Raw genomic sequence first — 56,710 nt, forward strand, 5'->3', positions numbered from 1 at the left:
AGATCTCAGTGGAATCCAACATGATGGTTACCGTCTGGTCGTCAAATGCAACTCGGCGCGTTTAACCCTAATCCAGGCCTGAGCCAGTAACAAGAGCTTCACTGCGAAGTTTTCGTCTGGGCCTACCTCCCTGGGGATGTCGAGGCCACCTTCTGCGGGCGCTTCGAGAACGGGACCTCGGCCGCTGGAGACACGGGGGTGTTTGTCTATGACAACTTCTATGAAATCGGCACACTGAGCCTGGTGGCCCAGGGCAAGCTGCTGCGTGCCCTGCAGGAGGGCGAGGTGGAGCGCGTTGGGCGGCACCCGCACCGTGCGCCTGGTGGCAGCCACCAACGTGGGCTTGGGCCAGGCCATGCGCGAAGGTACCTTTCGCGAAGACCTGTTCTACCGCCTGAACGTCTTCCCCATCCACCTGCCCCGCTTCGCGATCGGCGTGACGACATCCCCCTGCTGATGAGCCACATTCTGACCCACTATCAGTGCAAGCACCAGCGCCAGGTGCCCGGCGTCAGCCAGGCGGGAGTCAAGGCCATGTTCCACTATCCCTTCCCGGGCAACATCCGCGAGTTGGAGAATCCGATAGAACACAGCGAGATACTGGCCACCGATGGGGCGCCTATCGAGCCGCACCATCTGTTCAGCAGCGGAGAAAGGATCGAAGGAGAGGTACTCTCTTTGCTTATTGGACCTGGCAGCACAGGTACGCTGCAAAGAAACTTGGATCGAGCAGATGGCGCATCCCATCCACTGCACACGTCGATTGCACCGCTCCACGACACAGAAGTTCAACTGCTGCGCAGGCGCTGCACACGTCCGGCAGCAACGTCTCTTCAGCAGCCCGGCTGCTGGGTCTCTGTCGCACGACCCGTGCGTATCGGATTCGGAAGTTTGGAAGAGCAGCACGCGGGAAAATCGCCTGATTCTTCTTTCATAGACCCCTTCACTTTGTCTGTCGTCTGTGCAGTAATTTTTCGTTGCAACGGCTTCACCCAGTGTTCGTCTATGTCCGAGATACTGATGCGCACTCCTTTCCAAGAAGTGAACTGAACAACCTTACGAGGAAGCCTGCTGGACGGCGTGGATCTTTTGAATGCTGAAAAGATTGCGGCGCAGGTGCAAAGCTAGCGATTCGGAGGCTTTTGCGTTCTCACCCTGCTCCAACAGATCGAGAACGTTCAGGTGCTGATGACAGTGCTCCTTGTGCCTACTTCTGTCTTTCGTTGACCTATACGAGAGCAGTCTGCGCGCAGAGTTCACGTGCTTGATCGCATCAATGAAGAGCGGGTTCTTTGAACCGGCTACGAGTGCTTCATGAAAGCTGACTCCACGCGCATGGATCTGGTCTGCGGTGACGACGTCGATCCCCTGGTGCAGCATGCGAATCTCTGCGGCACGGCACTGTTCCAAGACCTCACGCGGCATCCTGTATCCGGGCTCCAAAAGTGCGGCAGGCTCCAATGCCAAGCGCAGCCGGTACGACTGCATCAGTTCGTCGGGAGTCGTCAACATCTCGCAGAACTTCCAACCGTGCCCGGCACGCTCTCGGATCCACCCCTCTTGGCTGATTCGCGCGAGAACCGCCGATGTTTGATTGGGTGTCAGCGCGTAGCGTTGCCGAATTTCGAGGTCCGAGAACTCATCTCCCAGCTCGCCTTGAAGCCGGTCTTCCGCGATCTGCAGATAGGCCTGCGTGATGCGGTCCTTTTCCACCGCTTCCCTGGCCGCGGAAAGTGCACTGGACTGCAGATCGATCGTTTGGGCAAGGATGTATCCGCGGTTCCTTTCACATCGCAGTACACCTTGTTCAGACAGCTGTTCCAAGGCCGCGTTGACGGGCGTTCGAGAGACGCGGAGCCTGGTCGCAAGCGACTGAGCTGACAACCTTCCACCGACCTTGAGATTGGACTCCGCGACGAAGTCGAGGATTTGCACGACCAGTGTGGAACTCAATCGCATATCCACTCCGAGGCGCATGCCTGCGCGCGACGCTCAGCGCTCGTGATGACCTGCACGCCGTCATGCGGAACTGCGGATTGGACAACACATCTACTTCCGCCCCGCAAAGTGGCGCTTAGGGTGACCTGAATACTCTGTGCATGAGACATACCATCAGTTTGCATCAAAAATCAATTTGATACAATACGAATAGATATAGCACGACAATCGCTCATTCGATAGGCAGAGGCGTGCGTGGGGCGAAATGTCCAGTTTTTGGCATGCCATTTGTTCCATCGAGGCATTCACGGTCAATTTTGATTCAATAGCGGCACTATGCTTTATTGTACAAATTCAATGTTTGGTACAAAATACCGGCCGTCTGGTGCCGCAGATCAGCGCTTTCATTAGGAAGCTCTTGCGGCCGCTACAACGCTCTCCCGAAATGGGTGACCTACAACTGATTGAGACGCCATGAACCCCAGCATTCAGCTAAGTCAATTTTTCCCGTCGCCTGAAGACATTCCGAGCGAACACAGGCTGGAAACGCCCATCCATCAGCGCGCGTACGTTGTGAACGGTCAGCTCGCTACATGGTCAGGGGACATGAAGCGCGTGCTGTCGCCGATCTGCGTGCGAGCAACCGACGGTTCGGTGTCCCAAGTGGAGATTGGCAGCTACCCCGTTATGGGGGTCGCCGAGAGCGACTCGATTCTTGAGGCCGCTGGACAGGCCTACGACAGCGGGCGTGGAGAGTGGCCAACGATGCCAGTCTCAAAGCGCATTGAATGCATGCAGGAATTCGTTCGACAGATGGCCGCGCAGCGCGACCTGGTCGTCAAGTTGTTGATGTGGGAAATCGGAAAGAGCCTCGCCGACTCGCGCAAGGAATTCGACCGAACTGTCGAGTACATCCAGGCCACCATCGTCGCCCTCAAGGCGCAGGACAACGAGAACTCGCGCTTCACCGTGGTCGAGGGCACCATCGGTCAGGTTCGGCGAACACCTTTGGGCGTGGTGCTGTGCATGGGCCCATACAACTACCCGCTCAACGAGACCTTCTGCACGCTGATCCCGGCGCTGTTGATGGGGAACACGGTTGTGCTGAAACCGCCGCAGTATGGAACGCTCTTGTTCTGGCCGCTGCTCGAAGCATTTCGGACCGCGTTTCCCAAGGGTGTCGTCAATACCATCTACGCTCCCGGCGAGCTGGTCGTGCCGCGCATGTTGGCGAGCGGCAAGGTCAACGTCCTGGCGTTGATCGGGTCCAGCCGCGTTGCAGACCATCTCAAGAAGCAGCATCCCAAATCTCACCGCCTACGCGCCGTACTCGGGCTTGACGCGAAGAACGCCGCCATCGTGCTCCCCGATGCGGATCTCGATGTTGCGGTCAAAGAGTGCGTGCAAGGCGCGCTTTCGTTCAACGGTCAAAGGTGCACAGCACTGAAGATGCTGATCGTGCACCAATCGATCGTCGCCGAGTTCATCCGTCGTTTCACCGAGGAGGTTCGCAAGCTCAAGGTGGGCATGCCGTGGGAGGCCGGTGTCAACATCACACCATTGCCAGGGCCCCATCGCACGGCGTACATGACGGAGGCCATCACCGAAGCCGTGGACAAGGGTGCTGTCGTGGTCAATGCGAATGGAGGCGAGCACTGCGCGACCTTGTTCTATCCGGCGGTCGTCTATCCGGTTCGGGAGGGCATGCGCCTTTTCCGGGAGGAGCAGTTCGGGCCCGTCGTGCCGGTGATGACCTTTGACGATGTGAAGGAGGCGCTGGACTACGTCATGACCTCCGACCATGGTCAGCAGGTCAGCATCTTCGGCACTGATCCAGACGAGATCGGTGCCCTGGTGGACCCTCTCGTCAACCAAGTCTGCCGGGTGAATATCAACTGCCAGTGCCAACGTGGTCCAGACGTGTTCCCCTTCGCAGGACGGAAAGACTCCGCTGAAGGGACGTTGTCTGTAGCCGACGCCCTGAGAGCGTTCTCGATTCGCTCGATGGTTGCCCTGAAAGAGACGGAGAAGAGCAAGCAACTGCTCAACGCCATCGTCCGCGACCACAGCTCCAACTTCATCAACACAGGGTTCATTCTGTGAAAAGACCGGCCATGAAAAGATCGAGAAAAGCAAAGATCGTCGCGACCCTCGGGCCCGCCAGTGCGGACCTTCAGACCATACGCGCACTGTTCGAGGCTGGTGCAGATGTCTTTCGCCTGAACTTCAGCCATGGCTCGCATGCCCAGCACCAGGAGCGTGCCGAAATGATCCGGCAAGTCGAGCGCGAGACCGGTCGTCCCATCGCAATCTTGTTGGACCTGCAAGGTCCCAAGTTGCGCATTGGCAAGTTTGCCGATGGCCCTGTCATGCTCGCGCCTGGTGACAAATTCAGGTTGGACCTCTCCCCCGAAGTGGGTGGGAAGACGCGCGTCTCGATGCCGCATCCAGAAATCTTTGCGGCGCTGCAGCCTGGCACGGATCTGCTCCTTGATGACGGGAAAATCCGCCTTCTTGTTGAGTCCTGCGGTCCTGACTACGCGAACACCGAAGTGGTGGCAGGCGGCGTTCTCTCGGAGCGAAAGGGCGTGAACGTACCTTCTGTTTTGCTGCCGCTCTCCGCGCTCACTGAGAAGGACCGCGCAGATCTGGAGTTCGGCCTCACCTTGAACATCGACTGGGTCGCCCTGTCGTTTGTGCAGCGCCCCGAAGATTTGGAAGAGCTGCGCGCCATCGTTCAAGGACGTGCAGGCGTCCTTGCCAAACTTGAGAAGCCCGCGGCGATTGAATCGCTGGATGCCATCGTGGCGGCGTCTGATGCCGTGATGGTTGCCCGAGGCGATATGGGCGTCGAACTGCCGGCGGAACAGGTCCCCAGGATCCAGCGTCGAATTGTCAGGACCTGCCGCGAAGCAGGAAAGCCGGTCATCGTGGCTACCCAGATGCTTGAGTCGATGATCTCGTCTCCAGTGCCAACGCGAGCAGAAGCGTCCGACGTTGCCGCCGCCGTCTACGACGGTGCAGATGCGGTCATGCTTTCCGCCGAATCTGCTTCCGGCTCATTCCCTCGGGAGGCGGTCGCAATGATGAGCCGAATCATTGCCGAGGTCGAGTCGGACCCGCAGTATCGCGCTGGCATCGAGGCAACCCAAAAAACTCCCCAAGCCTCTGTGGCTGGCGCGATCTGTCTGTCGCTTCGCTCGGTCGCGAACCTACTCGAACTATCGGCGGTGGTCACCTATACACGTTCGGGCGCGACCTCGTTGCGTGCTGCGCGCGAGCGCCCCGTGGCCACTGTGGTCAGCGTCACGCCAGACGAGGCCATTGCACGGCGACTCAGCCTGGTATGGGGTGTCCACTCCGTTTTCTCCGGCGACGTTGTCGCCGATGTTCCTGACATGGTGCAAAAGGCCTGCGCTATCGCTGGCGCGCAAGGAATCTCATCGCCCGGGCAGTTCTTCGCCGTGGCGGCGGGCATGCCCTTCGGTCAGGTCGGAAGCACCAATTTTCTTCACATAGCTAAGGCATAGAAATGGCAAAAATCACAAACATTGAAGGTCTCGAAATCCTCGACTCGCGAGGCAATCCCACGGTTGCCGCTACGGTGACCCTGGAGGACGGAACAACGGGCTTCGCAGGCGTCCCATCCGGTGCTTCCACCGGGACACGTGAGGCAGTCGAACTGCGCGACAACGACAAAGGGCGCTATGGAGGCAAGGGCGTGCTGAAGGCGGTTTCGCATGTCAATGGCGAGCTTCGCTCAGCCTTGATCGGGATGGACAGCGACGACCAGGCCGGGATCGACAAAGTCATGATCGAACTGGACGGTACCGAGGCGAAAGAACGTCTTGGCGCCAACGCACTTCTTGCCGTGTCGCTGGCAAACGCAAAGGCTCGGGCCGCCGCGTCCGACCTTCCTCTCTACCGCTCGCTCGCAGTACCTGGCCATCGCTTCCAGTTGCCCGTGCCCATGATGAACATCATCAACGGGGGCGCCCATGCCGACAACAACATCGACATCCAGGAGTTCATGATTTTGCCAACGGGCGCGCCAACGTTTGGCGAGTCGCTGCGCTATGGCGTGGAGGTCTTTCATGCGCTGAAGTCGATTCTCAAGAGCCGTGGGCTCGTGACTTCGGTTGGCGACGAGGGCGGGTTCGCGCCCAACCTGGCCTCGAACGCTGAGGCCCTGGAGACGATCCTCAAGGCCATTTCCGTTGCAGGGTTCGTTCCAGGGAAAGACATCTGGCTGGGCCTTGATGTCGCAAGCTCGGAGTTTCGACATGATGGGAAGTACGTCCTCAGCTCTGAGGGCGGATCCTATTCGTCGGAAGAGTTTGTGGACTACCTTGCCTCTTTGGCGGCGAGCTACCCCATCCTCTCAATTGAGGATGGCCTGGCGGAGGACGACTGGCACGGCTGGCGCCTCCTGACGGAAAAGATCGGCCGCACCGTCCAACTCGTCGGCGACGACTTGTTCGTGACCAATACCTCCATCCTCAAGCGCGGACTTTCCGAAGGCATCGCCAACTCCATCCTCATCAAACCAAACCAGATCGGAACGCTTTCCGAAACGCTGGCTGCCATCAAGCTGGCAACCGATTCGAAATTCACCGCGGTGGCATCGCACCGGTCAGGAGAGACGGAAGACACGACCATTGCCGACCTTGCAGTTGCGACGCGTGCGACCCAGATCAAGACGGGCTCACTCTGCAGATCGGACCGTGTGGCGAAGTACAACCGCTTGTTGATGATCGAGCGTGAGCTGGCGACGGACGCGTCGTATGCAGGGGAGTCTGCATTCATCAACATCGAGCGGTTTGCTTGAAGCGTTGATCCGCTTCAATCACCGCCGCTCAAAGGTTGGGCTCACGTCGCGCGTTCCAGGCGCCCGATGTCCAGCCTGCGAGCGGTCGGTTGTCGATGTCATCGGATGTGGGTCTGGATACCGATACCCGCGCGCGCAGAGACGGACCCTTCTACAGCCCTTTGATTTCCGTGCGAACTCGTAGCGTGTCGAAGCATGCGAGGAAGTCGAGGGCGGTGCAAGACGCAGATCCAATCCCAAGCGCGTTCGAGAGGGTTGGACGCAAGAGACTGGTCCGCTGAGAGGTGCCAGCCTCTACGCGTGCACTAGCGCCATGCCGTGGCCCACGCATCGGCCATGGCCGGCGTGTGATAACAAGCAGCCTCGAAGCTCTTGGTGCAGACGGCGCGCTCCAGCAGCTGGATGTCGGCCTCGTGCTGGCGCGCGACGTGTACGTCTTCGAAGAAGAGCACCTTGTCGCAGCGCTTGTCGAGCACCAGTTCTGCAATCTGCGCATCGCCGCCCAGCGGGCCGCTACGTAGGAGCTGCACCCAGGGCAGGTCGCGCGGCCAGCCGCAGGACCAGGCCATTTCGTTGAGCCGGCCGCCTGTGGTGCCGGTGGCAAAGCGTTCCTGCGTCTGTGACAACAGGTCGAAGTGGCGGAAGGCGAAATCCACCATCGCGGACTTCAAGGCATCGTGGGCGATGAGGGCCACGGATTGTTTGTCGATGGACGGCACCATGGCCGGCGGGCGCTGGCGCAGCGACACGCCGACCTGCAGCGCAGCCTCCACCGCGATCCATTCGACGGCGGCGGCCACGGTGAGCAGCAGGGGCTTGCCGTGCGAGATGCACTGGCGCTTGAGGGCCTGGGCCTCAGGGTACAGCGATGAAGGATCAAGCGGGTCCAGCAGGTAGATGGCCCCGGCCAGTTCCTGCTCGGCATGCACGCCGCCCGCGATGCGCGAGACCATGCGCATCACCCCGCCCTCGCGGCCGTAGGGCAAACGCAGGAGGCGGGGGAAATGGCCAGCCAGGGCATGGTTCTCGATGGCGTCGGCGCAGCCGCCAACTGCGGCAATACCCAGTTGCAACTCGGCAAGCGCGCTTCGCGAGGCGGCAGCCCATAGGGCCAAACCACCGTCCGCATTCGAGCGGTGCAGCCGGTGTGCTGCCAAGCCGAATGATTTTCGAGGATGGCGGTCTACCACGATGCAGCGAATGTTTCGCGCAACTCCGCCAGATCTGAGTCGCCCAGGCTGGAACAACTGAAATCCGAGAGCAGCCAAAGTTTGGCGGTCTCTTCCAGTTCTTCCAGCGTGGCCATGGCCTCAGAAGGCGTGCGGTGCCACACATTGGGACCTAGCCGGTCGAGCATCACCGCGCGGAGCTGGCGGCCCTTGGAGGCGTATTCGGCAATGAGTTGCGCGACCTCCTGTGCCACGGCGGGTGCGCCAGGACGCTGGTAGGGCACCAGGGGCACTCGGCCCACCTTCATCACGAAATATGGAGTGATGGGTGGGAGCAATTCACCGCTCTGCTCCAGGTAGCCGCTTCGCTGCAGCGTAAGCGCGACCAAGTGCGTGCTATGGGTATGCATCACGCAGGCAGCGGGCTGCCCCGTAGCCTCGGTTGCACGGTAGATGGCGCGGTGCAGCGTGATGGTCTTGCTGGCGCGAGCGCCGCTGAGCTGAGCGCCATCGTCGCCGATGCGCGCCAGTTGCGCCGGGTCCAGAAAGCCCAGGCAGGCATCGGTGGGCGTGATGAGAAAGCCGCCGCCGTGCTCCGGTGCAAGGCGGGCACTGATGTTGCCGGCCGTGGCGTGCACATAGCCACGTGCGAACAGGCTGGCTCCCACGCGGCAAATTTCTTCTCGGGCCTGGGATTCGGTCACTCCTCGCTCCCCAGCTTGGTGATGCGCGCGGTGTTAAGGTGCTGACGCAGGAACAGCGACGCTTCCATGCGTTCGCCGCGCACCAGCAGCTCGATCAACTGCAGGTGCTCTTCGCACTGGCGGTGGAGGCGGCTGCGGTCCAGCAGAGTGCCGTATTCGACGATGCGGCGCATCTGGTTGACGTTGCGCAGCGCATCGACCACAAAGCGGTTGCCGCTACCGGCCGCCACGGTTTCATGGAAGTGGCTGCCCGCCTGGAACAGCTGCGCTGGTGTGCACTGCTCGATGCCGCCATCGAGCAGTTCCTGCTGTTCCCGACGGCAGCGCTCCAACTCGGCCAGGTCCACGGTGTAGCCAGGTTCGAGAATGGCAGCGGGCTCCAGCATCATGCGAAAGCGGTAGCTCTCGCGGTGCGATTCGAGGCTTGTGAGCATGCGACGAAAGACCCAGCCGCGCCCGGGCTTGCGGTCCACCAAGCCGTCCTTGGCCATGGTGTTGAGAAGTCGCTGCATCTGAGGCCTGGCCAAGCCGTATCGGCTCATCAGCTCTACCTCGGTCACCTCCTGATCGATATAGCCCTTGATGCGATCGCTGGCGATTCGCATGTACGTGTCCTCGCTGGAAACGCCGGCCTCAGAGAGATCAAGACCTTTGATCTCATGCGACTCTTTGGCGAGCTGAAATCCCCGGTTCGGATTGGAAGTCACGACCCCGGTGGATTCCAGGAACTGCAAGGCCTTTCTCACTGGCGAGCGAGATACGTCCAATGCGTCGCACAACGCTTGCTCCGTGAGACGGTAGCCCTTGGGCAGGCCCTCGCGCTGAACCATCTCCAGAATCTGGGCAGCCAGTTTAGGGATGAGAGGGCTTACATTCCCACTCGGCGCGATTTCAAGTGCAGCATTGGATTTCATCGTGAACTCGTCAGGTCAGCTGTTCAAAGGCCTTGGTAAAGAAATCAGTCGTGCCGAAGTTGCCGGACTTCAATGTCACGTGGATTCCCTCGGTCAAAGCATAGCGTGATTGTGCGTGGCACCAGGGGACGCCGGGTGCGATGGCGGGACCGATGCGCATGCGGTCAATGCCAAGCGCCTGCACGCAAGCACCCGAGGTTTCGCCTCCAGCGACCACCAGTTGCCCCACGCCTTTGGCTACCAACCCGCGGGCAATCTGGGACAGTGCATGCTCAACCATCTGCCCGGCTTCCTCCACACCGAGCTTTGCCTGGGTGGTTTTCACCGCCTCAGGCTCCGCGGTGGCATACACCAGCACAGGCCCGACATCATCGAGCAGCTTGTCTGCCCAAGCCAACGCTTCGGAGACCACGTCCACACCGGCCACGATCTGCATCGGATCAATGGAGAAAGCGGCACCTCCACGCTGCCGGAAGTCTGCAACCTGTGCATTGGTGGCCACCGAGCAGCTACCGGACACGATTGCACGGCGGCCGCGAGCCGCTGGCAGTCGTGCGGCCAAGTCGCTGGCACTCACCCCGAAGTTGGCTGGCAGGCCGATGGCGACGCCCGACCCTGCAGTGACCAGGGGCAGCCCGGCCAAGGCGGGACCCATGGCCAGCAGATCGTCGTTGTCGATGGCATCGACGATGGCGACTTCAACGCCTTCGCTGCGCAACGCGGCAATGCGACTGCTGACGGCGTCACTGCCCCGCCTGACGTAGCTGTGATCCACCAGGCCCACGCGCCGCTTGGTCTGCGCCTGCAGCACGCGCACGAGGTTGGAATCGGTCATGGGCGTCAGGGGATGGTTCCTCATGCCCGACTCCTGCAGCAACACGTCGCCCGCGAACAGATAGCCCTTGTAGACGGAGCGACCGTTCTCGGGGAACGCGGGGCACGCAATCGTGAACTCCGTGCCGAGTGCGTCCATGAGCGCATCGGTTACCGGGCCGATGTTGCCTTCTGGCGTGGAGTCGAACGTGGAGCAGTACTTGAAATAGACCTGCTGCACTTGCTGCGTCCGCAACCATTGGAGCGCAGCGAGCGACTGCTCCACGGCCTGGGTGGCCTGAATCGTGCGTGATTTCAACGCGATCACGATCGCATCGACCTCTTCGCTGGGAGGCTCAGACGGAATGCCGATGGTTTGCACCACCCGCATGCCGCTGCGCACCAGGTTGCTGGCCAGGTCGGTCGCGCCGGTGAAGTCATCGGCGATGCAACCCAGATAGGGTGGTTTCATGGGCACCGTCCAGACTCAGGCGGCTGCCACGGCATCCGCCACGGCCGTGGCGAAGGCCTTGCAGCCGATGCTTCCGCCGATATCAGCAGTGCGGGTCGCGGGGTTCTCCAGCACCTTGTCCACTGCTGTCTCGATGGCCTTGGCAGCCTGCTTGAGCTTGGCGTCGCCACGCTTGTCGCCGAGCCAGGCCACCATCATCGCGACGGACAGGATCATGGAGGTAGGGTTGGCCTTGTCCTGGCCCGCAATGGTAGGGGCCGAGCCGTGCTGCGCCTGGGCGCAGCAGTTCGTATCGCTGGCCATGATGGAACCTGCCAGACCCAGGCTGCCCGAGAGTTCGCTGCACAGGTCCGAGAGGATGTCGCCGTAGAAGTTGGTGGCCACCAGCACGTCGAAGCGCTCCGGCTCCTTGACCAAATGGGCAGTGGAGGCATCGACCAGCAGATCGTCCAGCACCACCTCCGGGAAATCCTTGGCGACATGGCGCACGGCTTCGAGGAACAGGCCGTCGGTCATGTGGAAGCTGTTGGCCTTGTGGATGGCGGTGACGCGCTTCTTGCGGGTCATGGCCAGCTCGAAGGCGCGGCGCGCGATGCGCTCGCTGCAGTGGCGGGTGATCTTGCGCGTGGACAGCGCCATATCGGGACTGGGCATGACCTCACCCCAGCCGCGCGACATGTTGCGGTCTGGGTAGAAGCCCTCGGTGGCTTCGCGCATGATGACCAGGTCCATGGTCTTGCCTTCGCGCATGTTGGACTGCAGGAAAGGCCGAGTGCGTGCGGGGCGCACGTTGGCGTACAGGTCCAGACCGATGCGGTAGGCAGCGGACACGTTGCGACCGCCCTTCTCAGGCGGGGGGTAGTCGGCATGCGACTGCGTGCCCAGGATGATGCCGTCGTAGGTCTTCGAGCGTTCCAGCAGCTCGTCGCGGATGGTGACCCCGTACTTTTCCAGACTCGCGAAGCCCAGGTCTTCATAGTCGAATTGGAAGTCCAGGCCGAAGCGAGTGCCGGCTGCCTTCAGCACGCGCACGGATGCGTCAACGATTTCGGGGCCGATGCCGTCGCAGGGCAGAACGATGAATTTCATGTGAGTCTCCAGTCAGTTGCGGGGGTTAAAACTAGGGGGTGGTGGCGGAATGTTCAACGGAACGCCTGAGCAGCTTTACCGCGCTGTCAGGGCTTGAAAGGACTGGCCGACGCGTCTCCGCTTCGACACGGCTCCTCATGTGCGAGGTAGAGAACTGGCCCAGCATGATCACGTCACAGTCGATGAGTTCCTGTGCGGCCTTGCTGACCAGGGTGTCATGGATCTCGACGTTGCCTTCGCTCAGCGCCTTCAGCGCGCCGTCTGGGCACTCGACTTTCAGCACGTAGTCCAAATTCAACTTGGCTGCGAGTTCGCGAAGCTCTTCCTTCATGCTCGACACAGAGGGCGCGAACGTCGAAACCATTCCTATCTTTCCTGTGCGCCCAAGCTTTGCGCACACGCCCAACGCTTCGCCAAACATCGCTTCGTTGGGTTTCAACGTGGGCAGGTCAACACCTTCTGCGGCCGAGTCAATGGCCGGGCCGAACGCTGAGCATGTGAAGAGGACGCCTTTCACTCCAGCACTTTCCGCGTAGCGCGTCAGGGAATGGAACCGGGCCGTGAGGCCTCCGGTGATTTCGCCTGCCTCTGCAAGGTCAACAGACAGGCTGTCGTCAAGCAGGTTCATGCAGTAGGCCTCAGGCCAAAGACGCGCAAAGGCGTCCTCGATTGGACGGATCGCTAAGGGAGTGGCATGTATCAAAGCAATTTTTGGTGCATTCATTGGCTTGATATTCGATGTAGGGTTGACACTGATTGTACCAACATCGAAGTCGATACAATATCGGGTATCTACTGACCGCCAACCAAAAGGAGACAAACGTGCATCTGACCAACGATCAACGCCTTCGCCGACTCGGCCTGATGGCCATAGGAGGCCTGCTTGCGCTTCCTTCGTACGCGAACACAGACGTCGGGGGCTATCCCAACAAAAACATCACGTTTGTGGTGCCCTACGCTGCGGGCGGCAGCTCGGATACACGGTCGCGCCAGATTGCGACGAAGCTGTCAGCGGCATACGGTGTTCCGGTGATCGTCGAAAACAGGCCAGGTGCTGGCGGGAATATTGGTACGGAGTACATCGCCAAAGCCAAGGGCGATGGCTATGTCATCGGGCTGGGCAACTTTGCACCACTGGCCGTCAACAAGGCCCTGTTCCGCAAGCTCAATTACGATCCAGCGACCGATCTGGTGCCTATCGTGATGATTGAGAAGGGACCGCTGATCATGTCGGTCGCACAAGCGTCCCCCTTCAAGTCTGCGAAGGATGTGATCGCGGCGGCGAAGGCCAAACCGAATTCGCTGAGCTTCGCTTCCGGCGGTATCGGTGGATCTCACCACCTTGCTGGCGAGTTGCTCCAAGATGCTGCGGGCATCGAGATGACGCACATTGCCTACAAAGGCGGTGCCCCAGCGACCAATGACCTGATCGCCGGCACCGTGAACATCATGTTCGAGTGGATCTTCGCGGTGATGCCCTATGTGTCGGGCAACGAGCCACGGCTGCGCCCGCTGGCCATCACCAGCACCCAGCGCTCTCCGCTGCTCAAAGACGTGCCGACCTTTGAGGAACTGGGCATCAAGGGTATGGAGATTTCCAACTGGTTCGGTGTCGTCGCGCCCAAGGGCACGCCCGCGCCCATCATCGCGAAGCTGAACGCCTCGATCAACGAGATCCTCAAGCAGCCTGAAATGGTGAAAGCCATCACCAGCCTGGGCGATGAGCCGGTAGGCGGCACCCCTGAACAGTTTGGCAGCTTCATCAAGGCTGAGACGGCGCGCTGGTCGAAGTTGGTCAAGAGCCACGACATCAAGCCCGAGTAGTCCCTTCCATCAATGCAGCGGCCCAGCCGCTGGAGATTCCATGCAACACTTCAAGAACGCCGCCATGCGCAGCATGGCCGGCTTGGCGCTCGTCGCGCCAGCATTCACCTTCGCTCAGACATCCAGCCAAACTCTGTACGGCATCATGGATGTGACCGTCCGCCACGCCAGTAATGCAGGTGCCAACCGGGGCGGGCTCACCAACGTCGGCGACGGCCTGTTCGGCGGCTCGCGCCTGGGCTTCAAGGGGACTGAGGACCTCGGCGGCGGAACCCGGGCCTTCTATGTGCTGGAGATGGGGATCGATCCATCCACCGGCCTGGCCCAGCAGTCCACAGCCACGGCCAACTACGGCCAGGTGGCATCCGCAGCGGGACGCGCCTTCGGCCGTGAATCACTGGTAGGCGTGTCCTCGGACGCATTGGGAGTGCTCACGCTGGGCCGCCAGTACACACTGGCGCACCAGGCTGCTGCGCGCATCCAGCCCATGGGCAACCCCAATACTGATGCGATCACGGTGCTTAGCAACCACCACATGGCGCGCCAAGACAACATGATCAAGTACGCAAAGGACCTTGGTCCCGTCACGCTGGCTGGCAGCGTGACGCTGTCCGAAGGAAATGGCCGCGGCAGCGGACTTTCGGCGACATACGCCAGCGGGCCATTCGAGGCCGTGGCGTATGGTCAGAACCTGTCGGCAGCCACTGGCGGCGAGACGCGCAAGATCCGCGGTGCTGGGGTGGCATACCGCATCAGCACGGATTGGAAGGCGTTCCTCGCCTACATGGAGCGCAGCCACGAGATCAGCCTGCAACGCAACAAGGTCGCTTCCATCGGCGTCAACTACAGTGTCACTCCACTGCTCACGCTGACGGCGAGCTACACGCAAGACCGCCAAAACGCGTTCGCCGCCAATGGCTCGGGGGACCGAAAAGTCGCGTGGGTCTCCGCGGACTACTACCTGTCCAAACGGACGGATGTGTACGCAGAAGTGGACCGCAACCGGATCGATGGCGGCTACGTGCTGCCTGCGTTCATGGGCACGCGCGGCTCGCAGACGGGTGTGACTGTCGGTCTGCGTCATCGGTTCTGAGAGGAGCACGGAACATGTCTCACTTCCTGATCGCACGCCGCGCCCTCTTGTTGGCGGGCCTTGCGGCCTCATCGCTCGCCATCGCTCAGTCTTATCCCACCAAGCCGGTTCGGCTGATCGTGCCCTTCGCCGCCGGCGGACCCAACGACGTGATGGCCCGTGTGCTCGCGAAGCGCCTGACGGGCGACACGGGTCAGCCCTTTGTGGTGGACAACAAGCCGGGGGCCGGCGGCATCATCGGCACGGATGCCGTGGCCAAGGCCACGGCCGACGGCTACACGCTGGGCTTCATCAGCGGACCTGTGACCATGGCCCCGGCCTTGCAGCCGAAGATGCCGTACGAGACCATGCGCGACCTGGTGCCAGTGGCGCGCGTGGCTGAGTCGCCGATGGTGATGATGGTCCCCGCAACCTCGAACTTCAAAACTGCGGGCGAACTCATCGAGTTCGCGAAGAAGAATCCGGAGAAGCTGACCTATGGGACTGGGGGTGTGGGGAGTACGCCGCACCTCACGACCGAACTGCTCTCCAGCATCACGGGCGCGAAGTTCTTGCATGTGCCCTACAAGGGCGGCGGCGAGTCGATCAAGGCTGTGATGGGGGGCGAGGTCGATCTGTTGATCGACAGCGTGACGAGCACCGGTTCGGCATTTGCCTCGGGCCGCATCAAAGGCCTGGGCATCGGCTCCGCCAAGCGCCTGCCAACCTTGGCCAATGTCCCTACCTTCGAAGAAGCAGGACTGAAGGGCTTCAAGGTAGAGCACTGGGTGGGCATCGTCGCTACGGCCAAGACGCCCCAGCCGGTGCTGGACGCACTGCAGGCCCAGATCGCCAAGGCGCTGCAAAGTCCTGAGGTCGCGAAGAAGTTCGAAGAACTGGGCGCGCGCACTGTCTCGGACACGCCCGCAGAGTTCGACAAGTTCATGCGCGAGGAATTGGCCAAGTGGCAGCAGCTGGTCAAGACCGCCAAGATCCAAACGCAGTGAGCGAGCCATCCTTCCAGCTACCGCAGAGCGTGCTCTGTGACACCCACGTCCATGTGTTCGACGCGGCACGGTTCCCTTTCGCGGAGCGCCGACGCTTTACGCCGGGCTATGCGGGCGTGGATCGGCTGGTCGAGCACCTGCATCACATCGGCGCGGGTCGGGTGGTGCTGGTGCAGCCGAGCGTGTACGGTAGCGACCACGGCTGCCTGGCACATGCGCTGCAGCGGTTGAAAGGCCGCGGACGCGGTGTGGCCGTGCTGGCACCTACCAGTACGGCCTACGAGATTGCAGGACTGGACGCACTTGGGGTACGCGCCACCCGCATCAACTTCGTTGTGGATGACAATGCCGACGCATCCGCTGCGCGTGATGCAGTCACGCAAGCGATCCGGCAGGTGCCTGCGCACTGGCATGTGCAGCTGCACGTCACCCTGGGCGTGTTGCGCGAACTCAGCGACCTCATCCGAAGTAGCTCCTGCCACTTCGTGCTCGATCACATCGGGCTCCCCCCCGTCACGCCCCGTGCTGCGGAGAGCGAAGAGTGGCGGGAAGTGTGCGACTTGGCTGCAGCGGGCAAGCTCTCCGTGAAGCTGTCCGCGCCCTACCTTTCCGCTGCAGATGCAGAACTGCTCGCGCCGATGGCCCAAAGCCTCCTGCAGGCCGCCCCCCGTGCCGTGCTATGGGGGACAAACTGGCCGCACACGCAGGGCACGGCACGCTCAGCGCCGGCAACACCCGACGCAATCGAACCGTTCCGCGAAGTGGATGACCTTGCCTGGCTTGCCCGGTGCCAGGGTTGGCTGGAGACAGCCGGCCTGGCGGCCGATACCCTGGATGCCAACGCACAACGGCTCTATGAATTCTGACCCATTGAAGACCTTCTGATGACATCGAAGAACGACCCCAACCCAGCTCCGCGCTATGCCTATGTGGGATCGCGCACCACGCGCGAAAGGAATTCCCGGGGTGAAGGTATCAGTGTCTATGCCATCGAAGCCGATGGACGGCTGCGCCTGACGCAGGTTTTCGGCGGGCTTGTGAATCCTTCGTTTCTGGCGTTGAACAGTGACCGTAGCCGCCTTTACACGGTGCATGGCGATGGCCATGATGTCAGCGTGCTGGCCGTTGACCCCGAACACGGCACGCTTTCGCTGCTGCAGACACAGGAGTGCGGTGGCCTCAACCCGGTGCATCTGGCGCTGGATCCAACTGAACAGTGGCTGCTCGTTTCTGATCACCTCGGCGTTGGCCGCCAGGGCGGCGCTTTGTTGGTGATGCCCGTACTATCGGACGGAACATTGGGGCCGGTGTGCCAACGCGTGGAGATGACCGGCACGCCGGGACCTCATCGAAAGGAGCAACCGCATGCAAAGCCTCATTGCAACGTGTTTGATCCAAATGGCAGGTACGTGGTGGTGCCCGACAAGGGACTGGATAGAGTGTTCGTGTTTCCGTTTGTCAACGGCGAGATCGTTGAGGGGGCTACGCGCTGGGCCGATACGCGAGCAGGCGCCGGCCCCAGGCACGTGGCCTTTCATCCTTCGCTGTCAACTGCGTACGTGGTTAACGAACTCGATTCCACGGTCACAGCTTACCGGTTCGACAAGGAAACGGGCGTGCTCAATCCGTTCCAGATTCTGTCCACGTTACCCGACTCATTCATCGGCAACAATACTGGTTCGGGAATCGCTATCTCACACAATGGCTGCTACCTCTACACCTCTAACCGGGGACACGACAGCATTGCCACCTTCGCTATCGATCTGCTCAAGGAAAGCTTGTCTTTTCAGGGAACGACGTCTTCGATGGGCCGCACGCCTCGGTTTTTTACGATGGACCGCAAAGGCACATGCTTCTACGTTCTGAACGAGGACAGCGACTCCATAGTGGTCTTTTCTGTCGATCCAGAGGAGGGTGCGATGGGAACAGTCCTCGATACGCTGGACTGTGCAAGCCCCGTCTGCCTGGTAATGTGAGCTTGCGCAGGGCACGTTGATGAATAGCGTTCCCGGTGAGATGAAAGGCGAGGCGGTGCGGTTGCGCAATGCGGTGGCCTACAACGCAGGGCTGGGCATCGCCATTGAGCGGCTGCTGACGGACAATGCCGCAGCGCTTCGCTCACGTGAGTTCATAGCTGCCCGCGCAACATTAGGCATCCGAAACAAGTTTATTCGGGCCTGTCGGATCCAGACCGTTGGCAAGGCATCGCGATTCATCCAATCTGCACTGCGAGATTGGACCTACGGCTGAAGCTACCAGAACTCGGGCCAGCGAACGCTGGCCTTCGCAAGTTGGCGGCACCGTTACAACTGGCACCGGCCGCACAGTGGCATTGGCGGCCTGGTGCCTACCGCGAGGCTCGATCCCCACTGGAAAATTATCTATTGACTCATCACCTCTAGGCGGCAATCTCATGCTGCATTACGTCTACCCATCGAGCGTTGACGAGCTGCGCCATCCGCTCGGGTGAAACCCTGACACCTGCATTGTTTGCACCTGCGGCTGGAAGTACTTCGCTGAAGCTCCGCAGCGAGACATCGCAATAGACATCGAGCTGGCTGGCGAGACCGAAGGGCCCAACGCCGCCAACTGGGTGACCGGTTGCCTTCTCCACCTCACTCGCCGCGAGGAAGCGGGCCTTTGCCCCGAACTGGTCTTTGTACTTTCTGTTGTCAAGTCGAGCGTCGCCTCTCGCAACGAGCAAGATGACTTGCTCGCCTACGCTCAGCGAAAGCGTCTTGGCAATCTGCCCTGGATTGACACCGAACGCCGTAGCCGCCATTGCGACGGTCGCGCCACTCTCATTCACCTCAATGATTGAGAGATCCGGGGCCTTCTCGGCGAGAAACTTTTTGACGGACTGGAGACTCATGATGAAAGTTGCCAATGAAAGCTATGAATGTTCGTTGGACAGCAACACAGGGTGCGATTGCTTCGCTTTCACCCCGCTTGTGCTACGTTAGGTTCTCAGTATTGTTCTCCACAGGCCTCGCGTACATTGGCTAAAACGCCATATTCGTGGCCGTTTTCGACATCCTTTTGTCGGCTTCGCGGGAGATGCGTAGGCAGGCTACCCAGCCATTTCTGTGCACACTATCAAGCGTGCTTTTCGTCGTTAGGGAGCTAACCATCCGCAGTCGCTGCGACGTCGCTGCAACCATCATCGATGGCACCGAGGAGTACGCGGGCGTATGCGAAGTGGATGTCTCTCGCCGAGCTGACAATCGCTGATGATGGCTCGCTGAACAAGAATGGAAGAGAAATGAAGTCCGGCTGTCCCCATGTTCTCTGCCAGAGTTTCATTCCTCGATTGCGCCACCAATCGAACGCAGATGTTGTCGGAACGTAATGCTCTCGTCAGCGTTCCTGGTCGCCAGAAATTCATCGAACCGAGCCTGCTTCCTGAAATTCGTACCAAGTTGCATCCGTGCCGCTTGACTGCGCTCGGTGTCGCGAATCGCGGCTGCGAGCTCCGACACGCCTTGGGCTTGGCTCAAGGGCATGAAGATCACCCCATCGTCGTCTGCCAAGACGAAGTCGTCGGAGGTGACCTCATGCTCTCCACACCTGGCAGAAGTGAGCGCTGCCGCCTCCTGCGTCTCCAAACGCTGCGGCCCCGTCGGCAACGTGCCAAGGCTGAAGATCGGTAGCCTGATGGTCCGCAATTCAGATGAATCGCGATGCAATCCCCAGATGACGATACCGCGGAGGCCAGCCAGGGCCGTCTCCAAAGTTACGAGATCGCCAACACAGGCCTCATCCAGTCGCCCGCCGTTGTCGACCACCAGAATATCTCCGGGAGCCGCACGGTCGATCGCTTCGAGAAAAACGTCGACGCTGCCATAGTGCCGAGCAGGACATGCTCGACCGACGATGTGAGATTCGCTCCACAAGGGACGAATTCCAGCTGGAGCACACCGAACCGCGATGCCCAGACGCATACATGCATCCGCGACGTGCGGCGTCGTGAGGTCAAGGTAAGTACGTTGAAGCTGCAAAGAGTCCATGTCATTTCTCCTCAGACGAACCAGGCTGAGCGAGGCTGCGAAGGTCCCGAAGCAGATAGTTGTTTCGGTTCGTCATCGCAAGCGAGTACCGCCAGCCGCGACCGATCCTCGTTGGACGTAGGGCAGCCAGGGGCTCCGTTGGCGAATCAAAGATCGTCAATGCTGCATCACCTTTCCAGACAGGGCTGGCCTGTACGTTTTCACCCTGGAGCCGCACAAGTTCGTAGACAGCCGGCTGATCGTGCTGCCCCTCGAACATCGATGGGAAGTGTCGAAGGGCAACGATTGGCCGGCTCCCAAACGTGACCGCCGACGTGTCCGCAGGGCCAGAGAGCTTCACGTGTCCTTCCGCCAAACGCCTATCCTTGACTGCAACCGTACCAGCAAAGGTCGCACCAGGCTCGAGCCTCGGAGAAGCAATAGAAGGTACGCCCATTGAACGCGTGATCCACACCGAGCCGATCTTCTTGGGATAGCCCAGAGCCCAGCCGCGCGCGAGCGACGTATCCTGGTCAACCACGATGTAAGGGCAATACTGCATGAGCTTACCCTCATGCTGGACGCTCACGAGCACGATGCACTCACGGTACTGGGCCCGAATGGGATCCAGCAATTCGCCCCCAGTGTTAGTACAAGCTTGCCAATCGACAAAGGAGACCGTCATCAGCCCACGTTCGTCAGGGTGAAGACTCAGACCAGGCGGCAGCAGCGCCTCAACGGCGGAGGGTTCCGCCCAGCACTCGATCGTAATGAAGTCGGCCGCGTAATGCCACGGTGGATTGGGGGCAATACTGGCTCTCCCGTCATGGGAAAAAGGCCCCATGAAGCCCTGAGCTGCGGTGAAATGGGTCATATGAACTCCTGTTTTGAAAAATGAGCGAATATCCCGGCGCTTGCGCAGCGTCCGGGGACGGGCTGAATTGGTTGCATGTGGGGTGCATGCCGTCAGTCCCCCATGACCACGCCCTCGCGGCGCGGATCGGCTCCGCCGAAATAGCCGCCCGGCACCCGTTGGATCGCCTGCAGACCGCTTGTCATGTTCATCTCCCGGACCTCGTGACCCCGGGCCTTGAGTGCCTCGTCGGTGGCTACCGGGAAGCGCTTTTCTTCGAGCAGCGTGGGACCGTTGGCCGATCCGAAGTTGGGCAGGTTGATTGCTTGCTGCGCGTTCAAGCCCCAGTGCAGAGTGCCCCACAAGGTCTTGGCCGTGAAATGAATAATCAACGCGCCACCGGGGCTGCCGCCGCTCATGACCAATTGGCCGGTGGTTTTGTCGAATACCAGTGTGGGTGACATGGACGAACGCGGGCGCTTGCCCGGTTGCACGCGGTTGGCGAAAGCGTTGCCCTTGGCGTCACGCGGTGCGAAGCTGAAGTCGGTCAATTCGTTGTTGAGCAGGAAACCCTTGACCATCTGCCGCGCACCGAAGACGTCCTCGATGGTGGTGGTCATGGCCACAGCACGTCCCTGGGCATCGACAATGCTGATGTGACTCGTGCCGTACTCTGGCTGATCGGGCATAGGGGCGAAGCTGGTCTGCGTGCCTCCCGGGTGGCCGGGCTGGGCAACCTTCATAGACTGGTTGCCAATGAGCCGCGCACGATCGGCCAGGTAGTCTGGCGACAGCAGGCTCATCCACGAACCTGCGGGCGGGGCCACGAAATCGGGATCGGCTACATACAGTGCTCGGTCGGCGAACGCCAGCCTGGCGGCTTCGGTATAGAAGTGAAGCCAATCGGCGGTGGGTAGGCCGTCTTGCCCCAGGGGAAGCGCGGCACCCGCTGTGTTCTGCAGTATGCCCAGCATCTGGCCGATGGCGATGGCGCCCGAACTGGGCGGTGGGAATCCGCAAATCCGGTACACCTTCTGCGGTAGCACGGCGTGGTCGCGGCACAGCGGTTCGCGCTTGCGCGACTGGTAGCCGGATAGGTCGGCCCGGGTCATCCGGCCGGGGTTGGACGGATGGGAGCGTACCTTGTCCACGATAGCCTGGGCCACGGGGCCTTCGAGCAGTGCCTTGGAACCCCCTGCCGCGATGTCCCGAAGCACCTGGGCCAGCTCTGGGTTCTTCAGGACGTGCCCCACTGGCCAGGGCTGGCCGCTGCCGTCGTAGAAGTAGGCGGCTGCAACTGGGTCTTTCTTGAGGTGCGGTTCAGCCGCCAGCAGCATGTTCAGCCGGGCGCTGACCTTGAAGCCTTGTTCGGCCAAGGTGATGGCTGGCTGGAAAAGACTGGCCCAGGGCAGCTTACCGTGCTGCCGGTGGGCCAGTTCCAGCATGCGCACGGTGCCTGGCACACCCACCGAGCGTCCGCCCACGACGCCTTCAATGAAAGCCATGGGCGTTCCGTCTGGTTTGAGGAATAGGCTTTCGTCGGCAGCAGCAGGGGCGGTCTCGCGGCCGTCATAGGCCTCGACTGACTTGCCATCGAAATGCATGAGAAACGCGCCGCCGCCGATGCCGCTGGACTGTGGTTCCACTAGCGTGAGAACCATTTGCACGGCGATGGCCGCGTCCACAGCGCTGCCACCGGCCTTGAGGACCTGGAATCCAGCGTCGGTGGCCAATGGGTTAGCCGCCGCGACGGCGAACTTAGCTGTTTGCCAGCCGGGTTTTTCCGTGTAGCCGGACGAGCCCTCTGGCTGCGTGGGCACGCTGTAGTTAAGCGAGGGTACGGTGGTGCCGCAGCCGGCCAGCAAGACGGCCGCGAGCAAAGCGCTCAGTTCAATTTGGGAAATCCGCATAGTGTTCCGTTCTTGTTTATGCAAGCCGATCTAGCCAGCCACGCGTGTCAGAGGCACGCCCCAATTGAATGTCCGTCAGTGCAGATTTCAGTCGCTCTGTGATGGGACCTGGGCCCCCATCACCGATGACGAAGCGATGTTTGCGTCCCTTGACCTCTCCAATTGGCGCTACCACTGCTGCCGTGCCGCAAGCGAAAGACTCCAGCAGTCGGCCACTCTTGGCATCGTCTTGCCACTGGTCAATGGAGTAAGGCTCTTCACGAACAATCAGTCCCATGTCGCGGGCCAATGTGATCAGCGATTCGCGGGTGATGCCCGCCAGGATCGTGTCGCTCAAAGGAGGCGTCTGGATCGATCCATCGGCGAACACGAAGAAGACATTCATCCCACCGAGCTCTTCGATCCAACGGCGCTCCACAGTGTCAAGGAAAATCACCTGGTCACATTGCTCGCGGATTGCCTCGGCCTGCGCCGCTAGACCGGCCGCATAGTTGCCGCCGCATTTGGCGTCCCCCGTTCCACCAGGCGCGGCGCGCGTGAAGTTGTCCGACACCCAAAGCGTCACTGCGGCAGCTCCACGTCTGAAATAGGGCCCAACTGGCGATGCCACGACGCAGTAGAGATAGTCGGCCGACGCCCTGACCCCGAGAACGGATTCGGTTGCGATCATGAATGGCCGCAGGTACAGCGCGAAGCCTTCGGTAGAAGGAATCCAAGCGTTATCCACTCGCACCAGTGCACGCACCGATTCAATGAACATCTCCTCGGGCAACGGCGGCATAGCAAGGCGGGCGGCCGAACGGCGAAAACGGCGCGCATTCTCTTCGGGACGGAACAGCCCCGTTCCACCTCCATCCAGGCGATAGGCTTTCATGCCTTCGTAGATCTCTTGCGCGTAATGAAACACTAGCGCTGCCGGGTCGAGGCTCAATGCCTGGCGAGGGCCGATTTTTGCGTCATGCCAGCCTTGATTCTTGGAGTATTTGATGGTGACCATGTGGTCGGTGAAAACCTGGCCAAACACTGGGTCTTGAAGCAGTGCCTGCCGCTGATCCGCACCCACTGGGAATAGATGACTTTCCACAGGAAAGCGCAGCGATGAACTTGACGTCACTCTTCAACTCCTTGATTCGGGGTGCATCATCATGAAAAACAGAATTGCAATATTAGGCCAATCTTTATAGAATTTGATTGCGCTTATGCCCACTAAGAATTCAATTTCGGCATGCAGTAGCTTGTTTTTTATAAAATACAGAATCCAATGCCATGCAAAACAACATCGTCAAAGATCTAGATGCGATTGACCGCCGAATACTCCAGGCTCTTCAAGAAGATGGGCGCATCCAAAACGTGGATCTAGCGGAGAAGATAGGACTGTCGCCGTCTCCGTGCTTACGTCGAGTCAAGCTCCTTGAAGAGTGCGGAGCCATCGAGCGGTATGTCGCTCTCTTGAACCCGTCAAAACTCGGCATCGGATTGACTGTCTTTGTCCGCATCTGGCTAACAAGCCAGGATGCGCGAACCATCGATGGATTTACGGCTGAAGTTCAGCGGTTCCCTGAGATCGTTGAATGCCATCTCATGGCGGGTGACTGTGACTTCTTGCTTCGCGTTGTTGCGGCTGACCTCGACGCCTACAGACGCTTCCAAGGTGAGCATCTGACGCGCATAAAAGGAGTTCAAAGTGTCAAGACCGAGATCCCCATGCAAAAGATCAAGCTAACGTCTCAACTCCCACTTTGAACAGGATTTCACTGCCACGGACAGCGGGCCAATTGCTGAGAAGCCGCCTGAGATCTCTTCGTAGCCGGTGAGCGATACGCCATCGGGTGTGGCGGCGCTCTCCTACGGAGCGACACGCTCTCAATTCGGCAGGGTTACATAATTGCGTAAACGTGGTGCGTGGACACTGACGAAACCCCACCGACGCTCGCAGCGGACCAACCCTGACTGCTTCAGCGTGTTGAGCGCCATGTTGACTCGCTGGCGCGATAGTCCGCACATCAAGGCCAACTGATGCTGCGAAATCGAAATCTCTTGCGCATCGCTAGCTTGACCATCGGCGAGCATCATGAGTGTTCTCGCCACGCGCATCTCCGGCCCGAGCAGTCGGGAGGCCTCCAGCATCCCGACAAAAATGCCCATGCGGGCATTCATGATCTCGCAGAGAAATTGATTGAACTCGATTGACGAGTTACGCAATAGCTCGAATGTCTTCAATGGAATCGTGCACAGCCTGACCGGGGTAAGGGCACGCAGGTCATACCGGCGGGGCTCTCCTTTCAGTAGGGATCCTTCACCGCCCCACTCGCCTTCTCTCAAGCAATACAGCGTAGTCTCAGACCCGCGGGTGCCGATCACATACATCTGCAGGAAACCTTGCATGAGTCCATACCAATCCGCGCAAGGGGCTCCCGCGCGGGCGATGTACTCTCCCGCGTCGGCAACGCGTTCGGTCGCCGTCTGTATGACCAGCGAACGCAATTCGGGAGTCAGTGCGTGATACCACGGCCATCGCTCTACGAAGGAAAGCACCGACGTCTGCGCTAGGTGGCCCGCTGTTCCCATGTTCATACTCCTTTCCCGTGTTGTGCCGCCGGTCGCCTAGCGGTGCGCACCCAAAAACCGATGACTCGCAGGTGTCTCGCTTCCTTGCCCAGCGAAAAAATTGACCTGTCGCGTTGCCACCGGTTGTGGAGAATCGCCTGCGCAGCCTGCCCATGGCACTCGCTCTTCCGAATCACGTCACTCGCGAAGAAGGGGGATCCCGCCACCAGGATGCGCGCATGCGCATCGCGAGGGTCCAGATCAGCACATGCGTAAAGCATCGCAATAGCCTCAATACAGCCGTGGCGCCATGTCGTCGACCAGCCTCCAGACTGCGCCTCTGATAAGAGTGCAGGCGCTCCGGTGGAACTTCGGCAGGCCCCTTTCTCCCTGTTCTTCAGCAATTCCGCGAAGAGAATGGGCACTGCCCGTATCTCCAGCCTCTCGCACAGGGACGCAAGCTTGCGCCGATGCAGGTACGAGAACGGCGATACGAGGCCAAAGAACCACAGAGCCTGTTCCATGCCGGTGCTCATTGAAAGCGGTTGAGAAATCTAGGTCATCGTCGATTTTTGTCGCGTGAATCGTGCGCGGGTGCAGATCGACCGATCTGCTGTTGGATGGATCGCGACGCGCTCCACGCTACCTGCCCCTGTTCGGCGTCACGGGCGCAGCGCGGCGAATCTCGCTGCAGCCTCCTGCAACTGCTCCATCGAGTTGGCCGTCGAGAAACGAACGAACCTCGCCGACTCGGCCGTGCCGAAATCGCGTCCGGGCGAGATCGCAACGTGGGCCCGCTTCATGGCCTCGAACGCAAAGTCCCAGCTGTTCGAAACGTTCCAGGCATCGAACCACGACGAGCAATCCGCCCATGCGTAGAACGCGCCATCGGGCACCACCGGAACCTTGAACCCGATCTTCTCCAGTTCCGGGATGAACCAGTCGCGGCGCGCCTTGAACTGAGCCCGTCGGAGCTCGTACTCGGCGATGCTGTCGGGCTCGAAGCAAGCCAGTGCGGCATGCTGGGCGACGGTACTGGGGCAGAGGAAGAAGTTCTGCGCTAAACGCTCAATCACCGGGATCAGGGGTTCTGGCGCCACCACCCAGCCCAAGCGCCACCCTGTCATGCAGAAGTACTTAGAGAAACTGTTGATGCTGATCACGTTCTCGTCTATGGCCAGGCCGGTCTGACAGAATGCATCGTCGTGGCTCAGCCCGAGGTAGATTTCGTCGAGCAGCGTGACCCCCCCCTTGGCCTGGACGCAGGCATGGATGCGGCGCAGTTCTTCAGGATGGATGGACGTTCCCGTGGGGTTGGACGGCGAGGCGAGCAGCACACCACGCGTTTTCTCGCCCCAATGGGCCTCGACCTTTTCCGCGCTCAGCTGATACCGCTCGGCTGCCGTGGTGGGCACCATGACGGGCTGGCCTTCTGCGGCAATCACGAAGTGCCGGTTGCACGGATAGCTCGGGTCGGGCATCAGGACTTCATCGCCAGCCTCGATCAAGGCTTGGCAAACGAGTTGCAGCGCGGCCGAGGCGCCTGCGGTCACCGCGATCCGGCGTACTGGGACGTTCACGCCGAAACGCTGCCTGTACCAGTCGCTGATGCGCTCGCGCAAAGGCTCCAACCCGATAGCCGGTGTGTACTGCGTCGTGCCATTCCGCACCGCGCTCACGGCGGCCTCCTGCACCAGAGGCGGGGCAGTGAAGTCCGGCTCGCCAATGGTCAGGTAGACCATGGGCTTGTCGCCATGGGCGACCTCACGAGCCAACTGCGAAGCGGCCTTGGCCACCTCCATCACATAGAACGGCTCGATGCGCTCAGCGCGCTTGGAAATTCTCATGGCTTGGCCTCAATCAAAATGCACTGGAGAAGGACCGAGGCGCTGTGCATCGCCCTCAGCCCTCCAATTGGTCAACGACCGCTGTAGGTGTAGAAGCCCTGGCCAGTCTTGCGCCCCAGGCGGCCAGCATCCACCATCTCCTTGAGCAGGGGTGCAGGTCGGTACTTCGGATCGCCAAATCCCTCATGGAACACTTGCATCACTGCTAGCATCGTGTCCAGACCGATCAGATCGCTCAATGCCAAAGGCCCAATCGGATGATTGCAGCCGAGCTTCATCCCGACGTCGATCTCCTCAGCCCTGGCGAGCCCTTCCTGCAGGACGTAGATGGCCTCATTGATCATCGGGCAGAGAATGCGGTTCACTACGTACCCGGGACTGTTCTTGACAGTGATCGCGCTCTTGCCGATCGCCCGTGCAAAGGCCAACGCCTGTTCGTGTGCCAGATCCGAGGTTTGCAACCCGCGAATCAACTCCAGCAGTTCCATCACAGGAACTGGGTTGAAGAAGTGCATGCCGATGCAACGATCCGGCCGGTTCAGGACGGCAGCCAGCTGCGTGATGGAAATAGACGAGGTATTGGTCGCAATCACTACATCGTCGCTGGCCACTGCCTCGATGTCACGGAGGATGCGCAGCTTGATGTCGAGCCTTTCGGTAGCCGCCTCTATCACCAGGCCAGCACCGCGCAGATCCTGATAGGAGACCGTCGGATGGATCCTGGCAAGCGCCAAATCCTTGTCCTCAGCGCGCAGCTTTTCTTTCTTTACCAGCCGGTCCAGGCTGGCAGCAATGGTCGAGATACCGCGTCCGAGTGCCTCTTCGGAGACGTCGAGCATCGTGACGTCGAGTCCGGCAAGCGCGCACACCTGTGCAATGCCGTTGCCCATGGTTCCGGCGCCAATCACGCCAACGTGCTGTCTGTTCATGATGAATTCGGAGAAGTAAGAATCATCAGTGTCCAGCTAACCAGCCCTTAGAGCCATTGGCAAATATGACACATTCAATGCTATATCCGTCACAGGAAACGTGATTCCAAGAATTCACGGCTCCGGTGGTACAGCTCGATCCGGTTCAATTCCAACACCATCGAGTGCGTACCGCGCGCAAGCACTTCCAGCCGTTTGTAGGGCGCCTGCTCCAGCTTGGAAAACAATTCCTGCGCCATGTACACCGGCGTATCCACGTCCCATTCGCCCAGCAGCAATTGCGTAGGCACGCGAATGCGCTCGGGCTCATAAGTAGGCCGGCCGGCAGCCCACAACTCCATCAAATCGGCAATCACGCCGTTCGGCGCCAGTACCGCCTGGCTTGCGTCCCCGGGCTTGCCTTGAATGCTGGACAGCGCGTTCCACCAGCTGTCGAATTCCGCTTGAGGCATCAATTGCTCTGCCACGGAGGCAGAAAGGCCGCGCACCCAGCGCTGGCGCGCCTCTGCCTTGCTGATGACTCGAAAGTCGCTCAGGTGGGCACCAGGGGCCAACGAAGGCGGGAGGCCCGCCATGGCCCATCGCATCATGGTCATGCCAGGCGTATTGCGGATCAGCCACAGCGGGGCAAACAAGACCAGATGCCTCACCGCCCCGTTGTTCGCCGCGGTGAAGCCACCTGCAAGCGCCGTGCCCCAAGACCAACCAATCAAATTGACACGGGCATTGCCGCTTCGGGCACGCACGAAGTCCACCACCGCAGCAAGATCGAACTGCGCCTCCGAGGTACGCGCGTAGGGCCCCCCATGCTCCGGATATGTCCTGGGCATGCTCGGGTGCAGTGAGTGCCCATAGCCACGCACGTCGAACAGGTACGCATCGAAGCCATGCGCGGCAAGATAGTCAAGCCAGGAGCCACTCTCAAACGCAGCATGATCGAAAACAACGCTGCCCGGGTAGGTTGCGCCATGCACGAACAGCACCACCTTGTCTGGATCCGGCGCGCCCTCCCCCGCCAGACGTTTGTTGCGCACATGGAGATCTATGCCGGGTGTTGCGCTGGCGATCCGATGGTCGGTGGCTACGATCATCAGCTTTGCGGTACCTGTTCAAGCACATACGAACCAGGTGCAGCTTGCAGCGCGGGCCAAGCCTCGCTTCCCGGCTGTGCGGGCGCAGGAGCCAGCTTGCCGCCAGTCTTAGCGACCCAGTTGCACCATTCGGGCCACCAACTGCCTTGGCGCTTCTGGGCACCAGCTTGCCACGCTTGCGGGTCGGTGGTTTTCGGGCCGTTGACCCAGTAGCTCTTGCGCGATCTGGCCGGATGGTTGATGACCGTTCCCGACACGTGGCCGCCTTCGGTCAGCAGGAATTCACACGGCCCGCCCACCATGTCGAGCGTGAGCAGCGTGGTCTGCCACGGCACGATGTGGTCCTCGGTGGCGGAAACCACGCAGCACGGCATGTTGATGTTGCCCACATCCACCTTGCGCCCGCGCAGGCTCAGCGCGCACGGTTCGCGCAGCCGGTTGTGCAGGTACATGTTCTCGACGTAGTACTGGTACAGGTCGCCCGGAACGTTGGCGGTGTCGCTGTTCCAGTACAGCACGTCGAATGGCGGAATCTTCTCGCCCAGCAGGTAGTTGTTAACCCAAAAGTGCCAGATCGAATCGTTGGCGTGGAGCATGGCCATGGCCTTGGCCAGGTCCTGCCCGGGCATCACGCCCTTCCTGCGCACGCGCGGCTCGAAGGAAGCGATCTGCGGTGCGTCAACGAAGATACCGATGTCGCCGTGGTCGGAGTAGTCAACCAGCGTGGTGAGGAAGGTGGCCGAAGCCACTCGCTTCTTCTCCTCGGGCGTCATCACCGCCAGCGCCGACACCGACAGCGCGCCACCGATGCACCAGGCCAGCAGATTCAGGCGCGCCGCCCCGGCGATCTCGCAGGACATTTCTACCGCCTTGTGCACGCCGTCGTAGACATAGTCGTCCCAGCTCTGGCCCGACCCGCCCGGGTGCGGGTTGCGCCACGACATCACGAATACGTTGTGCCCCTGCTCCAGCAGGTACTTGACGAAGGACTTCTGCTCATTCAGGTCGAAGGCGTAGAACTTGTTGACGCAGGGCGGCACAATCAGGATCGGCGACGTATGCACCTTGTCGGCCAGCGGCTGGTACTGAATGAGCTGGAAGATCTCGTTCTGGAACACCACCGCGCCAACGGTGGTGGCCAAATTGCCGCCCACAGTGAAGGCCTGCGTGTCGCTGGAAGCCGGCAGCGCGTTGCGCTGCATGTCGGCCAGCAGGCGGGTGACGCCGGCCAGCACGCTCTGGCCCTGAGTTTCCGCCGCCTTTACGAGCGCCTGCGGGTTGGTCAGGAAGAAATTGGACGGCGACAGCGCATCGAGCGCGTACTGCACATAGAAGTCCCACACCTGCTTCTGGTGCGGCGGCAGCGCCTCACCCAGGTGGCCGATCTGTTGCACTGTCTGACTGGTCGCCTGGTACCAGTGCAGCAGCAACTGGCCATAGGGGGTACCGGTCCAGGCCGGATCCTTGAAGCGAGGGTCATCAGCCAGCGGATTGGGGGCCGAAGCTCCGGCGGCGGATGCCGTCCAGCTATCGAACAGGCGTTGCAGGCTTTCGGGAGTCATGGTGCTTGTCTCAGGATGTTGCGTTGTGGAGCGGACACCTCACGCCAGGTCGGTCAGCGGATGCGGCGACTGGATGCGCGGATCGCGCGCCCACTGCGTCAGCTGCGCCGCCAACCGATCAACCATGTTGTGCGCCAGCGCGTTCAGGGTGCCCGACGAATTCAACGTGACACGGCCAAAGCACCGCCCGCACGCGGTGGGAATTTCCTCGAAGCGGACGCTCATGCGTTGCGCCACTGCGGCGCGCGCTTGCCGAGGAAGGCGTTGACGCCTTCGCGCTGATCCTGAGTGTCGAACAGGTCGACGAAGGCCTCACGCTCGGCCGCCAGCGTCGAACTGGGCGACTGGGTGCGTGCGCCGTGGATCAGCTTCTTGCAAGCCGCGACGCTGGTCGGGCTCTGCCGCTCCACCGACTTGGCCATCACCAGCGCGCGCTCCAGCCCTTGGCCGCGTGGCACCACTTCCTGCACCAGCCCGATGCGCAGTGCAGTGGCGGAGTCAACGCGCTCACCGCACAGGATCAAGCGCTTGGCCCAGGCCTCGCCCACCTGCCAGGAAAGCCACTGCGAGCCGCCTGCAGCGGGCAGCAGGCCCACCGCAGCCTCAGGCAGCGCCATCTGGGCATGCTCCTCAGCAATGCGCAGGTCGCAGGCCAGCGCGCACTCCAGTCCGCCCCCCATCGCGAAACCATTGATGGCAGCCACGCTCAGCCCCCGAAAACCCGCGAGCGCCTCAAAGGCCTCGCCGAAGCGGCGTGCCATCGCACGCGCCATCGCCTTGTCCCCGTCTGCGAAAAGCTTGAGTTCTGCACCTGCAGAGAAGAACTTCTCTCCCGCGCCGATGAGCACCAGGCTGTAGATCTCGCGGTCGGCATTCAAATCAGCCACGAGTCGAGTCAGCGCTGCCAGGCTTTCCAACGTCCAGGTATGGGCAGGTGGGTTATCGAGCGTGACCAGTGCGATGTGGTCACGCTTTTCGAGTTTGAGTCCAGAGTAGTCAGTCATTTCTATGTCCATTCCATACGATCTCGGTTCCGGCACCGCGCGTCAGCCATGCTTTTGCAGCAGCTTGATCACGCTGGAGAAGTCTTCCCCGCCATGCCCGGCGATGCTGTGCGCCGCATAGATCGCACGCGCCAGGCCGCCCAGCGGGGTGCTGGCCTTGGTGGTCATGGCGTTTTCCTGGGCCAGACCCAGGTCCTTGAGCATCAGGTCGGAGCCGAAGCCGCCTGCGTAGCCCTTGCTGGCCGGGGCGTTCTCGTGCACGCCGGGGAAGGGGTTGTACTTTTCGAGCGCCCAGTTGCCGCCCGAACTGCGGCGCATGATTTCGCTCAGCCCCTTGGGGTCCAGCCCGTTGGCCACGCCCAGGGCGATGGCCTCGCTGGTGCCTACCATCAGGATGCCCAGCAGCATGTTGTTGCAGATCTTGGCGGTCTGGCCCGCGCCCACGCTGCCAGCGTGGAAGATGTTGGCGCTCATTTTTTCGAGCAGGGGCGGCGCGTTCCAGGTGAGCATCGCTGCCGCCCACCATGAAGGTGAGGGTGCCCGCGATGGCACCGTCGGTGCAGTCCGAGACGGGCGCATCGATGAAGGCGATGCCCGCGGCCTCGGCGGCCTTGGCCACCTTCTGGCTGGTGGCGGCGGCGATCGTGGAACTGTCGATCACCAGCGCACCCTTGGCAATGGAGGCCAGCAGGCCCGGGCCATTGCCGTTGCCCAGAAACAGGCCTTCCACATGCTGGCTGGCGGGCAGCATGGTCACAATGGCCTCGGCGCCCTGCACGGCGTCCTGCGCGCTCGCAGCCACGGCCACGCCCTCGGCCTGCAGCTTGGCGCAGGCATCCTTGTTCAGGTCGAACGCGGTGACGGAGTAGCCTGCCTTTTGCAGGTTTACGGCCATGGGGCCACCCATGTTGCCTAGGCCGATGAAGGCGACTTTCATTTGTATCTCCTGGGAGTGCTGGAATGGGGTCAGTGCGAGGGATTCAAGACCTAGCGAATCACGTCCGGCGCATCGCCTTCGAGCATGCGCCTGCCGACGATCACTCGCATGATCTCGTTCGTGCCTTCGAGGATCTGGTGCACGCGCGCGTCGCGCAGCAGGCGCTCCAGCGGGTACTCGCGGATGTAGCCGTAGCCGCCGTGCAGTTGCAGCGCATCGTTCACCACGGTGAAGCCCGCGTCGGTGGCGAAGCGCTTGGCCATGGCGCAGTAAGTGCTGGCGTTGGGGTCGCCCGCGTCGAGCTTGCTGGCGGCCAGGCGCACCATCTGACGCGCGGCGACGAGTTCGGTCGCCATGTCGGCCAGCTTGAACTGCAGCGCCTGGAACCTGGCTATGGGCTTGCCGAACTGCTTGCGGTCCTGCATGTACTGCTGGGCGGCGTTGAGCGCGCCCTGCGCCGCGCCCACCGAGCAGGTGGCGATGTTGATGCGGCCGCCGTCCAGGCCCTTCATGGCAATCTTGAAGCCCTCGCCCTCACGGCCGAGCAGGTGGTCGGCCGGGATGCGCACGTTGTCGAAGCTGATGGTACGCGTGGGCTGGCTGTTCCAGCCCATCTTTTCCTCCTTCTTGCCGTAGCTGATGCCAGCCGCATCGGCCGGCACCACGAAGGCCGATATGCCCCCCGCCCCCGAGACAGCATCGCCCGTGCGCGCCATCAGCACCAGCACGTCGGTGGCGCCCGCGCCCGATATGAAGGCCTTGGAGCCGTTGATCACGTACTCATGCCCCACCAGCTCGGCCCGGGTCTTGAGCGAGGCCGCGTCCGAGCCCGCGCCGGGCTCGGTCAGGCAGTAGGAGGCGAGCTTTTTCCCACTGGTCAAGGCCTCGCCCCACTCGGTGCGCACCCCGTCTGCGCCCCAAGTGCCGAGCATCCAGGTCGCCATGTTATGGATGGTGATGAAGGCCGTCGTGCTAGGGTCAACCGCAGCCATTTCCTCGAAGACCAGCGTGGCGTCGAGCCTGGGCAACTGCAGGCCACCAATTCTCTCGGGCGCATACAGGCCGCAGAAACCCAGTCCGCCGGCCTTGGCGATCGCCTCGCGGGGAAAGACGTGCTTGCTATCCCACTCTGCTGCATGCGGTGCCAGCTCGGCTTGCGCAAATGCTCGAGCCGTATCGGCGAAGGCGCTTTGCTCCTCGGTCAGTTCAAAGTCCATGTACGACTGTCTCCTCGCGTTTGCCGCTTGATAACTGCCAGCCTTTGGTGAACAGGTGTTGGCGGCCAAGCTCTACTTCAGGCTGATGGTGGTGTTGACGCCATGGCCCGTGGTGCTGTCGTCGAACCAACGCTCGGTCACCGTCTTAATTTGCGTGTAGAACATGACGACCTGCTTGCCGTAGGGACCGAGGTCGCCGAGCTTGGATGCGCGCGAACCCGTGAACGAGAACAGCGGCACCGGCACGGGGATCGGCACGTTGATGCCGACCTGGCCCACGTCGATCTCCTCCTGGAACTTGCGCGCTGCGGCACCCGACTGGGTGAAGATGGCCGTGCCGTTGCCGTTGGGGTTGCTGTTGATGAACTCGATGGCTTCGTCGATGTCCTTGGCGGGCACCAGGGCCAGCACGGGGCCAAAGATTTCCTGGTCGTAGATGGCTATGCCGGGCTTCACGTTCGAGAAGATCGTTGGGCCCACGAAGTTGCCCTTTTCATAGCCGGGCACCGTGGGCTGGCGGCCGTCCAGCTCCAGCGTGGCGCCGTCGGCAATGCCGCGTTCGATCAGGCCTTCCACGCTGGCGAGGGCCGCGCACGACACCACGGGGCCCACGTCGGTGCCTTTTTCGGTGCCGCCGTTGACCTTGAGCGTCTTGGCCTTGGCCACCAGGTCAGGAATCCACAGTTGCGCCTCGCCCACCAGCACCACCACGGGCAGGGCCATGCAGCGCTGGCCGGCCGCACCAAAGGCGGCACCGGCGATGGCGTTGAGCGACTGTTCCTTGTTCGCGTCGGGCAGGATGATGGCGTGGTTCTTGGCGCCCATCATGCATTGCGCACGTTTGCCGGCTAGGGTGGCGCGGTTGTACACGTGCGTGCCCACCTTGGTGGAGCCGACGAACGACACCGCCTTGATGTCCTTGTGGTCGCAGATCGCGTTGACGGCCATTTCGCCACCGTGGATCACGTTGAGCACGCCGGGTGGGATGCCCGCTTCGAGCGCCAGCTCGACCAGACGCATGGTCACCATGGGGTCTTGTTCAGACGGCTTGAGCACGAAGGTATTGCCGGTGGCGATGGCCATCGGGAACATCCACAGCGGGATCATGGCCGGGAAGTTGAACGGCGTGATGCCTGCGCACACACCCAGCGGCTGCATCAGCGTATAGGTGTCCACGCCATTGGCCACGTTGTTGGCCAGTTCGCCCAGTTGCAGATTGCCGATGCTGGCCGCGTGTTCGACCACCTCCAGGCCGCGGAACACATCGCCTTCGGCGTCCGGCAGGGTCTTGCCCTGTTCGGCTGTCAGGATGGCTGCCAGTTCGGCCATGTTTTCGCGGATGAGCTGCTGGTACTTGAGGAAGATGCGGGCACGCGCGCCAATGGGGGTTTTCTTCCAGGTCTTGAACGCTTCTTTGGCCGAGGCAACAGCGGCGTCGATTTCTTCGGCCGTGGCAAACGGCACGCGGGCCAGCACCTCTTGCGTGGCGGGGTTGACCACGTCGCGCCACTCGTTGGTCTTGGACTCGACGAATTGGCCGCCGATCAGCAGCTTGACAGTGGGGATTGGACTAGACACGGGATTCCTTGACACGATGCGGCATCGAACTCGACCCCTGAAATTCACAGAGCTCTCACCGCGATAGGACGTGGCAGGCGAGAGCGATACTCAATCAGACACGTTCGAAGATGGCGGCTATGCCCTGCCCTCCACCGATGCACAGCGTCACCAGCGCATAACGTCCACCAATGCGGTGCAATTCAGCGATTGCCTTCGTCGTGATGATTGCGCCCGTTGCACCGACAGGGTGACCCAGCGAGATGCCGGAGCCATTCGGATTCACCTTGTCCGGATCGAAGCCAAGCTCCTGAATCACCGCACAGGCCTGTGCCGCAAATGCCTCGTTCGACTCGATCACATCGAGGTCCTGTGCTTTCAGGCCCGTGCGTGCCAACACCTTGCGCGTAGCCGGAATGGGGCCGATACCCATATAGGCAGGCTCCACACCCGCATGCGCATAGCCCACCAAGCGAGCCAGCGGCTTGAGGCCCAGCGCATTCACGCGACTCCCTTCCGCCAACACCACGGCAGCTGCGCCATCGTTGATCCCGGAGGCGTTTCCGGCTGTGACCAACCCGTCCTTCTTGAAGGCGGGCTTCATTGCGGCGAGGGACTCGACCGTGGTGTCGCCGCGCACGTGCTCATCGGTGTCGAACAGCACAAGTCCCTTCCGGGTCTTTATTTCCACCGGAACGATCTGTTCCTTGAAGCGACCCGCAGCAATGGCAGCGGCCGCGCGTTTCTGGCTGAGAACCGCCAGTTCATCCTGCTGCTTGCGCGAGATCTTGAAGCGCTCCGCTATGTTCTCTGCGGTAATGCCCATGTGGATCTTTTCCCAGGGGTCATGCAGGATGCCGAGCATGTAGTCAACCAGCGTCGCATCGCCCATGCGGGCACCGTAGCGCGCCGAAGTATCAATGTATGGACCGCGGCTCATCGACTCCGAACCCCCTCCGATAGCGATCTCACAGTCGCCCTGGGCAATGGCCTGCGCAGCCGAAACAACGGCCTGAAGCCCAGAGCCGCACAGACGATTGACGTTGAATGCCGGGGTCTCTATCGGTATCCCCGCATCGATGGCGGCGACGCGACTTAGGTACGCGTCCTTCGGATCGGTGGGGATCACATTCCCAATGACGACATGCCCGATGGCGTCGGGCGCAACGCCGCTGCGTTCCAATGCAGCCTTGACCGCAGTGGTTGCCAACTGGGTGTTTGGCACATCCTTCAACGCACCGCCAAAGGTGCCGATGGCTGTACGAGCGGTGGCGACAACAAAGATTTCGCGAGCATTCATAGAGGGCCTGTCAGAAGCTGAAATGGTCAGATTGCGTGGATGCCCAGAAACGGCATGGCACCCGATTGCAAGTACTGTAGAAACTTAAGGCCCTGCAGAACAGTGGCTAAATTGACTGTTTTTATGCGTATTCCGCCAACCTAAAATTACGACGGACGCGCGCCGCGTGTCCGTTCTTGGCGTCCGGCAAGAACAAGAGACCTTGCTCTCTTCCGAAGCGATCTGATTGAGAGTTATCTCAGTCGCGACTCACGCAGAGGCTGCGTCATTGAGACGAAGTTCTTCCTTCATCATCTCCCGCATCACGAACTTCTGGATCTTTCCGGTGACCGTCATTGGAAAGCTCTCGACGAAGCGGATGTACCGAGGAATCTTGTAGTGCGCGATCTGCCCTCTGCAAAACGACCGCAACTCATCTTCACTGAGCGTGGCACCGTCGCGAAGGACAACCCATGCGCACAGTTCCTCACCGTATTTCTGATCCGGCACTCCAATAACCTGCACGTCCTGGATGGCGGAATGTCGATAGAGAAACTCTTCGACCTCCCGCGGGTAGACGTTCTCTCCGCCTCGAATCACCAGATCCTTGATGCGGCCCGCGATGTTGACGTATCCGTTCCCATCAATCGTGGCGAGATCCCCTGAGTGCATCCAGCCTTCTGCATCGATAGCCTCAGAGGTCTTCGCGGCGTCCTCCCAATATCCGCGCATCACGGAATAGCCGCGTGTGCAAAGCTCGCCCACGGCCCCCACAGGAAGAATTTCCCCGGACTCAGGAGCTATAACTTTCAACTCCAGATGAGGCAGCACTTTTCCGATGGTGGAGACACGTTTCTCCAAAGGGGTGTCCGTGGTGCTTTGGCAGCTTGCCGGGCTGGTTTCGGTCATGCCGTAGGCAATCGTCACCTCGCCCATATGCATCTCGCTCACGACGCGCTTCATCACTTCGATCGGACAAGGCGACCCGGCCATCACCCCAGTGCGCAGCGTCGAGAGATCAAACTCCTTGAAGCGCGGATGGTCGAGTTCGGCAATGAACATGGTCGGAACACCATGAAGTGCCGTACACCGCTCGTCTTGCACGGCCCGCAACACCGACACAGGCTCGAACGCATCGTTCGGGTACACGATGGTCGCGCCGTGCGTCAGAGCGGCAAGGTTGCCGACCACCATTCCGAAGCAGTGGTACAGCGGCACCGGGATGCAAAGACGGTCGTCTGGAGACAGCCGCATGGCTTCGCCAATGAAGAACCCGTTATTCAGCACGTTGCGATGAGTCAGGGTCGCGCCCTTGGGAGAACCCGTGGTACCGCTCGTGAACTGAATGTTGATGGCATCGGTGTTCCGCAATCGCGCCCCGAGGGAGTGGACGGCCTGATCGGCCGGGTCGCCCATCGCAAGCAGATCCGAGAAGCGCATGAAACCGGGAACCGTATCGCTTCCAATCTGGACGACGGTTTTCAGCGACGGCAGTCTGGCGGACTCAAGGCGTCCAGGAACCGCATGGCTCACTTCATGTGCGATGCACCGGATCATCTCCAGATAGTCGGTCGTCTTGAAGGTTGGCATCATGATCAACGCCTTGCATTCGACCTTGTTCAGCGCGTACTCAAGCTCAGCCACCCGATACGCCGGATTGATGTTGACGAGGATGACCCCGGCTTTGGCTGTTGCGAACTGAGTGACGAGCCATTCGACGTTGTTGTGCGACCAGATCCCGATCCTGTCACCAGGCTCCAATCCCATTCGAAGCAAAGCGCTCGCCATCCGGTTGACTTCACGCTGCAACTCCGCATAGGTGTATCGGATGCCTTGGTGACATGAGACCACCACCTCCTTGTCAGCGAACCGTCCGACCATCTCATTGAAGAAGGCACCGATCGTCTGCTCGATCAGTGGACTGTCCACCGCTCCACGCGAATAGCTCGTCTCTAACTTGGTCATCGATTCAGTCTCCAAAAATTCATTCACCCAAGCTCCGCGCGCCTGGAAGCTGTGCGTAGCGCCAACGTCACTCGCCTCAACGAATGGATGCCTGCGTGTGACAGCGCCTAGCCACGCTTCTCAATAGCACGGCAATTTTTTGGTGAACCATGTTTCACGCGCTCCATATCAATAGCTCACCAGCGATTCAAGAAGCACGTGCAGGGGCTGCAACGCCCCCAATCGCATCCGCACCTTGGACAGACGCGGCGCGGCGGTGGTCAATCAAGGCCACCGCGACGACGCCGACGACTCCCGCCAAGGCAATCGCGATGAAGTTCTGCTCCAGGGGCAACTGCATGGACATCAGCATGCCGATACCGATCGGTGCCGCAATCCCGCCGGCACGCCCCACGCCCGAAGCAAAGCCCACCCCAGTGGAGCGGACAGCAGCCGGATAGAACTGAGCGGCGTAGGCATAGACCAAAATCCCAGTGCCCAGCGTTGAGGCGCCGACGACAGCGACAACCAGGGCTAGCGGATGCACGCCATATCCCAGCAGCGTCAACGAAACCACGGATCCGGCGAAGAATGTGCACAGGACCCACTTGATATTCAGCTTGTCGCCAAGCCAGCCACCGAGCACAGCCCCAAAGATGGCACCGCCGTTGTAGATCAGCAGGAAGTTCAGCGCGGAGCCAACGCTGTGGCCTGCCATGGCCAACAGCTTGGCGAGCCACGTACTCAGCGCATACATCATGAACAATGCGGTGAAGAAGGCTACCGAGAACATGACCGTGCTGAGCCCACGCCCGTACTGAAACAACTTGCCAACGGGCGCGCCATCAGCCTTGCCATCCACCGGCATCTGAAAACGCGCATCGGCAGGAAGATAGTGGCTCGGCGCGATGCTGGCAACGATCCGCCGAAGGCTTGCATCCTCATCGCGCTTCATCAAGAAGGACATCGACTCGGGCATGTACTTCAGAATGAACGGAATCAGAATGACCGGTGCACCCGCCGCGAAGAACACAGACTGCCACCCGTAGATCTCCAGGAACTGCTTGCCCACTAGCGTGGCAAGCACACTCCCTACCGCATAGCCGCACAGCATCGCTGTCGCCAGCACCCCCCGCAGCTTTTTAGGTGCGTACTCGGTCATGTGCGCAGTCGTGCAAGGCAACGCGCCACCAATGCCAAGCCCTGCAATGAAGCGCAGTACGCTGAAAGTGACGGGATCGCTCGCGAGGGCGGCTGCCGCCGTGAAGGCACTAAAAAGAAACACCGAGATCGAAAGCGCCCAGCGACGGCCAATCTTGTCGGCGAGCATGCCCAGGCCCATTGCGCCAAACATCATGCCGAACAGAGCCGAACTCGTCATGAATCCAGCTGTCGTCGGGTCTACGTTCATGTCCTTCATGATGGCCGGGAGCGCTATTCCTGCAACGGCCAGGTCGTAGCCGTCGGCGACGATGATCACGGCACACAAGAAAAGAACAACAAAGTGAAAACCGTTGAATCGGGCTTCGTCCACAAGCTTCTGAATGTCAATACGACGCATAAGTCTTTCCTCGATAGTTCAGAGAAAGTATCGGCATGACCGCGTCTTCTGACTGTTCTGCACAGAACACTTGCGGGGCGGGATTCCCCGGGACTTCGACCAAATGCCTTGACTCTGATCCGCACCGCGCCTTTGTGCGACACACATACTCCAACCTCCCTCATGAGTGGACATGTATGGGTGGCATATGTTGAGCAACCCGCTTGGCAGAACCTGGCAGCAAGCGGGTATCGCCCGAATGGATCCAAGTCATCGCAGTACCGCTTTTTCCTATGACGCGCGCGCAGCAGTGCCGTCGCGCGTGGCCATAGACCTGCTTGATCTGCGTGATGTCGGCCGCATGGACGCTGTGGCCCCAGGTTCACGTCTGCCTATTTGCGCCGCCTTCAAGGCCGGTGCGGCTGTTTACGATACTGAAGCCTACTCACACGATGCTGAACACTGCGGCACCGAAGAGCAGCAGGCCGAGCATGGACCCGTAGACGCTGAGCAGTTCGAGTTGGCTCCAAAGCAAAGCGGCGACAAATTTCACAGTCCGAACTACCGTGAGGACGCGGACGAAGCGCGGGTAGGCCTTTCCAGCGCGACGCCAGCCAAATTCTCCTCCGCGTTCATGATCTGAGGTCGGTCCCGAGCGTGGGCGGCTCGAACTCCGGTACTGGCACCCGTTGCGCTTCTTGTTGCCGAAAGGATCGTCCATGTTGGCCCCCCGGGCCCAGAACCATGGCGAAGTCACCGGCGGTCGAATTCATCGGCGCCCTTCTTAGGACTCGAGTCAGGCCGCCCTGGCGTTGCGCCAGCGGGTCTCGCTCGCAGGAACCCTATCCTCTAATGCACCCACGAAAAAATCTTTCCCGGATTCATTAGATTGCGGGGGTCTAGGGCCCGCTTGACAGCGCGCATGGCATCAACGGCCACCGAACCGCACTCCTCGATCAAGAAGTCCATCTTGTGCAAGCCCACACCGTGCTCGCCTGTGCAGGTGCCATTCATCTGCAACGCTCGCTGGACGATCAGGCGGTTCAGCCGCTCTGCCTCCTCAAGCTCTTCCGGCTTTTCGGGGTCAATCAGAATCGCCACATGAAAGTTACCGTCGCCAACGTGGCCCACGATCGGGCAAGGCAGGGGCGACTCCATGATGTTTCGTTCCGTCTCGGTGACGCACTCCGCCAGCCGTGAAATCGGCACGCACACATCCGTCGTGACCGCTCGACAACCGGGCTTGAGCTGCAGCATGGCGAAGTAGGCGTTGTGCCGGGCATTCCACAGGCGGCTGCGGTCTTCCGGCCTCATTGCCCATTCGAAACCCTCGGCGTTATTCTGATCGGCTATCTCTTGAACCAGTTCCGCTTGCTCCTTCACGCTCGCGTCAGTGCCATGGAACTCGAAGAAGAGCGTAGGCGCTTCGCGGAGCGTTAAATTTGAATAGCGATTGATGGATCGTATCGTGAGCGAATCCACAAACTCGACGCGCGCAATTGGGACGCCGATCTGGATTGTTTCGATTACAGCGCGAACGGCGTCTCCCATTGATGGAAACACGCACACCGCCGCGGACACAGCTTCAGGTTGCGGATAGAGCCGCAGCGTGACCTCGGTGATGATCCCCAACGTCCCTTCTGAGCCCACGAAGAGACGCGTCAGGTCGTATCCAGCGGACGACTTGCGCGCACGCGTGCCCATGCTGATCATCCTGCCATCTGCGAGAACAGCCTTCAGCCCCAGCACGTTCTCGCGCATCGTTCCATAACGTACGGCGTTGGTGCCCGACGCGCGCGTCGCCGTCATGCCTCCGATGGTCGCATCTGCGCCCGGATCGACGGGAAAAAAGAGGCCGGTGTCGCGCAGAGCCTCGTTGACTTGCTTGCGTGAGATGCCCGATTCAACGGTGATGGTCAGATCATCGGCATTGATCGAAAGCACACGATTCATCCCCGACATGTCAATCGTCACGCCCCCCTGTACAGCAAGCAAATGGCCCTCCAGCGAGGAGCCGTTGCCATACGCGATGATTGGTACGTCATGCTGTGCGCAGAGAGTCACCGTGAACTGCACCTCCTGAGTGTTCTGCGCGAACACAACCGCGTCGGGCAACTGGGGGGCAAAAGGCGATTCGTCGCGACCATGGTGCATGCGAACCGCTTCTGCGATCGAGACCCGCTCGCCCAGTTCCGCCTTGAGCGACGCGAGCAGTTCGGCAGGAAATGGACGGCGCACAGTTGCCGATGGTGTGGATTGATTCACATATTTCTCCTTCTATCCCTGAAACTCTTCGCTTCCTATGCCGTTACTTCACAACTCGTACCCGGCATCGCGGACGCGAAAGTTTGATGCAGGATTGCCATGGGAATTCTTCTGCGACAACATTGCGCAGGCGCAGCTCGAAATCACAGCTGTTGCTGCTGCATGAATCGGTCGAAAGTACCCTCCGCAAACCGAAACCAGACGTTCTGATCAGCCAGGAACTTGGAGTAGTCGGTATAGATCTTCTTCCACTCTGGGTTGCTGTTGTTCAGGTCGGCGTAAAGCTGTTGGGCCGACTTGAAGGCGGCACTCATAACGTCGTGCGTGAACGGACGCAGCTTGGTCCCTGAGCCGACGAGTTGCTTAAGCGCGGTCGGGTTCCTGGCATCGTACTTGGCGAGCATTGACACATGGGCATGGGAAGCAGCAGCTTCTACCACCGCCTTGTACTCCGCCGAAAGGTCGTCCCAGGCCTTGGTGTTGATGTAGAAGTCAACGTGTGGACCTCCTTCCCACCAACCGGGGTAGTAGTAAAACGGGGCAATCTTGTTGAAGCCAAGCTTCTGGTCGTCATAGGGGCCGACCCACTCCAGTGCATCGATAGTGCCCTTCTCCAAAGCGGGGTACAGGTCTGCAGCGGGAAGTGATTGGGGTATCAAACCAAAGGGTTCCAGCACCTTGCCCGCGAAAGGGTTGGTGCGGAACTTCAGGCCCTTCAAGTCGGCGACGGATTTGATCTCCTTGCGGAACCAGCCACCCATCTGCGCGCCCGTGTTGCCACCCGGCAGGTTGTAGATGTTGTATCTGGCGTAGAACTCACGCATCAGCTTGAGGCCGTTGCCCTCATACATCCAAGCATTGATTTGGCGCGCGTTCATGCCAAAGGGCACCGAACTACCGAGGCAGAAAGCCGGGTCTTTTCCGTAGAAGTAGTAGCCGGCCGAGTGCGCCATTTGGACTGAGCCGGTCTGGACCCCGTCCACCACGCTGAAAGCGGGCATTAGTTCGCCGCCAGCGTGCACAGAGATCTGGAATTTTCCACCAGTCATTTCGCCCACCTTCTTGGCGAATAGCTCGGAGGTGCCGAAGACCGTATCGAGCGACTTAGGAAAACTCGAGGCCAATCGCCAGCGAATTGCGGCTTGCGCATGGATAGCAGGTGCGACGCCGGCAGCCAGCAGGCCGAAAATGCCACCACCTTTGATAAGAGAACGACGATTCATCGGAGCCACCTCGAGCTTTGGAATGGAGGACCTTGCTTAGCACCTCGTTGTGGCTATCGACGCAATGTGCTCGCGTTCCCTTCAAAGAGAATTGAGGCAAGTGTGACGAGGATCAGGCTCAAGGAATGTTTTGCACATGACACTTGCTGGCTGGGTTTTCCCGCTCCCGTAGGGACAGTAGGGTCGACATCTCTGCCGGGCGACGTTTAGTGGGGAGACAGCGCGCTTCGCCACCTGCCCAGGCCCGTAAGCCATCAATATCAAGAACGTCGATACCGCCATAGCGAACACGTAGCAGACCTGCTTCTTGTAGTTCACGGAGTGCTTGATTGGTATTGCCGCGCGCCAGGCCTGAGAGGCGGCCAACCTCCTCCTGGGACATTTGTACTTGGCTACGCGTACCGGGATACAGCTCTTGATTGAACAGTTCGGAGAGGCTGTAAGCTAACCGCCCGGTTGCATCATTCAATCTGCTGATCTGCACAAGCGCCATGTAGTGGGCAAGACGCTCATTCAGCTGGCCGATGACGAATCGACTGAACGCTGGGTTGTTCTCGAGGAGCCACAAGAAGGTGCCTTGCGGCACAAAGACGACCGTGCTTTCCTGAAGCGCAACAAAGGCATAGGGCCGAGGCTCGTCCTTCAGCACCCAGCTCTCGCCCGCCCACGCGCCTGCTGGCACAGCCCCCAATGTGGTTGCTCGACCTGTCACGTCGATGGACTCGCACTTCAAGATTCCATCAGCGACACCTATCCAATGGGCAGAAGGAGAACCTTGCTCGCAAACAGACGCGCCGGCCGGATACACCCGCTCGAACATCGCGCTTCGGACATATTGATGTTCCTCTGTCGTCAAGCACGCTCCCCATGAGGAGTTTGCGAGCAACCGTTCTCCATGCGCTATCACGAAAGCCTTCCTCTCAGATAGATCGATCTCCGTTCCGGCTTAACCCAAACGAGCATGACTTGATGAGCTGATCGCGCTTTTGCGGAGGCTCCTTGGCATGTGTCAGGTCGACACATACTGCCGCTCTGGATAGCGATCGTCCTGCGCCACGGGAAGGGCGTGTGCGCTCATTTCTTGTTTTTATGCATGATCTCCTGCCGGCGACGATCCTGAGCCTTCCGGTTCCCAGGGTCGCTCATACCAATCGGCAGCAACGCATCCAGATCTACGGTGCGCTCATCAATCTGCTTGTTCGTCGCATCTTGCAGCGCTTTCTTGGACATCGCATAGGCGACGTTGCAGTCAGGAGTGATGCAGCGCGCGTAGCGAATAGCGGTGGACAACAGTTGGTCCGGCTCCACCACTTCATGAAAGAACCCCAGTCGCTCGGCTTCCTCCAAGCCGTACAACTCACCACGCAAGGTGGTCAGCGCACCGATCTTGTCGCCCAGGGTGTACTTGATGATCTCCACATAGGCAGCTGGCATCGGAATGCCGATGGGGACCTCGTTCAGGCCAAACTTCGCGCTCTTGCGGGCAGCAACGCGGAAATCGCAGTCCAGTGCGGTGATGAGGCCACCCGCAATGGCGTGACCATTGATGGCTGCGACTGTCGGTCTCGGGTAGCGGAAGATGCGCAGATTGGTCTCGCGGTAGGCTTTGTACCAAGCGCGGATCTTGTCGAGGTTACCGCTTCCGAATATCTCGAAACTGTACTGGAAGTCGATACCAGCCGAGAATGCGTCACCCTGCCCTGTCAAAACTACGGGGAGCTCGCCGAACTCGCGCTCAAGGCGATCAAATGCTGAGTGCAGATCGGAAAAGAACTGGTCGTTCTGGACGTTGACCTTGTTAGTGTTCATGCGCACTACCGCGCATTCATCAATGACTTCGATATCCCATGCCATGAGAGTCTCCTTCAGTTGTTAAGCAAATTGCTGTCGATGAGATCAATCTTGCAGGTTAAACGCGCGACGCGCATTCCCTGCAAGGAATCGAGGGAGTACATCGCCTCCGAGTTCCAACGCCTGGATGTCCTTCAGGCATTCCGCAGGGGTCAGCATCGGATAGTTGGTGCCGAAAAGCACCTTGTGCTTTCCTGGACCGCGCATGTAGGCCACCAGTTCCTGAGGAAAGCGGGAAGCCTTGTAGGCCGAGGTGTCGACGTACACGTTCGGGTGCTTCATCATGAGCGAGATCATCTCGTTCACCCATGGGAATCCGATGTGCCCACCGACGATGCGCAGTTCAGGGAACTCGTGCGCGACGTTGTCCAAATACGGGATCGGCCGCCCAGGCTCCGAAGGCCGCATCGGCCCGGCATGGCCCACCTGCAGACAGAAGGTGACATCGAGTTCAACGCATTCGGCATAGAGGGGGTAGTACCTACGATCATCAGGAGGAATTCCCCACAGCCAGGGCAAGACACGCAGCCCTTTGAAGCCGAACTGCTTGACGCATCGGCGCAGCTCCCTCACTGCTTCCATCGGCCTGTTAATGTCCACGGACGCAATGCCGACCACATATCCGGCATTCGCCTTGACCGCTAGGGACACTTCGTCGTTCGTAATCATCGGCCCCGCAGGCCCCCACCACGCACTTGCAATAGCCCGCGTCACACCCTGCTCGCGGAACGTCTTGAGCGCCTCGTGGTGCGAGATGTCCGGGCTGTCCTGCGCCAATGTCCGCCAAGCTGTCGGCCAACGGCGCAGCGAATCGAACATGGGGTCGAGCAAGTACGCCTTGTTCGGAAGCTGCATCCAGGCATCAATGATTTCGGTCATCTCACGACTCCTAGGTCAGGCGGACGAAGTCTGCGCCACCTTGGGCCGGAACTGGTCGTCGAAATCATCCAGGCTCGGCATGGGAAGTACTGGCCGGCTGTCGATGTTCTCCACGGCATGGAAGAGTTTCATGAGCATGCCAGTGCGCTCAGTGTTTTCCACGTATGGGACGTGATAGGCAAAAAACGGTTCATGGACTGAATAGCCAACATACCCTAACGTTCCTTGTAGCAGGTGCTTGAGCATGTCCTTCAGATCACCATGGATCGAACCGGGGCCAAACATGTAGTCCCGACCACCCAGGGACGCTACGACCATCGCGCGCTTGCCGCGCATGCCGCCTTGGTCGTATACCCGCATCCCACCGTAAAAGACACCGGAAAGGAACACCCGGTCAATCCACCCTTTGAGCTGCGCTGGTACTGAGTACCAGAAGATTGGAAATACCAGCACAAGTAGATCGGCATTGCGCACAGCCTCGACCTCGGCGGCAATCTGCGGGTCGAGCGTCTTGTTTTGCCAGGCATGCCGCTGCTCAAGTGGGTAGACCAGGTAGTCGTCGCGAGACCTAGTACCAAAGTCATCTGCACTTGCTACAGCATCGAAGTTGATAGCTTGCAGATCTGTAAGGCTCGTCTGCCAGCCATCCTTCTCCAAGGCTTCTTTGGTCATGTCGCGCATTGCCGCGACGAACGAGTTCGGTTCAGGGTGTGCGTAAACGATGTGTGCGCGTTTCATTGCATGCTCTCCATTGCCTTTCGACGGCGACCGACGGCCGCATTAATTTCAATCACCTCGTCGTCAATGCGTTGGTGATACTCGCTGCTGGGATGCAGCCAGTCCTTGATGCGCCGAAGAATCGCCGGATCCTTCGAGGCTAGAAGCTTTGCACGCTCTGAGGCGCGCGACCCGACCTCACCAGCGGGCGAGATCTCTGCGACCAGTCCCCACTCGTATGCCTCGGCGCCCGTGAATTTCTCACCACCAAAGAGCAGGCGTTTGGCACGCGGCAAGCCAATGGCACGCTGCAGCAGCAGTGTGCTGGCAGCCTCTGGAACAATGCCCAGATCGATGAAGGGGAGGCGGAAGACCGTGTCGGCACTCGTCACCACCCAATCGGCATGCAGTAACCAAGTCACGCCGATCCCGGTGGCAGAGCCATGCACAGCGATCACGACAGGTTTCCTCACGTCGGCGATGGCGTGCAGGAAGGATGGCACGGCATCCTGCGGTTGTTGAGGCCATTCGTCAAAGGCCTTTAAGTCATGTCCGGCGCAGAACACATCACCCGCCCCCGTCACCAGCACACAACGCACATCGTCCCTTTGATCTGCGGCCTTCAGAGCATTTGCAATGGCCGCAAACATTGGCATGGTGAGAGCGTTGCGCTTCTCTGGTCGAGTTATACGGAGATGCCATACCCCGTCCTGCACACTGCATTGGATGGAATCGGCAATCGTAATACTCACGATGCTGCTCCTTGTAAGCGGTGCCGCTGGGTCATCGACGGCAGGTCCTTGCCAGTGATCTCAGCCAGCAAGGCACGCTGGCGTTCACGCGCCTCCTCGATGGCTTGGAGTTTCACGTGCCCGAACCCACGGATCTGCTCGGGTATGCGAGCCAGTTCCAGACATTCCTTCTGCTTGGCCGCAATGAAAGGAATTGTCGCCTGGATACCCTGCATGTATTCCTCGATCAACGCGCGCTCCGTCCTCCGCTCATGCGTGTACCCGAACGGATCGAATAACGTGCCTCGCAGGAATTTCAGCTTCGCAAGGACTTCGAAGGCCGACGCCATCCAGCCGCCATAGAGCTTCTTGCGCGGGAGGCCATCAGAACCACGACGGGCAAACAGTGGTGGCGCCAAGGAGAAGCCAATTTTGTATTCCCCATCGAACTGGCTTTCAATCAGCTTGCGCAGTTCCGCAGACGAATGCAGGCGTGCGACCTCATACTCGTCTTTGTAAGCCATCAGCTTGAACAGGTTCTTGGCGACGGCCTGCTCGTAACCACCGGGCTTCGCAGCACCGGACGAGCGTACCGTCCCCAGAAAGCTTTCGTACTGCTGGGCATAGCTGTTGCCCTGATAGGCAACGAGCCGCGCGTATCGGTCCTGCATCAACTGCTGCACGTCTTCCTTGTCTGCCCTTGGAACCCATTGCACCACCGCAGCGGGTTTGGCCACCAGCCGCTCTGGCGCCGAAACGTACTGCCGACCGATCTTGAACGCGCGCAAGTTCGCAGCCACCGCCTGCCCGTTCAGTTCGATCGCGCGGCAGAGCGCATCGTGCGACAGCGGCACCTGCCCCGCCTGCCAAGCAGCACCCAACAAGATCATGTTGGCGTAGACACTATCTCCGCAGTAACGCACCGCGATGTCATGCGCCGGAATCTTGGCCAGGTTTTTCTCTGCACACGCCTGCTCGATGGTGGCCCACAGCGCCTCATTCGGCATGCTGAAGTCGCGGTTGCGCTGGAAGTCGGAGGTGGGCGATACATTGGTGTTCACTATGGCGCGGCAATCGGACTTCAGTCGACTGATGGAGTCCGGATGCGCGCTCACCACCAGATCGCCCCCGATGAGCGCATCGGCGGCAGCGTCCGGTATGCGGGGTGCGTGGACGTCCTCGGCAGATGCCGCGATGCGCACATGGCTCCACACCGCGCCGCCCTTCTGGGCCAGGCCTGCCATGTCCATCACGGAGCAATGCAGGCCCTGCAGATGAGCTGCCATGCCCAGGATGTTGCCGATCGTCAGCACGCCCGTGCCACCAATGCCGTTGACCAGCACCGCATAGCTCGTGTGCAGCGCAGGCAGTTGGGGATGTGCCGGTTCGGGCCAGGCTGCCGGATCTCCGTCGAAATCGGTGCCGGAATCGACCGGCTTCTTGCGCAGGGTTCCGCCTTCCACAGCCACGAAGCTCGGACAGAAGCCGTCTGCACAGGAGTAGTCTTTGTTGCACGAGGACTGGTTGATCTGGCGCTTGCGGCCCAGCTGTGTCTCCAGCGGTTCAATGGAGACACAGTTGCTCTTAGCGGTGCAGTCGCCGCAGCCTTCGCACACTTCCGGGTTGATGATGTAGCGGACCTGAGGATCCGGATAGTTGTTGCGCTTGCGCCGACGGCGCTTTTCGGCGGCGCAGGTCTGGTCGTAGACCAATGCGGTCACAAAGGGCAATTCGCGCAGTTCGCGCTGAACGGCGTCCAGATCGCGCCGGTGATGGAAGGTTGTGCCAGGCGCAAACGCTGCTTCGTGTCCCTTGTACTTCTCGACGTCGTCACTGACAACCACGACGTGCGTCACACCTTCGGCATGCAGCAGCTGGGTCAGCATCGGCACCGTGAGCGGCCCGTCGTGCGGCTGCCCGCCCGTGAGCGCTGTAGCGTCGTTGAACAAGACCTTGAACGTCATCGGCGTCTTGGCCGCCACCGCCTGACGGATGGACAGCGAACCCGAGTGGAAGAACGTCCCATCGCCCATGTTGGCGAACATGTGCGGCCGCTTGGAGAAGCGGCTTTGCCCCACCCATGGAGCACCCTCACCGCCCATGTGCGTGTAGCTCTCGGTGCGGCGATCCATCCAGTTGGCCATGTAGTGGCAGCCGATCCCAGCTGTGGCGCGCGAGCCCGCCGGCACCTTGGTAGAGCTGCTGTGTGGGCAACCGGAACAGAAGTACGGTGTGCGCATGAGGGGCGCCAGAAGCTTTCCCTTTTCTGACGTGAAGGGGAGCGCCTGGCATGCGTCCATGCCTGCGGCATGCAGCCGCGCCTGCAGAGCCGCCGCGATGTCCACGGGACCGAGTTCAGAGTCCCCGCGCAAGAGGCGATGCTCATGCGGAATCTCGAATTCCGCGCATTGGAGCCCGCCACTGGACTTGCCAACGACCTGAGGCGCCTTCTCACCGCTTGCGGCAAGCGGGTAGAGGATGTCCTTGACCTGCTGTTCGATCAGCGCCCTCTTCTCTTCGACCACGAAGATCTCGTCGAGACCCTGCGAAAACTCGCGGATGATCTGCGGCTCCAGTGGCCAGACCATGCCCAGCTTCAAAAGGGCTATGCCCCTTGCGGCCATGTCCTGCTCGCTGATGCCGAGCAGTTCCAGAGCTTCGCGCACGTCGTTGTAGGGCTTTCCGCCCGCAATGATGCCGATGCGTGAACCTGTGCCCTTCGCGACGATGCGGTTCAACCCGTTGGCACGGCAGTAGGACAGCGCCAAGGGCAGCTTGGTGCGCACGATCCGCGGCTCCTGCGTCGCCCATACGTCGGGCCAACGGATGTGGACGTCTTCAGTTGGCTTGAAATCCTCGGGCGGCCGGCATTCGACCCGGAACGGATCGACTTCTGCGATCGACGTGGTCTCGACGATATCTCCAACACACTTAAGCGCCACCCACAGGCCGGACGCGCGGCTCATCGCCCAACCATGAATCCCGTAGTCGAGGTATTCCTGCACATTGCTCGGGTACAGGATAGGAATGAACGACGCAACCAACAATTGCTCGCTTTGGTGCGCAAACGAGGACGACTTGGCCGTGTGGTCGTCAGCGGCCAGCACGAGCGCTCCGCCATGCGGGGATGTTCCAGCCGCATTGGCATGCTTGAGGGCGTCTGCACTCCTGTCGACACCGGGCCCCTTGCCATACCACATAGCGAAGACACCATCGACCGTGGCCTCCTCAGGGTGTTGCATCAATTGCTGAGTTCCCCAGCAGGCTGTCGCAGCTAAGTCCTCATTGAGGCCTGGGATAAATTCGATCTGCTTCTCTTTAAGGAGCTTCTGAATACTCCAGAGAGTTTGGTCAAGACCAGACAATGGTGAACCACGATAGCCGCTGACAAACCCACCTGTATTCAACCCTGCAGCACGGTCGCGGGTGCTTTGATTGAGCAACAGCCGAACCAATGCCTGCGAGCCGCTGATGTATGCCAGACCGCTCTCCAATTGGTAGCGGTCTTCGAGTTTGGCGGGACGCAGAAGCGCCCCCGGCGGCGGCGCGACTTCAGACATGCCGCACCTCCACTTCCGCGCCACAGCAGCTAGACACTGCAATGATGTTCGTTGCGCGCGAGTATGTTTCGCCCGGTGACCAACTCATGGGGAACTCCTTGTATTTTTGCTCAGTGAGATGACTCACCCGCAATTAGCCGCCATATCGGGTATTTCGTACATTGGCGAAATTGACTTTGTTTGTGCCAAAATCGCCAAGCCGTGCCTGTTACGCGATGCAACGACTTCGCAGCTATGCTCAAAACGCAAAATAGGTGATCGCAACTACTGCGAGCATGGTGGCTGGAACTGCAACTAACGCGTAGCCGCGATAGAAGTCCTTCGCTTGGCTAGCGGGGAAGACAGCGAACCCGTGGCAGTTTCCTAGGAAGGAAATTTTGTCGCAGTCCTCGCAGGCAAGAGCTGTTCTATCGACAGTGGAGCAAGAGACCGCGTCCTTTTGCCTATGCAGCTCTAAGCCAGCGTCAGGAACATCTTCGTGCAGTGCTACCGGTTGTCTGTTGCTCATCTCAGTGCTCCATTTTGTAGTCGCTGGTCTCAAGGCCAGCAGGACTATTAGGCGCACTCACGGGCGTTGGTGTACATTGTCGAAACTGACATCTTCAATGCCGTTTACGACATATGCCGCGTGCTGCCATCCTCACCTTCGACGGCTGCTACGCCTCCAGCGTGGCGGGCTTTGCGGACATCCTTCAGATCGCCAACTCCCACCTACGGCTCGAACAGGCCCCGGCATCCGCTCTGTTCGAATGGCGATTCGTTTCTCCCTCAGGTGAGGCGGCCGTAGCCAGCAATGGCCTATCTCTCCAAACCCATAAATTGGGGCCTCGGGAGCGCTACGATTTGGTGTTCGTGCCCAGTTTCCACTATGGTGGTCACCGCCAATTTGACAGGTTCCTGGATCAACAGGCTGACGCCTGTGCATGGATCACAGCGCAATGGCACGCAGGCGCTTGGATAGCGGCGAACTGCACGGGCACCTTCATCCTCGCTCAAACCGGACTACTCGACGAGCGTACGGCAACTACAACCTGGTGGCTGGAGCGCCAATTCAGGGAGAAGTTTCCGCGCGTCGACTTGCAACTGCGACCAGTTCTGACTGAGATTGACCGGCTGATCTGCGCCGGCGCGTCAGCCTCTTACTTGCTGCAGACTGTACGTGTCATTGAGCGCTTCGCAGGTCCTGTCATTGCATCGCAGTGCGCAAAGGCCATGTTGATCGACGTGAGCCAAACCAGTCAAATTCCTTACCTCCCTTTGCTCGCGCAGAAGAATCACTCCGATTCGTTGGTACATCGTGCCCAGCGTTGGCTACAGAGCAATATGACGAACGATCTTAGGATCACTGAACTGGCGCAGTCGCTCGCAGTCAGTGACCGGACGCTCATCCGGCGTTTCCGCAGCGTGCTGGATCAAACTCCCCTCGCTTATCTCCAGGATCTGCGTCTGGAAGCTGCTCGCGCTTTGCTCGAAAACAGTTCTCATAGCGTCGAAGAGGTAGCGAGCCAAGTGGGATACAACGATACAAGTTCCTTCTCCAGACTGTTTCGCCAACGCATCGGAATGAGTCCGGGCGCTTACCGTGGTCGCTTTCAGATGGACTCGTCGATGTAGCTGGAGCTGTAACTTTTGCCAACGGCTGAGACCCTTGGAGTTAGTCATGGAACATAGAACCGTCCAAGCAACGAAAGCGGACGCTGGTTCCGCATCAAGCGTAGCCGACTTCCTTGAAAAGTGGCCATGGTTCCATACGCTGTCTGAAGAGCTTCGGAAAATGACGCTCGAGACATCGTTGGAGTTGACAGTGCCCGCCAGTGAATATGTCGCCCGAGCTGGTGAGCCCAGCTCATACTGGTATGGCGTCATAAGTGGCCACCTACAGATGTACATCGTTGGCCCCGCGGGAGACGAGACGACGCTCTACTACCTCCGGGAAGGTGAATGGTGCGGCGACGGCTCCTTGTTGAAGAGGGAGTTGATGCAGTATGACCTGCGCTCGCTCACGTCAGCACACCTCTGTCTCATTCCGGCTAGCTCATTCAACATTTTGCGTAGTTCGTCAATTGAGTTCAGCAACTTTCTTTGTGATGTCATGAACGCTCGTATGGGCGAGTTTGTCGGAATGCTTGTAGCGTCGCGTCTGCTCGGTCCCGAAAAGAGAGTCGCAAAGGCGCTCCTGATGCTCGCCAAGAATGGACAAGAGGAAGACCTCCGGCTGTCGATCCACCAACATGATCTGGCATTAATTTGTGGGCTCTCGCGCCAGCGAGTGAACATGGCCCTGGCCTCATTTAAACAGGATGGAATTGTCCGAACGGAAGGCACCAAGGGATATCTGATCGTCCACATACAGCGCCTGCGCAGCTACATTGGAACAACCGACTGCTGACAACGCGCGACATTCGCAACTGCGATCCGTCGCATTTAGTTATGGGACGCTTTCGCTAGTTTCCGATGTGGCAGAGCTCTGGCGGGTTCTGCAATCCCATGCGTCGCCCTTCTTCGATGACTGGATGATAAAAAGGATATCTAAGCATCTCCTGCACACCGTCTCCCCGATCCGCCGAGCTTTCAGTGGCTGAAGACAGATCTACGCCGCACTGGACACTAGCCTTGTGCGGGCGCCCCTAGGAGCGCAGACTCCAGCAGATCCATACGGTCTCCACCCCAGAACATTTCACCCTTATAGATGAAAGTTGGAGCACCAAAGACCCCTAGTTTCTCGGCATGTTCGAGAGTCCTAGCCAAAGCCACTTCGGCTTCATTTTGTAGGAACTCGTGCCAATCCGACGATGACAGGCCGGCCTTTGTAAGAGCTCTAGCCACCTCGGTTGGTGACTCCAGGTCAAACTCGCGTCGCCAGAATGCTGCGAGCACTGGATCACAGAACTCCCAGAGATGATTTCTTGCCTTGGCGAAAAGAATGGCCTGGCTCGCAAGTGTAGGATTCCATAGCTTCGTCGTTGACCGCACGGTCAATCCCTGTAGCTTCGCAAGCCGTCGGCAATCCATATACAGGTACTTCAACTTTGCGACATCGCGGCTTGAGCGCTGATCGACCTCGCCGCCGTACGCGGACTGAAAATCTGTCACGTATGGCCACCAGTCAAAACCGATTCCACTACGCTGAGCGAGCGCTCGGGCAGGGCCAAGCGCGAGGTAAGAGTATGGGCTTCGCAGATCGAAGAATGCTTCTACCCGATCAGTGTCGGTCTCCATGATCAGCGATTCTTCTGGAAAAGATTCAGCTTAGCCTCGTCGGACTTCGTCACGTCCACCCACTGGCTGCGCAGGAGGTCCAAGCCACGACTGACGCCAGGACGGCTTCGTACCCTTCCATACCAGGCCTGCACTTGCGGGAAATCATCAAGCGAAACGCCTGTCATTTTGTTGATGCGGATCCAGGCAAAGTTTGCCATGTCGGCAATCGAGTATTCATCACAAATGAACTCGCGACCAACAAGACGTTCATCTAGAACTCTGAAGAGACGCCTCGTTTCTGTCTGATAGCGGGTGATGGCATAGGGCACCTGTTCGGATGCATAGCGGAAAAAATGCTGGGCCTGCCCCATCGCCGGGCCAATCCCTCCTACTTGCCAGAATAGCCATTGAAGCACTTCGCTGCGCTGGCGCATAGCTGTCGGGAGAAAGCGATTTTCCTTCTCGGCCAAGTACACCATGATGGCACCAGTTTCAAAGACCGAAAAGGGCTCACCCCTGTCGCTTGGCGCATGATCCACGATTGCGGGAATCTTTCCATTCGGATTGATGGCTCGATAGCCGTCTGTGTGCTGGTCACCTGCAGTGATGTTGATTGGAATGATCCGATAAGGAATTCCAAGTTCCTCCACCAAGATTTGCACCTTGTGTCCGTTCGGCGCTGCCCAGCTGTATAGATCGATCATGCTGTCTCCTGTAAACGTAGCTGATCCACTCGGGAGCGAGTGGATACCTTACTCAACTTCGTTTTAGGTTAGCAGCACGCGCCGCATTTCCATGTCTTTGCAAAGACAGATTGATCCGATCAATCGCGGCTGCTGGCCGTCAAGTGGGTGTGGCAGCGGCGAGGACAGGTCATCAACCTGATCGCGGACAGGCTGGTGAATCTGACGCCTTGGCTAGGGAGGCTGGGGCGCTTGGAGAGTCGAGATTTCAAATAGGTTGAGCTAACGATCAGCCCCCTGCGCACGAACTCTATTGGCCAGCCGTTGCGCGGATTGCGCTATAAATCGCGCTTCAACTCTTTTCCGGGAATGTATGAATCGCGCTGATCTAATTGAAGTCCTCGCCGCAAAGCATGACCTGTCCAAGGTTGCAGCCGGTGCCATCCTCGAAACCCTGATAGACACCATCCAGAATGCAGTCAAGAAGGACGACCCCGTCCAGTTGGTCGGATTCGGTACCTTCAAGTCGGCCAAGCGTGCTGCTCGTACTGGAAAAAACCCATCTACTGGCGCCGCTCTGAAGATCCCGGCATCCACCGTGCCCAAGTTCGTGCCCGGTGCCAAGTTCAAGGCTGTGGTCGATCCGAAGGCTGCCAAGCGCAAGGCCGACAAGGCAGGCAAGTAAGTGCCCTCTCAAGCAAACAGCCGCCAAGCCAGCCGTCTTGGCGGTTTTTTCATTTCTGCCAACCTGCCACTCGTTGGCACTGTCTCGTACACAATGCACCCATGACCACCTTCTCCAATGCATTCCGATCCGAAGTCGTCCGGATGGCCCGCAAGGAGCTCAAGCCGGAGCTCCATGGAATGCGCAAAGCGCTGACCCTTCATCGTTCGGAAATCGCGGCGCTCAAGCGCGAAGTGAAGACGCTGACCTCGCAGCTCAAGGCAGCTCAGCGCGTCGTCAAAGCAGTTACCCCTCCGAAGACAGAGGAGTCACCTCAAGAGCGTAAAGGCGGAAGGAAGTGGGTATTCAAGCCGGAAGCGCTGACCGCCAAACGCGCTGAATTGGGAGTCACCGCCAAGGACATGGCCAAGCTACTGCAGGCGTCGCCGCTCTCCCTCTCAAAATGGGAGAACGGCCAAGCCAATCCACGTGCAGCCCAGTTGGAGCGAATTCGCGCAGTGCTCGGCCTGGGCAAACGCAAAGCCCTTGCCCTGCTGGCAGAAGGCGAGGGCAAATAGCGGCTTGAGCGCCGCACTACGTCAGGCTGCCGCTGCGGCGCTCAACACCTTTGCGCCCGTGAAGATGCACTCCAGCTTCTCATTGATGTAGTCTGACATCACCGGGTGCAGCGGCAGCGTTTGCCCGTTGTGCACATTGCATTGCGTGAAATCGATCCCATCCCTGTGCGCAGCCCGGCAGGCGGTGATGTACTCATTCATGAGCCCAGCGAACTCGATGAAGGGATGGTTGCCGATGGACACCGCGCTGCGATAAAACGCATCCGATGCATCCTGCATGCGGGCCAGAGCTACGAGGCGTTCGTTGGCGTCCATGTTCACTTCA

At 60.0% G+C, this 56,710-nt stretch carries 53 protein-coding genes and 3 pseudogenes; 18 read left to right on the forward strand and 38 right to left on the reverse strand.

Annotated elements, in window-relative coordinates:
• Nucleotides 1-198: 198 nt before the first annotated feature.
• The 3 genes and pseudogenes from PMI14_RS35905 to PMI14_RS35915 all read left to right on the forward strand — a co-directional run.
• Nucleotides 199-249 (forward strand): annotated as a pseudogene (locus PMI14_RS35905) (hypothetical protein); the annotation flags it as partial.
• Nucleotides 250-295: 46 nt separating this feature from the next.
• A complete protein-coding gene (locus PMI14_RS35910; protein WP_007852644.1) occupies nt 296-457 on the forward strand; it encodes a sigma 54-interacting transcriptional regulator in 162 nt (53 codons plus the stop codon).
• Complete coding sequence (locus tag PMI14_RS35915) at nt 457-1,050, forward strand: hypothetical protein (RefSeq protein ID WP_369751442.1); 594 nt, start codon at nt 457-459, stop codon at nt 1,048-1,050. Before PMI14_RS35910 ends, PMI14_RS35915 begins: the two co-directional genes overlap by 1 nt.
• Before the next feature lie 6 nt (nt 1,051-1,056).
• Here the strand turns inward: PMI14_RS35915 and PMI14_RS08285 are convergent, their stop codons facing one another.
• Entirely contained in the window at nt 1,057-1,959 is a 903-nt protein-coding gene (locus PMI14_RS08285) for a GntR family transcriptional regulator (RefSeq protein ID WP_007852649.1), read from the reverse strand.
• 453 nt (nt 1,960-2,412) lie between these two features.
• On the opposite strand from PMI14_RS08285, the gene PMI14_RS08290 reads away from it, so the two are divergent.
• From PMI14_RS08290 to eno, 3 genes are read left to right on the forward strand one after another with little or no spacing between them, the layout of a single operon-like run.
• A complete protein-coding gene (locus PMI14_RS08290; protein ID WP_007852652.1) occupies nt 2,413-4,041 on the forward strand; it encodes an NADP-dependent glyceraldehyde-3-phosphate dehydrogenase in 1,629 nt (542 codons plus the stop codon).
• A gap of 11 nt (nt 4,042-4,052) precedes the next feature.
• On the forward strand, nt 4,053-5,468 hold the full coding sequence (pyk, locus tag PMI14_RS08295; RefSeq protein ID WP_035202869.1) for a pyruvate kinase: 1,416 nt from the start codon (nt 4,053-4,055) through the stop codon (nt 5,466-5,468).
• Nucleotides 5,469-5,470: 2 nt separating this feature from the next.
• Complete coding sequence (gene eno, locus PMI14_RS08300) at nt 5,471-6,766, forward strand: phosphopyruvate hydratase (protein ID WP_007852662.1); 1,296 nt, start codon at nt 5,471-5,473, stop codon at nt 6,764-6,766.
• 305 nt (nt 6,767-7,071) lie between these two features.
• Here the strand turns inward: eno and PMI14_RS08305 are convergent, their stop codons facing one another.
• From PMI14_RS08305 to PMI14_RS08330, 6 genes are all read right to left on the reverse strand, one after another.
• Nucleotides 7,072-7,881 carry a methylglyoxal synthase gene (locus PMI14_RS08305; RefSeq protein WP_085947277.1) on the reverse strand — a complete coding sequence of 270 codons (810 nt, stop codon included), beginning with the start codon at nt 7,879-7,881 and terminating at the stop codon, nt 7,072-7,074.
• Between the two features lie 68 nt (nt 7,882-7,949).
• Entirely contained in the window at nt 7,950-8,639 is a 690-nt protein-coding gene (locus tag PMI14_RS08310) for an aldolase (RefSeq protein WP_007852670.1), read from the reverse strand.
• The gene (locus PMI14_RS08315) at nt 8,636-9,553 is read right to left on the reverse strand and encodes a GntR family transcriptional regulator (protein ID WP_007852672.1); all 918 of its coding nucleotides are present in this window, start codon (nt 9,551-9,553) and stop codon (nt 8,636-8,638) included. The genes PMI14_RS08310 and PMI14_RS08315 overlap by 4 nt, the downstream gene beginning before the upstream one ends.
• A 10-nt stretch (nt 9,554-9,563) precedes the next feature.
• Entirely contained in the window at nt 9,564-10,838 is a 1,275-nt protein-coding gene (gene otnK, locus PMI14_RS08320) for a 3-oxo-tetronate kinase (protein WP_007852674.1), read from the reverse strand.
• A 15-nt stretch (nt 10,839-10,853) separates the two neighbouring features.
• Nucleotides 10,854-11,927 (reverse strand): isocitrate/isopropylmalate dehydrogenase family protein, encoded by a 1,074-nt coding sequence (locus tag PMI14_RS08325; RefSeq protein ID WP_007852676.1) that lies wholly within the window; start codon nt 11,925-11,927, stop codon nt 10,854-10,856.
• 31 nt (nt 11,928-11,958) lie between these two features.
• The gene (locus tag PMI14_RS08330; protein ID WP_007852678.1) at nt 11,959-12,555 is read right to left on the reverse strand and encodes an aspartate/glutamate racemase family protein; all 597 of its coding nucleotides are present in this window, start codon (nt 12,553-12,555) and stop codon (nt 11,959-11,961) included.
• A 194-nt stretch (nt 12,556-12,749) separates the two neighbouring features.
• Between PMI14_RS08330 and PMI14_RS08335 the strand changes: the two genes are divergently transcribed.
• From PMI14_RS08335 to PMI14_RS35560, 6 genes and pseudogenes are all read left to right on the forward strand, one after another.
• Nucleotides 12,750-13,751: a tripartite tricarboxylate transporter substrate binding protein gene (locus tag PMI14_RS08335; protein ID WP_007852683.1), complete on the forward strand. Its 1,002-nt coding sequence runs from the start codon at nt 12,750-12,752 to the stop codon at nt 13,749-13,751.
• Nucleotides 13,752-13,791: 40 nt separating this feature from the next.
• A complete protein-coding gene (locus tag PMI14_RS08340; protein WP_007852684.1) occupies nt 13,792-14,844 on the forward strand; it encodes a porin in 1,053 nt (350 codons plus the stop codon).
• Nucleotides 14,845-14,858: 14 nt separating this feature from the next.
• Nucleotides 14,859-15,830, forward strand: coding sequence for a tripartite tricarboxylate transporter substrate binding protein (locus PMI14_RS08345; RefSeq protein ID WP_007852687.1), 972 nt, complete (start codon nt 14,859-14,861; stop codon nt 15,828-15,830).
• Nucleotides 15,827-16,696, forward strand: a complete 870-nt coding sequence (locus PMI14_RS08350; protein ID WP_007852689.1) for an amidohydrolase family protein — start codon at nt 15,827-15,829, stop codon at nt 16,694-16,696. The genes PMI14_RS08345 and PMI14_RS08350 overlap by 4 nt, the downstream gene beginning before the upstream one ends.
• Nucleotides 16,697-16,714: 18 nt before the next feature.
• Entirely contained in the window at nt 16,715-17,806 is a 1,092-nt protein-coding gene (locus tag PMI14_RS08355) for a lactonase family protein (protein ID WP_007852691.1), read from the forward strand.
• Between the two features lie 31 nt (nt 17,807-17,837).
• A pseudogene (locus PMI14_RS35560) lies at nt 17,838-18,218 on the forward strand (integrase core domain-containing protein); the annotation flags it as partial.
• 10 nt (nt 18,219-18,228) lie between these two features.
• On the opposite strand, the gene PMI14_RS08360 reads toward PMI14_RS35560, so the two are convergent.
• The 5 genes from PMI14_RS08360 to PMI14_RS08380 form a co-directional block, all read right to left on the reverse strand.
• Nucleotides 18,229-18,702, reverse strand: a complete 474-nt coding sequence (locus PMI14_RS08360) for a YbaK/EbsC family protein (RefSeq protein ID WP_035202878.1) — start codon at nt 18,700-18,702, stop codon at nt 18,229-18,231.
• 427 nt (nt 18,703-19,129) lie between these two features.
• Complete coding sequence (locus tag PMI14_RS08365) at nt 19,130-19,837, reverse strand: RraA family protein (RefSeq protein WP_007852693.1); 708 nt, start codon at nt 19,835-19,837, stop codon at nt 19,130-19,132.
• A gap of 1 nt (nt 19,838) precedes the next feature.
• Entirely contained in the window at nt 19,839-20,690 is an 852-nt protein-coding gene (locus PMI14_RS08370) for an acetoacetate decarboxylase family protein (protein WP_035202881.1), read from the reverse strand.
• Between the two features lie 92 nt (nt 20,691-20,782).
• Nucleotides 20,783-22,579 carry a gamma-glutamyltransferase family protein gene (locus tag PMI14_RS08375; protein WP_007852694.1) on the reverse strand — a complete coding sequence of 599 codons (1,797 nt, stop codon included), beginning with the start codon at nt 22,577-22,579 and terminating at the stop codon, nt 20,783-20,785.
• Nucleotides 22,580-22,595: 16 nt separating this feature from the next.
• Nucleotides 22,596-23,693 (reverse strand): branched-chain amino acid aminotransferase, encoded by a 1,098-nt coding sequence (locus tag PMI14_RS08380; protein ID WP_081497294.1) that lies wholly within the window; start codon nt 23,691-23,693, stop codon nt 22,596-22,598.
• Nucleotides 23,694-23,845: 152 nt separating this feature from the next.
• Here PMI14_RS08380 and PMI14_RS08385 point away from each other — a divergent pair, with 152 nt between their 5' ends.
• Nucleotides 23,846-24,322: an Lrp/AsnC family transcriptional regulator gene (locus tag PMI14_RS08385; protein ID WP_035202886.1), complete on the forward strand. Its 477-nt coding sequence runs from the start codon at nt 23,846-23,848 to the stop codon at nt 24,320-24,322.
• Nucleotides 24,323-24,442: 120 nt separating this feature from the next.
• Here the strand turns inward: PMI14_RS08385 and PMI14_RS08390 are convergent, their stop codons facing one another.
• The 14 genes and pseudogenes from PMI14_RS08390 to PMI14_RS08450 all read right to left on the reverse strand — a co-directional run bounded on the left by PMI14_RS08390 (nt 24,443) and on the right by PMI14_RS08450 (nt 40,054).
• A complete protein-coding gene (locus tag PMI14_RS08390) occupies nt 24,443-25,147 on the reverse strand; it encodes a Crp/Fnr family transcriptional regulator (RefSeq protein WP_007852699.1) in 705 nt (234 codons plus the stop codon).
• Between the two features lie 2 nt (nt 25,148-25,149).
• On the reverse strand, nt 25,150-25,650 hold the full coding sequence (locus tag PMI14_RS08395; RefSeq protein ID WP_146187950.1) for a hypothetical protein: 501 nt from the start codon (nt 25,648-25,650) through the stop codon (nt 25,150-25,152).
• Nucleotides 25,651-25,788: 138 nt separating this feature from the next.
• A complete protein-coding gene (locus tag PMI14_RS08400) occupies nt 25,789-26,973 on the reverse strand; it encodes a pyridoxal phosphate-dependent aminotransferase (protein WP_007852701.1) in 1,185 nt (394 codons plus the stop codon).
• Nucleotides 26,974-27,044: 71 nt separating this feature from the next.
• Nucleotides 27,045-27,902, reverse strand: a complete 858-nt coding sequence (locus PMI14_RS08405; RefSeq protein WP_007852704.1) for a 3-hydroxybutyryl-CoA dehydrogenase — start codon at nt 27,900-27,902, stop codon at nt 27,045-27,047.
• A gap of 89 nt (nt 27,903-27,991) precedes the next feature.
• Nucleotides 27,992-28,993 (reverse strand): alpha/beta hydrolase, encoded by a 1,002-nt coding sequence (locus tag PMI14_RS08410; RefSeq protein ID WP_007852706.1) that lies wholly within the window; start codon nt 28,991-28,993, stop codon nt 27,992-27,994.
• Nucleotides 28,993-30,555, reverse strand: a complete 1,563-nt coding sequence (locus tag PMI14_RS08415) for an alpha/beta hydrolase (RefSeq protein ID WP_007852708.1) — start codon at nt 30,553-30,555, stop codon at nt 28,993-28,995. The genes PMI14_RS08410 and PMI14_RS08415 overlap by 1 nt, the downstream gene beginning before the upstream one ends.
• A gap of 39 nt (nt 30,556-30,594) precedes the next feature.
• Entirely contained in the window at nt 30,595-30,780 is a 186-nt protein-coding gene (locus tag PMI14_RS34795; protein ID WP_007852710.1) for an enoyl-CoA hydratase/isomerase family protein, read from the reverse strand.
• Nucleotides 30,777-31,559 carry an enoyl-CoA hydratase gene (locus PMI14_RS08420; protein ID WP_035202891.1) on the reverse strand — a complete coding sequence of 261 codons (783 nt, stop codon included), beginning with the start codon at nt 31,557-31,559 and terminating at the stop codon, nt 30,777-30,779. Before PMI14_RS08420 ends, PMI14_RS34795 begins: the two co-directional genes overlap by 4 nt.
• 42 nt (nt 31,560-31,601) lie before the next feature.
• A pseudogene (mmsB, locus tag PMI14_RS08425) lies at nt 31,602-32,496 on the reverse strand (3-hydroxyisobutyrate dehydrogenase).
• Nucleotides 32,497-32,546: 50 nt separating this feature from the next.
• Nucleotides 32,547-33,713 (reverse strand): acyl-CoA dehydrogenase family protein, encoded by a 1,167-nt coding sequence (locus PMI14_RS08430; RefSeq protein ID WP_007852721.1) that lies wholly within the window; start codon nt 33,711-33,713, stop codon nt 32,547-32,549.
• A 72-nt stretch (nt 33,714-33,785) separates the two neighbouring features.
• Nucleotides 33,786-35,291, reverse strand: a complete 1,506-nt coding sequence (locus PMI14_RS08435; protein WP_007852728.1) for a CoA-acylating methylmalonate-semialdehyde dehydrogenase — start codon at nt 35,289-35,291, stop codon at nt 33,786-33,788.
• 94 nt (nt 35,292-35,385) lie between these two features.
• Nucleotides 35,386-36,570: an acetyl-CoA C-acyltransferase family protein gene (locus PMI14_RS08440; RefSeq protein WP_007852730.1), complete on the reverse strand. Its 1,185-nt coding sequence runs from the start codon at nt 36,568-36,570 to the stop codon at nt 35,386-35,388.
• 249 nt (nt 36,571-36,819) lie between these two features.
• Nucleotides 36,820-38,514, reverse strand: coding sequence for an AMP-binding protein (locus PMI14_RS08445; RefSeq protein WP_007852733.1), 1,695 nt, complete (start codon nt 38,512-38,514; stop codon nt 36,820-36,822).
• 187 nt (nt 38,515-38,701) lie between these two features.
• Nucleotides 38,702-40,054, reverse strand: coding sequence for an MFS transporter (locus PMI14_RS08450; RefSeq protein ID WP_007852736.1), 1,353 nt, complete (start codon nt 40,052-40,054; stop codon nt 38,702-38,704).
• Nucleotides 40,055-40,241: 187 nt separating this feature from the next.
• Between PMI14_RS08450 and PMI14_RS34800 the strand changes: the two genes are divergently transcribed.
• Complete coding sequence (locus PMI14_RS34800) at nt 40,242-40,676, forward strand: hypothetical protein (RefSeq protein ID WP_146187949.1); 435 nt, start codon at nt 40,242-40,244, stop codon at nt 40,674-40,676.
• Nucleotides 40,677-40,882: 206 nt separating this feature from the next.
• Here the strand turns inward: PMI14_RS34800 and PMI14_RS08455 are convergent, their stop codons facing one another.
• The 9 genes from PMI14_RS08455 to PMI14_RS34140 form a co-directional block, all read right to left on the reverse strand.
• A complete protein-coding gene (locus PMI14_RS08455) occupies nt 40,883-42,298 on the reverse strand; it encodes an FAD-binding oxidoreductase (protein ID WP_007852737.1) in 1,416 nt (471 codons plus the stop codon).
• A gap of 143 nt (nt 42,299-42,441) precedes the next feature.
• On the reverse strand, nt 42,442-43,521 hold the full coding sequence (locus PMI14_RS08460; protein ID WP_007852740.1) for a TRAP transporter substrate-binding protein: 1,080 nt from the start codon (nt 43,519-43,521) through the stop codon (nt 42,442-42,444).
• A gap of 118 nt (nt 43,522-43,639) precedes the next feature.
• Entirely contained in the window at nt 43,640-44,377 is a 738-nt protein-coding gene (locus PMI14_RS34135) for a Crp/Fnr family transcriptional regulator (RefSeq protein ID WP_238541817.1), read from the reverse strand.
• Nucleotides 44,378-44,595: 218 nt separating this feature from the next.
• Nucleotides 44,596-45,375 (reverse strand): enoyl-CoA hydratase/isomerase family protein, encoded by a 780-nt coding sequence (locus PMI14_RS08465; RefSeq protein WP_007852744.1) that lies wholly within the window; start codon nt 45,373-45,375, stop codon nt 44,596-44,598.
• Between the two features lie 42 nt (nt 45,376-45,417).
• Entirely contained in the window at nt 45,418-46,251 is an 834-nt protein-coding gene (locus PMI14_RS08470; protein ID WP_007852746.1) for an amidohydrolase family protein, read from the reverse strand.
• Nucleotides 46,252-46,266: 15 nt separating this feature from the next.
• Nucleotides 46,267-46,989, reverse strand: a complete 723-nt coding sequence (locus PMI14_RS08475) for an NAD(P)H-dependent oxidoreductase (RefSeq protein ID WP_007852749.1) — start codon at nt 46,987-46,989, stop codon at nt 46,267-46,269.
• A complete protein-coding gene (locus tag PMI14_RS08480; protein WP_007852750.1) occupies nt 46,986-47,720 on the reverse strand; it encodes an enoyl-CoA hydratase-related protein in 735 nt (244 codons plus the stop codon). Before PMI14_RS08480 ends, PMI14_RS08475 begins: the two co-directional genes overlap by 4 nt.
• The gene (locus PMI14_RS08485) at nt 47,717-51,259 is read right to left on the reverse strand and encodes an indolepyruvate ferredoxin oxidoreductase family protein (protein WP_007852752.1); all 3,543 of its coding nucleotides are present in this window, start codon (nt 51,257-51,259) and stop codon (nt 47,717-47,719) included. Before PMI14_RS08485 ends, PMI14_RS08480 begins: the two co-directional genes overlap by 4 nt.
• A gap of 238 nt (nt 51,260-51,497) precedes the next feature.
• A complete protein-coding gene (locus PMI14_RS34140) occupies nt 51,498-51,767 on the reverse strand; it encodes a hypothetical protein (RefSeq protein ID WP_108016662.1) in 270 nt (89 codons plus the stop codon).
• A gap of 113 nt (nt 51,768-51,880) precedes the next feature.
• Here PMI14_RS34140 and PMI14_RS08490 point away from each other — a divergent pair, with 113 nt between their 5' ends.
• Both PMI14_RS08490 and PMI14_RS08495 read left to right on the forward strand, forming a co-directional pair.
• Entirely contained in the window at nt 51,881-52,873 is a 993-nt protein-coding gene (locus PMI14_RS08490) for a GlxA family transcriptional regulator (RefSeq protein ID WP_007852753.1), read from the forward strand.
• A gap of 46 nt (nt 52,874-52,919) precedes the next feature.
• The gene (locus tag PMI14_RS08495) at nt 52,920-53,648 is read left to right on the forward strand and encodes a Crp/Fnr family transcriptional regulator (RefSeq protein WP_007852756.1); all 729 of its coding nucleotides are present in this window, start codon (nt 52,920-52,922) and stop codon (nt 53,646-53,648) included.
• Between the two features lie 218 nt (nt 53,649-53,866).
• Here the strand turns inward: PMI14_RS08495 and PMI14_RS34145 are convergent, their stop codons facing one another.
• Complete coding sequence (locus PMI14_RS34145) at nt 53,867-54,478, reverse strand: 2-hydroxychromene-2-carboxylate isomerase (RefSeq protein WP_081497297.1); 612 nt, start codon at nt 54,476-54,478, stop codon at nt 53,867-53,869.
• A 2-nt stretch (nt 54,479-54,480) separates the two neighbouring features.
• On the reverse strand, nt 54,481-55,164 hold the full coding sequence (locus tag PMI14_RS08500; RefSeq protein ID WP_007852759.1) for a glutathione S-transferase N-terminal domain-containing protein: 684 nt from the start codon (nt 55,162-55,164) through the stop codon (nt 54,481-54,483).
• A gap of 352 nt (nt 55,165-55,516) precedes the next feature.
• On the opposite strand from PMI14_RS08500, the gene PMI14_RS08505 reads away from it, so the two are divergent.
• Both PMI14_RS08505 and PMI14_RS08510 read left to right on the forward strand, forming a co-directional pair.
• Nucleotides 55,517-55,828, forward strand: a complete 312-nt coding sequence (locus PMI14_RS08505; RefSeq protein WP_007852761.1) for an HU family DNA-binding protein — start codon at nt 55,517-55,519, stop codon at nt 55,826-55,828.
• A 101-nt stretch (nt 55,829-55,929) separates the two neighbouring features.
• Complete coding sequence (locus tag PMI14_RS08510; protein ID WP_007852763.1) at nt 55,930-56,385, forward strand: helix-turn-helix domain-containing protein; 456 nt, start codon at nt 55,930-55,932, stop codon at nt 56,383-56,385.
• Nucleotides 56,386-56,406: 21 nt separating this feature from the next.
• Here the strand turns inward: PMI14_RS08510 and PMI14_RS08515 are convergent, their stop codons facing one another.
• Nucleotides 56,407-56,700: a hypothetical protein gene (locus tag PMI14_RS08515; RefSeq protein ID WP_007852765.1), complete on the reverse strand. Its 294-nt coding sequence runs from the start codon at nt 56,698-56,700 to the stop codon at nt 56,407-56,409.
• Between the last annotated feature and the right edge of the window lie 10 nt (nt 56,701-56,710).

Source organism: Acidovorax sp. CF316 (genome assembly GCF_000276605.1).
Taxonomy (GTDB): Bacteria; Pseudomonadota; Gammaproteobacteria; order Burkholderiales; family Burkholderiaceae_C; genus Acidovorax.

Excerpts from the sequence above, each read along its gene's own strand:
- PMI14_RS08460 (WP_007852740.1), bottom strand. The coding sequence starts at position 43,521 with ATGAATCGTCGTTCTCTTATCAAAGGTGGTGGCATTTTCGGCCTGCTG.
- PMI14_RS08495 (WP_007852756.1), top strand. The coding sequence starts at position 52,920 with ATGGAACATAGAACCGTCCAAGCAACGAAAGCGGACGCTGGTTCCGCA.
- PMI14_RS08415 (WP_007852708.1), bottom strand. The coding sequence starts at position 30,555 with ATGACTCCCGAAAGCCTGCAACGCCTGTTCGATAGCTGGACGGCATCC.
- PMI14_RS08340 (WP_007852684.1), top strand. The coding sequence starts at position 13,792 with ATGCAACACTTCAAGAACGCCGCCATGCGCAGCATGGCCGGCTTGGCG.
- PMI14_RS08395 (WP_146187950.1), bottom strand. The coding sequence starts at position 25,650 with ATGGAACAGGCTCTGTGGTTCTTTGGCCTCGTATCGCCGTTCTCGTAC.
- PMI14_RS34800 (WP_146187949.1), top strand. The coding sequence starts at position 40,242 with ATGTTGAGCAACCCGCTTGGCAGAACCTGGCAGCAAGCGGGTATCGCC.
- PMI14_RS08410 (WP_007852706.1), bottom strand. The coding sequence starts at position 28,993 with ATGATCGTAGCCACCGACCATCGGATCGCCAGCGCAACACCCGGCATA.
- PMI14_RS08440 (WP_007852730.1), bottom strand. The coding sequence starts at position 36,570 with ATGAATGCTCGCGAAATCTTTGTTGTCGCCACCGCTCGTACAGCCATC.
- PMI14_RS08285 (WP_007852649.1), bottom strand. The coding sequence starts at position 1,959 with ATGCGATTGAGTTCCACACTGGTCGTGCAAATCCTCGACTTCGTCGCG.
- PMI14_RS08465 (WP_007852744.1), bottom strand. The coding sequence starts at position 45,375 with ATGGCATGGGATATCGAAGTCATTGATGAATGCGCGGTAGTGCGCATG.
- PMI14_RS08330 (WP_007852678.1), bottom strand. The coding sequence starts at position 12,555 with ATGAACCTGCTTGACGACAGCCTGTCTGTTGACCTTGCAGAGGCAGGC.
- PMI14_RS08500 (WP_007852759.1), bottom strand. The coding sequence starts at position 55,164 with ATGATCGATCTATACAGCTGGGCAGCGCCGAACGGACACAAGGTGCAA.
- PMI14_RS34140 (WP_108016662.1), bottom strand. The coding sequence starts at position 51,767 with ATGAGCAACAGACAACCGGTAGCACTGCACGAAGATGTTCCTGACGCT.
- PMI14_RS08365 (WP_007852693.1), bottom strand. The coding sequence starts at position 19,837 with ATGGACTCTTTGCAGCTTCAACGTACTTACCTTGACCTCACGACGCCG.
- PMI14_RS08485 (WP_007852752.1), bottom strand. The coding sequence starts at position 51,259 with ATGTCTGAAGTCGCGCCGCCGCCGGGGGCGCTTCTGCGTCCCGCCAAA.
- PMI14_RS08290 (WP_007852652.1), top strand. The coding sequence starts at position 2,413 with ATGAACCCCAGCATTCAGCTAAGTCAATTTTTCCCGTCGCCTGAAGAC.
- PMI14_RS08420 (WP_035202891.1), bottom strand. The coding sequence starts at position 31,559 with ATGACTGACTACTCTGGACTCAAACTCGAAAAGCGTGACCACATCGCA.
- PMI14_RS35915 (WP_369751442.1), top strand. The coding sequence starts at position 457 with ATGAGCCACATTCTGACCCACTATCAGTGCAAGCACCAGCGCCAGGTG.
- PMI14_RS08390 (WP_007852699.1), bottom strand. The coding sequence starts at position 25,147 with ATGGGAACAGCGGGCCACCTAGCGCAGACGTCGGTGCTTTCCTTCGTA.
- PMI14_RS08385 (WP_035202886.1), top strand. The coding sequence starts at position 23,846 with ATGCAAAACAACATCGTCAAAGATCTAGATGCGATTGACCGCCGAATA.
- PMI14_RS08325 (WP_007852676.1), bottom strand. The coding sequence starts at position 11,927 with ATGAAATTCATCGTTCTGCCCTGCGACGGCATCGGCCCCGAAATCGTT.
- eno (WP_007852662.1), top strand. The coding sequence starts at position 5,471 with ATGGCAAAAATCACAAACATTGAAGGTCTCGAAATCCTCGACTCGCGA.
- PMI14_RS08375 (WP_007852694.1), bottom strand. The coding sequence starts at position 22,579 with ATGCGGATTTCCCAAATTGAACTGAGCGCTTTGCTCGCGGCCGTCTTG.
- PMI14_RS08515 (WP_007852765.1), bottom strand. The coding sequence starts at position 56,700 with ATGGACGCCAACGAACGCCTCGTAGCTCTGGCCCGCATGCAGGATGCA.
- PMI14_RS08355 (WP_007852691.1), top strand. The coding sequence starts at position 16,715 with ATGACATCGAAGAACGACCCCAACCCAGCTCCGCGCTATGCCTATGTG.
- PMI14_RS08490 (WP_007852753.1), top strand. The coding sequence starts at position 51,881 with ATGCCGCGTGCTGCCATCCTCACCTTCGACGGCTGCTACGCCTCCAGC.
- PMI14_RS34795 (WP_007852710.1), bottom strand. The coding sequence starts at position 30,780 with ATGAGCGTCCGCTTCGAGGAAATTCCCACCGCGTGCGGGCGGTGCTTT.
- PMI14_RS08370 (WP_035202881.1), bottom strand. The coding sequence starts at position 20,690 with ATGACCCATTTCACCGCAGCTCAGGGCTTCATGGGGCCTTTTTCCCAT.
- PMI14_RS08430 (WP_007852721.1), bottom strand. The coding sequence starts at position 33,713 with ATGGACTTTGAACTGACCGAGGAGCAAAGCGCCTTCGCCGATACGGCT.
- PMI14_RS08505 (WP_007852761.1), top strand. The coding sequence starts at position 55,517 with ATGAATCGCGCTGATCTAATTGAAGTCCTCGCCGCAAAGCATGACCTG.
- PMI14_RS08315 (WP_007852672.1), bottom strand. The coding sequence starts at position 9,553 with ATGAAATCCAATGCTGCACTTGAAATCGCGCCGAGTGGGAATGTAAGC.
- PMI14_RS34145 (WP_081497297.1), bottom strand. The coding sequence starts at position 54,478 with ATGGAGACCGACACTGATCGGGTAGAAGCATTCTTCGATCTGCGAAGC.
- PMI14_RS08445 (WP_007852733.1), bottom strand. The coding sequence starts at position 38,514 with ATGACCAAGTTAGAGACGAGCTATTCGCGTGGAGCGGTGGACAGTCCA.
- PMI14_RS08360 (WP_035202878.1), bottom strand. The coding sequence starts at position 18,702 with ATGAGTCTCCAGTCCGTCAAAAAGTTTCTCGCCGAGAAGGCCCCGGAT.
- PMI14_RS08450 (WP_007852736.1), bottom strand. The coding sequence starts at position 40,054 with ATGCGTCGTATTGACATTCAGAAGCTTGTGGACGAAGCCCGATTCAAC.
- PMI14_RS08510 (WP_007852763.1), top strand. The coding sequence starts at position 55,930 with ATGACCACCTTCTCCAATGCATTCCGATCCGAAGTCGTCCGGATGGCC.
- PMI14_RS08345 (WP_007852687.1), top strand. The coding sequence starts at position 14,859 with ATGTCTCACTTCCTGATCGCACGCCGCGCCCTCTTGTTGGCGGGCCTT.
- PMI14_RS08400 (WP_007852701.1), bottom strand. The coding sequence starts at position 26,973 with ATGAGAATTTCCAAGCGCGCTGAGCGCATCGAGCCGTTCTATGTGATG.
- PMI14_RS08405 (WP_007852704.1), bottom strand. The coding sequence starts at position 27,902 with ATGAACAGACAGCACGTTGGCGTGATTGGCGCCGGAACCATGGGCAAC.
- otnK (WP_007852674.1), bottom strand. The coding sequence starts at position 10,838 with ATGAAACCACCCTATCTGGGTTGCATCGCCGATGACTTCACCGGCGCG.
- PMI14_RS08470 (WP_007852746.1), bottom strand. The coding sequence starts at position 46,251 with ATGACCGAAATCATTGATGCCTGGATGCAGCTTCCGAACAAGGCGTAC.
- PMI14_RS08475 (WP_007852749.1), bottom strand. The coding sequence starts at position 46,989 with ATGAAACGCGCACACATCGTTTACGCACACCCTGAACCGAACTCGTTC.
- pyk (WP_035202869.1), top strand. The coding sequence starts at position 4,053 with ATGAAAAGATCGAGAAAAGCAAAGATCGTCGCGACCCTCGGGCCCGCC.